Genomic DNA, 57,671 nt, shown 5'->3' with positions numbered 1-57,671 from the left:
ACCCGCGGCTGATCGGGAAACGGGTGGAGCACCGTCGGGTCAGCGGGAAGGCGGTTCACGGCAGTCGCATTCTGTCGGCGGCAAATGGCAGGCGGCAGGCGGCGGATGCCCCCTTGCGTGCATGATGCACGGTGCTCCGGAGCAGTGCCATCGAGTTCCTGCCCCGGGGCGCCCGCACGCAGAGCGATCCGTGGCCGTGGCGGTGACCGGGTACGTGAGTATGTGGGTACGTACGGGTGCGGAAGGGATGTCGATGACGACGAGGGGGAGGGGAAGGGAACCCCGAAGAGCCCGAAGACCTCAGGGCAGCGGCGCCCTCCAGTCCAAGAGGGTCCCCCCCTTCTCCGGCGTCGTGATGTCCAGCGTGCCGCCCAGCGAACGAGCCCGTTCCCGCATGTTGTCGAGGCCGCTGCGGCGGCCCTTCGCCGGGATGCCCACCCCGTCGTCCGTGACCGTGAGGCGGACCTCTCCGGACACTGCCGTCAGGGCTACGTCGACCCGCGCCGCCCGCGCGTGGCGGGCGACATTGGTGAGCGCCTCGGAGAGGACCGCCACCACATGGTCGGCCGTCTCGCGCGGTACGTCGGTGTCCACCAACCCCTCCATCCGGACGCTCGGCGCGAAACCCAGCACCGGTGCCGACTCTCCCACCACCCGGACCGCGCGGGCGCGCAACCCCCCGCCGGTGGTGCCCTCGCGGGCGCGCAGGCCGAAGATGGTGGAGCGGATGATCTTGATGGTCTCGTCGAGGTCGTCCACCGCCCGCGCGACCCGTTCCGATGCCTCCGCGTGCTCGATGAAGCGGCCCGCGCTCTGGAGGGTCATGCCGGTCGCGAAGAGCCGCTGGATGGCGAGATCGTGGAGGTCGCGGGCGATACGGTCGCGGTCCTTGAGAACGGCGACCTCCTCCGCGTCCCGGCGCCGCTCGGCGAGTTCCATCGCCACGGCGGCCTGCGCGGCGAAGCCCTGGAGGGGTTCGATCTCGGTGGTCGTGAAGACCGTACGGCCGGATTCGCGCAGGAGGAGCAGGACGCCGCGCACCCCGTCCTCGCCGGTGCCGACCGGGACGGCGACGGCGGGGCCGAGGCCGGCCGAGCGCAGGGAGGGGGCGGCGACCCGGTCGTCGGTGCCGACATCGGGGCTGGTCACCGGGGCGACGCCGGTGAACGCCTCGCCGATCAGACCGGCGTCGGCGGGGACGACCAGGCCGCGCACCGCGTCCGCCTCGGGGCCCAGGGCGAGTTCCACGCCGAGCGCGTCGGTGTCCTCCATGGGCATCGCCACCACCGCGAGGGCGGCGCCCATGATGTCCCGGGCCCGCCCGGCGATCAGCCGCAGCACCTCGCCGCGCTCGGCGCCGGACATCAGACTGTGGGTGATCTCGGCGGTGGCCCGCAGCCAGCGCTCCCGCAGCCGGGACTCCTCGTAGAGCCGGGCGTTGTCGATGGCGACCCCGGCGGCGACCGCGAGGGTGGAGGTGACGGCGATGTCCTCCTCGTCGAACTGGGCCCCGCCCCGCTTCTCGGTGAGGTAGAGATTGCCGAAGACCTGGTCGCGGACCCGGATGGGCACCCCGAGGAAGGTGTTCATCGGGGGGTGGTTGGGCGGGAAGCCGTACGACGCCGGGTGGGCGGAGAGTTTGCTCAGGCGCAGCGGCTCGGGGTTGCGGATCAGCTCGCCGAGGATGCCGTGGCCCTCGGGGTAGTGGCCGATCCGGGCGATCTCGTCCTCGGTGACACCGACGGTGTGGAACGCGGACAGCCGCCGCCCGTCCGGGCCGATCACCCCGAGCGCCGCGTACTCGGCGTCGACCAGGGCGGCGGCGGCCTCGACGATGCTGCGCAGGGCCTGCTCCAGATCCAGTTCCCGGCCGACCGAGAGAACCGCCTCCAGCAGGCTGTGCACCCGGTCCCGGGTACCCCGGGCGGCGTCGATCCGGGCCTGCAACTCCTCCAGCAGTTCGTCCAGCCGGAGCTGCGGCAGACGTACCCGCGCCTCCCAGGGCTCGTCGGGGCTCGCGCTTGCCACCTGCGTCTCTCCTCGGTCTCGGTGTCGGTCTCGGGCCGGATCCAGGTCTCGGTGCCCGGTGCCCGGTGCCCGGTGCTCGGTGCTCGGTACTCCCTGTCGCGGGGGGCGCGACCTGCGGGAACCGGGCGTCGCGGACACGCCCACCGTAACCGTCCCCCGGTACCGGGCACCGCCCCTTGGGCCGGTCGGCCCTGGTGCCGGGGAAGGTCAGCACCTCCCGGCGCGGCCCGCCGCGTCCGACCCTGGTGCTGCGCCGTGACCGTGACCGTGGCCGTGGACCGACCGGCACGACCGGCGCGACCCGCCGAGCGGTCCAGCGGTCCAGCGGTCGAGCAGTCGAGCAGTCGAGCAGTCGAGCAGTCGAGCAGTCGAGCAGTCGAGCAGTCGAGCCTAGGAGCACGTCATGGTCCGATACGTGGACCCGGTCCCGGCGGCTGCCGGACCCCGCCGCCGGGTGGAGATCCCGGCCGAGGAGGCACTGCGGCTGCTGGGGGGTGTGTCACTGGGCCGGATCGTGTTCACCCGGCACGCCCTGCCGACGATCCGCCCGGTCAACCATGTCCTGGACGACGGTGACATCGTGCTCCGCACCCATGACGGCGCCGCCCTCACCTCGCACACCCGGGGCGCCGGTGCCCCCGGGGTGGTCGTCGCCTACGAGGCGGACACCCTGGACCCGGTCACCCACCTCGGCTGGAGCGTGGTCGTCACCGGGTACGCCCGGCTGGTCACGGACCCCGCCGACCTCGCCCGCTACCACCGGCTGATCCACCCCTGGGTGGACCGGGAGATGACCCAGACGGTCCGGATCCACCCGGACCTGGTGACCGGGGTCCGCCTGGTGGGCGACCCCGGCTGAGGGACACGCGGGGGCTCATCCACCCCCCGGGACGAAGACCACCGGGCAGTGCGCGTGGTGCAGCAGGGCGTGGGCGACGGGGCCGGGGCGTCCGGCGCGGGTGGCCGCCACGACGACGGCGGTGGTGCGGGTCGCGTCCATGAGCGGGTGGGGGCGGAGAGCCGCCGCGCCGATGGGACGGGGGCGGACGCCCGGGTGCAGCACCCGCAGCCGGGCGGTGCGGCGCTCGGCCTCCCCCAGGGCGTAGACGGCGGCGTCGGCGTCGGTGTCCCGCTCCAGGGCGAGGAGCACGTCCCGGCGCCGGTCCCGGCGCAGCGCCCCGCGCACCACCATCAGCGGGCCGCCCGCACGGGCGACGAGCCGGGGGGCGACCGCGCCCCGCACGAACCCGGCGAGCGCCCCCAGCCCCCGCGACCCGATCACCGTGAGGACAGCGGCCTCGCTCTCCCGGGCCAGCACCCCCACCGGGTCCCCCTCGGCGGCGCCGACCTCCACCGGCACCCCGGGGCAGCGGGCCCGCAGCCGGGACACCGCGTGCGCGAGCACCGGCCCGGCCTCGTCCCGGTCCGGCACGGCGTACACCACCCGCACCGCGCACCCGAACCGGACGGCCTCCTCGGCGGCCCGGTCCAGGGCGCGCACCGAGGCGAGCGATCCGTCCACCCCGACCACGACCCGGTACGGCATGCCCTGCCCCTTCCCTCACCCCGGCGACCGCCCGGTGCCCCGGGCCCCTCCCGGCCCGATGCTCGCGCCGCCCGCCGCTCCCCCGGCAGACGCCGGTGAGCACCCGCCGCCCCGGCCGACCGGCCCTTTTGCCCCGGGACCTTCGGCCCACAGCCAGCAGGGAAGGGGAGGGAATCCCGGACGCCGATGCGGAGGGAGGAGAAGAGGAGAAAGGGAAGCCTCAGACGCCGACGCGGAGGCAGGAGAGAAGGAGAAAGGGAAGCCTCGGACGCTGATCCGGAGGCAGGAGAAAGGGAAGTCTCAGACGCTGATCCGGCGTCCCGTGATCACCGCCGGATCCACGCTGATCCACAGCTCCCGGTCACCGCCCGCCCAGGGCGCGGTGTGGGCGTCGGCGTCGAGGCGGGTGATCTCGTCGGGGTCGGTGACCTCGCGGGCGTCGCCGCGCACCAGCACGGACCAGCCCCGGCTGAAGGCGTCGTCGATCCGGTCGACCTCGAAGGCGACCCGGTGCCCGGCGGCGAGCGCGGGGGTGGTGCCGGGGGCGGTGCGGTAGACGACGGCACCGTCGACGACGCTGTAGTTGACCGGGACGACCACCGGTCCGGTGTCGGTGGGCAGGGCGATCCGGCCGACGCCGTGACTGCCCAGCAGGGTGCGGCTCTCGCTCTCGCCGAGTTCGCCGAACTCCGCCGTCCGGGACGCCTCTTCGAGACCGGGCGGGAGATCGGCGGTGCCGCCGGTCAGATCGGGGACGGTGGTCTCCAGGGCTCCGGCGAGCCCGAGCAGGGTGCCCCGGTCGGGGGCGGCGCCGGGGTGCTCCTCCAGATAGCGGACGTAGCTGGCGGCCATGCCGGCGCGGTCGGCCACGTCGTCCCGGCTCAGGCCGAGCTGGGCGCGCCGGGTGGCGAGGCGGCGGCCCAGATCGCCCAGGGGCCGTTCGTCCCTCTCGGGTCCCGCCATCACGCTCACGCTCCTTTTGCCCCGGTATCCGGATGTACGTCCATAGTGAACGAGATGCCCTCACCTCGCCCGGGACGCCGGGTGCGGGTGGTCCGTGGGTGGTTCTCGCGCAGTTCCCCGCGCCCCTTGAGGGACGCAACGGCCACGCCCTTCAGGGGCGCTGGGGGTGCCCCCCTGGGGGAGGAACTGCGCGACCAGCCACCGACCACCCGCACCCCGCCCCATACCCCCTACGCCCCTCACACCCCTCACACCCCTCATACCCCCACCCCCGGACCCACCCGGCACCACAAAACGGACCCGACCGGCCCTACCCTCACCCCACACCGCCCCGCTTCCCTTGGTACATGCCCGAGAACCTCAGGAGGCCCCCACCCCCGCCGCCCCCGGTCCGTACCGTGGGCGGGACGACCGTCGTCGCCCTGTACGGCGAGATCGACCTCGTGACCGCGCCGCCCCTCGCGGCCCGCCTGGACGCGCTCGTCTCGGCCCCGCACCCGGATCTGGTGCTCGATCTGCGCCCGGTGTCGTTCATCGACTGCGCCGGGCTGGGGGTGCTGTGCCGCACCCGGAAGCGGGTCGAGGCCCGGCAGGGCCGGCTGCGGCTGATCGCCGGGGGCGCCCGGTTCCTGCGGGTGCTGCGCGCCGCCCAGCTCGGCGGGGTCTTCGAGATCCACCCCGAGCTGCCCCGGGAGCTGGCCGGGGAGCCCGCCCGCCCGGCCGCCTGAGCCGGGGGTGCGCACAACGGCGGGAGAACGTAGCGTGACCCCCTGGTGTCGATCAGGGGAGCGGAGGCGCGCGGTGGGCGGCGACAAACAGCGGCAGCAGCGGGACCGGCGGCAGGACGGTCAGCGGGACGGGCAGCAGGACCGTCAGCGGGGCAAGAAGCCCAAGAAGGTGCCCCGGGCGGCGTACGAGGCGGAGCTGCTGCGGCTCCAGACCGAGCTGGTCAAACTCCAGGAGTGGGTGCGGGCGACCGGCGCCCGCCTGGTCGTGGTCTTCGAGGGACGGGACGCGGCCGGCAAGGGCGGCACCATCAAGCGGGTCTCCGAGCATCTCAACCCCCGGGTCGCCCGGATCGCCGCGCTGCCCAAGCCGACCGAGCGCCAGCGCACCCAGTGGTACTTCCAGCGGTACGTGGAGCATCTGCCGGCCGCCGGGGAGATCGTGCTGTTCGACCGGTCCTGGTACAACCGCGCCGGGGTCGAGCACGTCATGGGCTTCTGCACCAAGGAGGAGTACCAGCTCTTCCTGCGCCAGTGCCCGATCTTCGAGCGGATGCTCGTGGAGGACGGCATCCTGCTGCGCAAGTACTGGTTCTCGGTGAGCGACACCGAGCAGCAGGAGCGGTTCCGCAAGCGGCTGGAGGACCCGCTGCGGCGCTGGAAGCTCTCCCCGATGGATCTGGAGTCGCTCACCCGCTGGGAGGCGTACTCCCGGGCCAAGGACGAGATGCTGGTGCACACCGACATCGCCGAGGCGCCCTGGTTCGTGGTCGAGTCCGACGACAAGCGCCGGGCACGGCTGAACACGATCGCGCATCTGCTGGACTCGGTGCCGTACCACGAGGTGCCGCCGCCGGTCCTGGAACTGCCCGAGCGCCCGCCGTCCACCGGCTACGAGCGCCCGCCGCGCGATCTCCAGACCTACGTCCCCGATCACGCGGCGAGCCTCTTCTAGAGCCCCCCGGGGAGCCCGTTGCGGAGCCCGCGTCGCGGAGCCCGTCGCGGAGCCCGTTGCGGAGCCCGCCGCGGAGCCCGTTGCAGTCAGAGCCCGGGAGCCCGCTCAGCCCCGCTCGGGCACCACGACGACCGGGCAGGGCGCGTGGTGCAGCACCCGATGGGTCACCCGGCCGAGCTGGAGCCCGAAGCTCCGGGGCCGCCGCTTGGCGCCGACCACCACCAGGTCGGCGCCCTCCGCCACATCCACCAGCACGGTCCGCGCCGGGCCCTCGACCGTACGGCGACGCACCTCGGCGCCGGGCACGGCGTCCGGGAGACCGGGGATGTCGGCCAGCTCCTTGAGAGCGGACTCCACCGCCTCGTCCAGTTCCCGGGCCGCCCGTTCCGCGCGGTGCCGGGCGGACTCCCCGGCCAGCGCCGCCGGGCTCGGGCTGCCCTGCGCGGGCGCCTTCCAGGCCCGTACCGCCTCCAGGACCGCGCCGCGGCGGCGGGCCTCGTCGGCGGCGAAGCGCAGGGCCTCGGCCGACTCGGCGCCCACGCCGACCACGATCCGGCCGTGCGGCCGGACGGCCGGTTCGCCGCGCACCACCAGCACCGGGCAGTGCGCGTGCCCGGCGACGGTCAGACTGACCGAGCCGAGCAGCGCCTCGGACAGTCCGCTGCGGCCCCGGCTGCCGGTGACCAGCAGCGACGCGTTGCGGCTCTCCCGTACGAGCGCGTACTCGGGCTCCTCGGGCACGGTGTCCGCGGTCACCCGCAGCCCGGGATGGCGCTGCCGGGCGCGGCGGGCCGCGGACTCCACGATGTCGCGCGCCAGTACCGGCTCGGCAGGGGTGCCGCCGAGGTCGTCGGCGAGGGCGGCGCCCTCGTAGCGCTCCCAGAGCGAGGCGTACACCACCCGCAACTCCGTGTCACGCAGGGCGGCCTCCTCGGCGGCCCGGTCCAGCGCGCGCAGCGCGGACTCGGAGCCGTCCACTCCGACCACCACGGGCAGTTCCATGACGTTCATCGCCCTTCCACTCCTTCGGGGTCTCGCTCTCTCCAGCGTGGGCTCCCCGGGGACGGTCCGCGAGGGGCCGAGGGTCCTCACCGGGGGCCACTCGGCCCCATGGGGCCCCTGAGCGGACGGGGTCAGCGCAGCCAGGGCAGGGCGCGGACCCCCGGCAGCCGGGCCCAGCGGGCGCCGAGACCGAGGACGGTCCCGGAGGGGAGGACGGCGAGGGCGATCAGGACGAGGGCGTAGACGAGGTGGTAGTCGGCGAAGGGGTTGCTGGACATGCTCGGCGAACCGTCGGTGAGCTGCCGGGCCGGGGGCCATTCGGCGAGCCACATCAGCGCCATCATCACGGTGCCGGCCAGCGCCGCGCACCGCAGTGCCACCCCGGCGACCAGCGCGACGCCGATACCGAGCAGGCCCGGCATGAACAGCCAGTCCGCCCAGGCGTCCCCGGCCCAGCCGTGGAAGGTCGACTCCAGCGGGCCCGCGCTCACCCCGCCGAGGAACCCGGCGGTCGGGGAGCCGCCGTCGAGCCAGCCCTTGCCGGAGGGGGTGGCGTAGCCGAGGCCGAAGGTCTTGTCGAGGAACGCCCAGAGGAAGACGAACCCGGTGATCAGGCGCAGCGCGGCGAGGGTGTACCCCTGCGCCGGGGAGAGGGCGGGGGAGAGGGCGGACGCGGGGGGCTGCGAGCCGGGGCGGGAGTGGGCGCGGTGCGGGTGCGACTGCTGGTGCTGGTGCTGGTGCACGGCCATGACGGTGTCCCTTCGGGAGGGCTGCGAGGTGTCGCCGCCCGACGCCCCACTGTCGTCCCGCCCGCCGCCGGGCCGCCGGATGCCGGACGGGCCCTCGTACCGGAGCCGGACGGCCCGCCCTCCGCGTGCCGAACGGCCCCTGCCCGCCCCGCCCCGCCGCGCGCACCCTGGAGACCACCGGGACGAGGACCGGCCCCCACGGCGGGCCGCCCCTCCCCGCCCCTCATCCCACCCCGCGTCGGGAGGCCACGATGACCGCCACCGCCACGACCGGCATGCTCCGCGCGCTCCGGGCCGATCACCGGCAGCGGCTGATGACCGCCGCCCGGGAGGTGTCCTTCCCCCAGGGCACCCGGCTCTTCGAGGAGGGCGGCCACGCCGACCGGTTCTGGCTCATCCGCACCGGCACCGTCGAACTCGATCTGCACGTCCCCGGCCGCCGGGCCGCCGTCATCGAGACCCTGCGCCACAACGAACTCGTCGGCTGGTCCTGGCTGTTCACCCCGCATGTCTGGCATCTGGGCGCGGAGGCCACCACCCCGGTGCGGGCGTACGAGTTCGACGCCACCGCCGTCCGCGCGATGTGCGACGAGGACGCCGTACTCGGCCGGGCGGTCGCCCGGTGGGTCGGCGATGTCCTGGCGCACCGGCTGCACGCGTCCCGCACCCGTCTCCTGGACCTGTACGGGCCCTATGGCGCCGGGCAGCGGGCCTGAACGAGGGACGGGAGGGGAGAGGACGGGAGGGGACGGGAGGGGACGGGAGGTACGGGAGGGGACGGGAGGTACGGAATCCCCTGGGCGGCCGGCGATGCCGTCCCCCTGCCGGACTCGGCCGTCCGGGTCGAAGTGCGCGAGCGCGGTCACCCCTGGCGGGCGGGTCCGGAACACCTCGCTCCGGGACACCTCGCTGATCCCGGTGGCGGCCCGCCCGATCCGGGCGGGGGTAGGGCGTCGTGGACGTGGATCCCCGGCCCTGACTCCACCCGGCGCCCCCTCGACCCCCACCCGGCGCCCCCTCGACGCCCGTCCTCCGCCTCCTCGACGCCCGTCCGGCGCCCCCTCGACGCCCGTCCGACGATCCCTCCCCCGCCGCCACCCCGCAGGCCCCGCAGCGGCCCTCACCGCCGCCCCCGCCCCGCCCCCGATGTCCCCCGGGCGGCCTCCGATACCCACCGGACCGCCCGAATGGGGCCGGTCGGCCCTGGTGCGTCCGGCCCCCGCGCGCGATCATCGGCAGTGCAGCCATGTGCCGGGCCGCGGCGCGGCCGGGTCACGGGGTGCCCGCAGCCCGCCGGCGACCGGGGAACGCCACACGAGGGGTCGTCATGCCCGACACACCTACCTTCACCGAGCAGCACCCGATCCGGGTGTTCCTGCTGGACGACCACGAGGTCGTACGACGGGGTCTGACCGATCTGCTGGACGCCGAACCGGACATCTCGGTGGTCGGCGACGCCGACAGCGTGGCCCACGCCCTGGCCCGGGGCCCGGCGCTGCGGCCCCATGTGGCGGTGCTGGACGTCCGGCTGCCGGACGGCGACGGCATCACCGTCTGCCGCGAGCTGCGCAGCCAGATGCCGGAGCTGGCCTGTCTGATGCTGACCTCGTTCGACGACGAGGACGCCCTGCTGGACGCGATCATGGCCGGGGCCTCCGGCTATGTCCTCAAGCAGATCAAGGGCTCGGACCTGATCTCGGCGGTCCGTACGGTGGCGTCCGGGCAGTCCATGCTGGACCCGGCGACCACCGCGCGGCTGATGCGCTCGCTGCGCGCGGACCCGGCGGAGAGTCCGGCCGTGGCGCCGGAGCTGGCCGGGCTCTCCCCGCGCGAGCGGGACATCCTCGCCCTGATCGGGGACGGGCTCACCAACCGGGAGATCGGCAAGAAGCTGTATCTCTCCGAGAAGACCGTCAAGAACCACATCTCCCGTCTGCTGGCCAAGCTGGGCGTCCAGCGCCGGGTGCAGGCGGCGGTACTGGCCTCGCAGCTCGACCAGCCGGGGACGTCGGGGACGGGAGAGCGGCCCTCCCGATGAGCAATGCCCCCGGCTGCTCCCGGTGATCCCCCCTCCCCCCTACCCCCCAGCCCGCCCAAGGTGCACCGGCAGTTTCTGGTGGCCGTTGCTGAGCATGGAGTCCAGGGGGGTCAGCCGCCCGGCGGGGACGGCGAGGCGCAGGGCGGGGTAGCGGCCGAAGAGCTGGCGGAGGAGTTCGGCGACCTCCAGCCGGGCCAGCGGAGCGCCCAGGCAGAAGTGCACCCCGTGGCCGAAGGCCAGGTGCTCCTTGTCGGGGCGGGTGACGTCGAAGATGTCGGCGTCGGGGCCGTGCCAGCCGGGGTGGCGGTTGGCGGCGCCGAGGGCCGGGAGGATCGCCTCGCCCTTGCGTATGGTCGGCCCGTCGGGGAGCGCGATGTCCCGGACGGCGAACCGCAGGGGCACCATCCGGATGGGCGGGGTGAGCCGCAGGGTCTCCTCGACCACGTCCGGCCAGTCGGCCTCGCCCGCGCGGATCCGGCCGAGGGCGCCGGGATGGGTGAGCAGCGCGGTGACGGCCTCGTCGATGACGTTGACCGTGGTCTCATATCCGGCGCTGATCATCAGGATCAGGGTGTCGCGCAGTTCGAGGTCGGTGAAGCCGCTGTCGGTCTCCTCGTCGCGGGTGGAGATGAGCAGGGAGGTCATGTCGGCGCCGGGCCGGGCGCGTTTGGCGGTGACGATCCGGTCGGCGAGGGCGAAGAGGCGTTCGTTGTTGGCGGCGGCCTCCTCCCGGGTGAGGGTGCTGTCGAAGACGCCGTCGACGACCTGCCGGAACTGCCGGCTCTCCTCCTCGGGGACGCCGAGGAGATGGCTGATCACGGCGATGGGCAGCGGGTAGGCGAGCCGTTCGCGCAGATCGACGGGGCCGTCACCGGCGGTGGCCGCGAGGTCGTCGATCAGATCGGAGACGATCCGGCTGACGACCGGGGCGAGGTCCGCCATCCGGCGGGCGCTGAACGCGGGGGCGATCATCCGGCGCAGCCTGCGGTGGTCGCCGCCGTACGCGGTGAACATGTTCCTGACGGCGATCCACAGGGCGAGGGGCCAGGTGGCGACGGTCTCGGGGTGGCGCGGCCAGTGGGCGCGGCCGTCCTTGGAGACATCCGGGCTGGTGAGCAGGTGCTTGAGCAGGGCGGGTTCGGCGACGGACCACGCGGTGACGCCGAGCAGGTCGACGCGGGTGGCGGCGGCGCCGGAGCGCAGGGTGCGGTACTCGGTCCACCAGTCGGTGCCGTGGGGGTCCAGGACGAGGGGGGAACTCTCGGGGGAACTCTCGGACATGGGGGGGGCTCCCTGGGTCGTTGGCCGGGCCGGAAGGACCGGCGGTTCGGACGAGCCGGAACGACTGACGGGGACTCTGCCCAGCGGCCCCGCGGCACAAGGGCCGTCGCGGGCGTTCCGGCCGGTTGGGACCGAAAGCGGACCCCTTCGGGCAAGAGCCGGACGCTCCGCCTCCGTTCCCTTTCACCGTGCACCGACGCGCTTCCCGTTCGTCCGCCCGCTCCCCCACCGGGCGCGAATACCGCGGCGCCGGGGCGGCGTCGAGCGGTATCGGACGGCCGTTTCCGTTCTGCCTCTTCGGGCGATTCCCATGGCCGCTCCGACGGTTTGAAGGGCGGGGTGCCCGAACTTCCCGGCTGGCTTGATTCGCGCTCTTGATCCCGGGGTGCCGACCCCCTTCCGGGGTCCGTCCTCCCCGGTCATACTCCCGGAACGCGGCAACCGGACCATCTGGTCCGGCGTGAATCGATCGCAGCACCGGCCCTCTTCCGGGCCGGGAGAGGTGGCTTCGGTGACCCTTGCGCAATTCCTCGACCAAGCGCCCGCCCCGGCGCTTTTCCACGCCTCAGAAAAAACGTTCACTCAGTTTCTCGCGGAGAAATGGGAAACCATCTTCCGCGCACTGGAACCGGCGGACGGAGAAGACGGGGAAGGCGAGCGAAAAGGGCTCCCGCCCGCCGGTGAGGACCGGGAGCGGGACATCCGGAACGCCGTCCGGACCACCCTGGGCGACCTCGCGGAGCTGCTGCGGCCGTGGGGGGACCGGCCGATCGGCCCGCGCTGCGTACCGCCGTCCTTCGTCTCGGCCGACGGCTTCCCCGCCGAACTCTCCGTGAGCTGGCGCGGCGCCCGCCCCGAGATCCGGGTGCTGTGCGAGTCACTGGGCCCGGACCCGACCCCGTACGGCTGCCAGGAGGCCGGGCGGCGGCTCACCCGGCGGCTGGCCCGGCGGCCCGGCACGGACATCGCCCGCTGTCTGAGCGTCGAGGAGCTGTTCCTCTCCCCCGCCCCCGAGCCCGGCCGCCCCACCGTCTGGCACTCGCTGGCCCGGCGCCCCGGTGAACGGCCCCGGTACAAGGTGTACTTCAACCCGCAGGTCCAGGGCCGCGACCGCGCCCCGGAAGTGGTGGCCGAGGCCATGCGGCGGCTCGGACTGGCCGCCGCCTGGGCGCCGGTCGGCCGCCGGGCCGGTGAACTGGCCCGGCGCGGGCACGAGCTGGAGTTCTTCGCCCTGGACCTGACCGGCCCGGACACGGCCCGGGTGAAGGTCTACTTCCGCCATCACACCCAGTCGATGGACGAGTTGGACACCGTGGCGGCCCTGGCCCGGCACCACGACCCGCGGCGGGCCGCCCGCGCACGGGCGGTGATCTACGGGCGGGACAGCGGGACCGTGCACAACGAGCCGATGACCTGCCTGGCCTTCCGGACACCCGCCCCCGGCCCCGCCACCGACCCCGCCACCTCCCCCGGCCCCGGTCCCGGCCCCGACCCCGGCCCCGGCCCCGACGAGGCCAATCTCTATCTGCGGCTGCCGGGCAACACCCTCACCGACACCGAGGCCACCGCCCGTATCTCCCGGCTGATGCGACTGGAGGGCGTCGACCCGGGCCCGTACGCCCGGATGGCGCGGCGACTGACGGCGGGGCTGCCGCCCGGTGCGGGTGGCCTCCAGGAACTGTGCAGTTTCCGGACCACCGGGGCGGGAGCACCCGCCGACCTCGGCGTCTATCTCCGGTTCGGCGTCTATGACACCCCGGGGGCCTGACATGCCGCCCGCACCGGACCCCGCGCGGACCCCGGCGCACGGCTCCGCCTCCTACGTGCACGGCTACACCCCCGGGGAGCAGCGACGGCTCATCGAACAGGGCGAGTTCTGGAAGCACCGGCTCATCCTGGACGGTACGGATCTGCCGCCCGGCACCCGGCTGCTCGACGTCGGCTGCGGCGCGGGCGCGGTCCTGGGCGTGCTGGGCGACGCCTTCCCCGGCGTCCAACTGCACGGGGTGGACATCGCCCCGGCGCAGATCGCCTTCGCCCGCTCCTATCTGGGCGCCCGGGGCACACCCGCCGCGCTCTGTGCGGCCGACGCGCGCCGGCTGCCGTTCCCGGACGCCTCCTTCGACCAGGTCTGGATGATGTGGACCCTGGAGCACCTGTCCGAGGACGGGGCGCTGCGGGCGCTCCGGGAGGCCCGGCGGGTCCTGGTGCCGGGCGGCGGGATCACCGTCGTCGAACTGGATTACGGCACCATCCGGGTGGCCCCGGCGACCCCCGCCGTCCGGGCCGCGCTCACCGCGATGGTGGCGGCCATGGGCGCCCACGGGCGGAGCGACGCGGGCACCCAGCTCTGGGGCTGGCTGGAGGAGACCGGCTTCTCGGGGATCCGTCCCGGCGAGCGGCTGTGCGCCTTCCGGGGTGCCGAGGCCCCACCGGTCGCCCACTACTTCGCCGACGCCCTGGAGGCCACCCTGCGCGAGGGGCCCGAAGACCTGGCCCTGCGCCGGGCCCTGACGGAGCTTCGGTCCCCGGGACCCGGCACCTGGCTGCGCTCGGTGATCCACAAGGCCGCCGCGACGGCGTGACCTCCCGGATCCCACCAGAACGCGCCCGGCCCGGTGGGCCCCCGGTTCACCCAGGTGCGGGTGGCGTGCCCCGGCGCGCACCCCGGCCCGGGGCCGGGCGCGTACGCCCTGCCCGGCCGCCTGTACACCCATCTCACGCTATCGGATGCGTTTAGTGTGCTTGTCGCATGTTCCAGGGATATGCCGGGCAAGGACCGGTCTGCCGAGACGGATCTCTGACGCGGTTCATCTCTGAAGGGGGAAACCATGCCTGTCCTGTGCCGCCCCGCGGTAGCCGTGCCCGAATACACGATCACCCATGAACAGACCCTGGGCCTGGCCCGCTCGCTGTACGCGGGGCATGAGCAACTGCCGCTCGCGCTGCGGCTGATCGGGAACACGGGGGTGCGCAAACGCCATATCGTCCAGCCGCTGGACCGCACCCTCAGGCATCCGGGGCTGGAGGCGCGCAACGACACCTACGAGGCGGAGGCCAAGGCACGGGTGCCCGATGTGGTGGAGCGGGCGCTCAAGCACGCCGGGCTGGGGCCCCGGGACATCGATGTGATCATCTATGTGTCCTGCACGGGCTTCATGATGCCCTCGCTGACCGCCTGGATGATCAACGCGCTGGGCTTTCGCAACGACTGCCGGCAGATCCCCATCGCCCAGCTCGGCTGCGCTGCGGGGGGCGCCGCCATCAACCGGGCGCACGACTTCTGCATGGCCCACCCGGGCTCCAACGCCCTCATCGTGGCCTGCGAGTTCTGCTCGCTGTGCTACCAGCCGACCGATCTGACGGTCGGCAACATGCTCTCCAACGGGCTGTTCGGGGACGCGGTGGCGGCGGCCGTGGTGCGCGGGATGGGGGGCACCGGTATCGAACTGGAGGCGAACGGCTCCTATCTGGTGCCGGACAGCGAGGACTGGATCGCCTACCGGGTGCGGCCCACGGGCTTCCACTTCATGCTCGACCGGCGGGTGCCCCGCACCATGGAGCAGCTCGCCCCGGCGCTGACCTCGCTGGCCGCCCAGTACCGGCGGGACGCCAGTGCGCAGAACTTCTATCTGATCCACGCGGGCGGGCCGCGCATCCTGGACGATCTGAGCCACTATCTCGCCGTGCCGCCGGAGATGTTCCGCTTCAGCCGGGCCACGCTCGCCGAGTACGGGAACATCGCGAGCGCGGTGGTGCTGGACGCGCTGCGCCGGCTGTTCGAGGAGGGCGGCTGCGCGCCGGGGGAGCTGGGGATGATCGCCGGGTTCGGGCCCGGTATCACCGCCGAGATCACCCTCGGCCGCTGGACCACCGACAGCCCCGAACCGGCTGCCGAGCAGGGCGCCGGTGCGGGGGTGCGCGCCGATCCGGCCACCGAGACCCCGCGCCCGGCGGGTGACGACGGCACCGGCCCGGTCCGGGTGCCCGCGCAGACCCCGGCACCCACGCCCGGCCCGGCGGCGGTGTCCACGGAGGGTCCGGTATGAGGACAGCCGTGGCCGTCCGGCCCGGGGCCGCGGCTGGGACAGGGATCGGGACCGGGATCGGGACCGGGACCGGGATCGGGACCGGAGCTGGGACCGGGTCCGGGTCCGGGCCAAGGTCAAGGCGGCCCAAGTCCAGGTTCGGGTTCGGGTTCGGGTTCGGCGCGCGGTGACGGGTGGTGGCGGGTCCGCCGGGCCGCTGATCCTGCCGCCCGGCCGGGGGCGGACCGTGGCGGTCGCCGCCCAGCGGGTCACCTTCAAGGTGACCGGCGAGCACTCCCGGGCCGCCTCCACCTTCGAGGTCGTCGTCCCGCCCGGCTTCGACGTGGGCGCCCACACCCACACCCACAGCGAGGAGTTGTTCTACGTCATCGAGGGCGAGCTGGAGGTGCTCGCCTTCGAGCCGCTGGTCCGGACCCCGGACCACTGGCGGGAGTGGGAGTCCGCCGCCGGGGAGCGGGCCGTGCGGGCGGGCCCCGGCACCCTGCTGTTCGTCCCGCCCGGCTGCCCGCACGCCTTCGCCAACTCCGGCCCCGAACCGGCCCGGGTGCTGTTCCAGGCCGCCCCGCCCCCGGCGCACGAGCGGTACTTCGAGGAACTCCTCGACATCCTCGCCGCCGGAGGAGAGATCGATCACTCCGCCATCGCCGCCCTGCGGCTGCGCTACGACGTCCAGCAACTCACCCCGCTGCGCTACGACCCGCCCGCCGCCCCGGTGGACACGGTCTAGGCGCGGCGTTCCCGCTCCCGTGCCGTGCCCGCTCCCCCGGGCACGGCACGGGTGGGACGTCATGTACGGGCGGGGCGCGAGCGGCTAAGGTGACCGGCGTTGCTGGTTCGCCCCGTCCGCCAGGCGGGAGCGTCGCAAGAGGGAACCCGGTGGGAATCCGGGACTGCCCCGCAGCGGTGAGTGGGAACGACCGCCGTCATACGCACTGGGTCCGGGAGAACGGGCCTGGGAAGCGACGGCCAGTAGGGGTCCTGACCTCGTCAGGACGCGCCCGCGAGTCCGAAGACCTGCCAGCGGCCCGTGCGCGAACCACTCGTGCGCGGATATCCCGGTGACCCTCGCGGGCGGGTCGGCGAACAGAGTCAGGCGGACCACCGCGCACCGCAGTCGCGCGGGCCGGGCCGCCCGGTTCCGTCTCCCTTCGCGCCCTCGTCCCGTCGCCGGGATCTCAGGGATTCATCTCGCGAAGGAGATCTCCGTGACAGCCAAGTCCGCAGCCGCGGCAGCACGGGCCACCGTGTACGGCTACCCCCGCCAGGGCCCCCACCGGGAACTGAAGAACGCCGTCGAAGGCTACTGGAAGGGCCGCGTCACCGCCGACGCCCTCCGGGACACCGCCGCCGGACTCCGCCGCAGCAACTGGCGGCAACTCGCCGACGCCGGGATCGACGAGGTCCCCACCGGCGACTTCTCCTACTACGACCACGTCCTCGACACCACCGTCCTGCTCGGCGCGATCCCCGCCCGCCACCGGACCGCCGTCGCGGCCGACCCCCTGGACGGCTACTTCGCCATGGCCCGCGGCACCCAGGATGTCGCGCCGCTGGAGATGACCAAGTGGTTCGACACCAACTACCACTACCTCGTCCCCGAACTGGGCCCGGACACCGCCTTCACCGCCGACCCCGCCAAGCAGGTCACCGAGCTGACGGAAGCCCTCGCCCTGGGCCTCACCCCCCGCCCGGTACTGGTCGGCCCGGTCACCTACCTCCTCCTCGCCAAGCCCGCGCCCGGCGTACCCGCCGACTTCGACCCCCTGACCCTCCTGGACCGGCTCCTGCCCGTGTACGCCGAGATCCTCGCCGACCTCCGCGCGGCCGGCGCCGACTGGGTCCAGCTCGACGAACCCGCCCTCGCCGCGGACCGCACCCCGGCCGAACTCAACGCCGCCGAACGCGCCTACCGGGACCTCGGCACCCGCACCGACCGCCCGAAGCTGCTGGTCGCCTCCTACTTCGACCGCCTCGGCGACGCCCTGCCCGTCCTGGCGAAGGCCCCCGTCGACGGACTGGCCCTGGACTTCACCGACGCCGCCGCGGCCAACCTCGACGCGCTCGCCGCCGCCGGCGGACTGCCCGGCAAGCGCCTGGTCGCCGGAGTCGTCAACGGCCGCAACATCTGGATCAACGACCTCCAGAAGTCACTGTCCACCCTGGGCACCCTCCTCGGCCTCGCCGACCGGGTCGACATCGCCGCCTCCTGCTCCCTCCTGCACGTCCCCCTCGACGCCTCGGCCGAACGGGACATCGCACCCCAGATCAGGCGCTGGCTGGCCTTCGCACAGCAGAAGACCGCCGAGATCGTCACCCTCGCCAAGGGCCTCACCCAGGGCACGGACGCCATCACGGCGGAACTCGCCGCCAACCGCGCCGACCTCGCCTCACGCGCGACCTCGCCGATCACCCACGACCCGGCCGTACGCGACCGGGCCGCCGCCGTCACCGACGCCGACACCCACCGCTCCCTCCCCTACGCCGACCGGACCACCGCCCAGCGCACCCGCCTCGGGCTGCCCCTCCTGCCGACCACCACCATCGGCTCCTTCCCCCAGACCACCGCCCTGCGCACCGCCCGCGCCGACCTGCGCACCGGCCGCATCGACACCGCCGGGTACGAGGAGCGCATCAGGACCGAGATCCGGGACGTCATCTCCTTCCAGGAGAAGGCGGGCCTGGACGTCCTGGTGCACGGCGAGCCCGAACGCAACGACATGGTCCAGTACTTCGCCGAACAGCTCACCGGCTACCTCGCCACCCGCCACGGCTGGGTCCAGTCCTACGGCACCCGGTACGTCCGCCCGCCGGTCCTCGCCGGGGACATCTCCCGCCCCGCACCCATGACCGTCCGCTGGACGACCTACGCCCAGTCACTCACCGACCGCCCCGTCAAGGGCATGCTCACCGGCCCGGTCACCATGCTCGCCTGGTCCTTCGTCCGCGACGACCAGCCCCTCGGCGACACCGCCCGCCAGGTCGCCCTCGCCCTGCGCGACGAGGTGAGCGATCTGGAGGCGGCGGGCACGGCGGTCATCCAGGTCGACGAGCCCGCCCTGCGCGAGACCCTGCCCCTGCGCGCCGCCGACCACCCCGCCTACCTCGCCTGGGCGACGGAGGCGTTCCGCCTGACTACGGCCGTGGTCCGCCCGGACACCCAGATCCACACCCACATGTGCTACGCCGAGTTCGGCGACATCGTCCAGGCCATCGACGACCTCGACGCCGACGTCATCTCCCTCGAAGCGGCCCGCTCCCACATGCAGGTGGCCCGCGAACTCGCCGCCCACGGCTACCCCCGCGAGGCGGGCCCCGGCGTCTACGACATCCACTCCCCCCGCGTCCCCGGCCCCGAAGAGGCGGCGGCCCTCCTGCGCACCGGGCTCAAGGCCATCCCGGCCACCCGCCTCTGGGTCAACCCCGACTGCGGCCTGAAAACCCGAGGCTGGCCGGAAACCCAGGCGGCCCTGGAGAACCTGGTAACAGCAGCCCGCACCCTCCGCGAGGAACTCGCCTGACCGGCGCGCAGCAAGAGAGCGCGGGTCGGAGGGAAACAGCCAACAACTGATCCATCCCCCAGGGGGCGCGGGGAACTGCGTCCCCAGCCCCCACCAACCCGCACCCGCCCGGGAGCCCCCCGGGCGGGCCACCAGACGCAACCCACACCCCCAACCCCAACACCCCCCAGGGGCGCGGGGAACTGCGCAACCAACCCCCACCACCCCCACCCCCTTCACAACCCCACATCCCGCACCCACATATCCCCCACCGACTCCCTCCGCACCAGCACCCGCGCCCGCCCGTCCCTCACCGCGACCACCGGTGGACGGCCGACCATGTTGTACCCGGACGCCATCGACAGGTGATACGCCCCCGCGACCGGCACGGCGAGGAGATCGCCGGGGCGGATGTCCCCGGGGAGTTCGATGTCCGCGGCGAGGACATCGCCCGCCTCGCAGTGCCGGCCCACCACCGTGACCGGCACCGCCGCACCCCCCGCCCGGCCGATCAGCCGGGGCGCGTACCGCACCCCGTACAGCGCCGGACGCGGGTTGTCGCTCATGCCGCCGTCGACGGCGACGTAGGTGTGCGAGCCGGTGTGCTTGACGGCGACGACGTGGTAGAGCGCGATGCCGGCGGGGCCCGCGATGGCCCGGCCGGGTTCGATGATCAGGCGGGGTACGGGCAGACCGGCGGCCGTGCACGCCCCGGTGAGTTCGGCGCGCACCCGGCGGGCGAGGGCGGTGAGGTCGAGGGCGGGCTCGCCGGGGCGGTAGGCGATGCCGTGGCCGCCGCCGAGGTCGAGTTCGGGCAGGGTGACCCCGTGCTGGCGGTGGAGGGCGGCCATCAGCCCGACGAGCCTGCGCACGGCGGCCAGATAGGGCTTGACGCCGGTGATCTGGGAGCCGAGATGGCAGTGCAGCCCGGTCAGTTCCAGTTGGGGCTGGTCCAGGATGCGGGCGATGGCGTGCTGGGCGTAGCCGTCGGAGATCGAGAGGCCGAACTTCTGGTCCTCGGTGCCGGTGCGGATCTTCTCGTGGCCGCCCGCCGAGATCCCGGGCACCACCCGGACCATGACCCTCTGATGCCCGTCGGGCCCGACGGCCGCGGCGAGCCGGGCGATCTCGGAGGGGCTGTCGATGACGATCCGGCCGACGCCGAGGCGCAGGGCGCTCTCCAGGTCGCGGGGTGTCTTGGCGTTGCCGTGCAGCACGATCCGGTCGGCGGGGAAACCGGTGGTGACGGCCAGCTCCAGTTCCCCGGCGGAGCAGACATCGAGGCCGAGGCCCTCGTCCGCGACCCAGTGGACCATGGCCCGGCACAGGAACGCCTTGGCGGCGTAGAGAATTTCGGTGTCCGGGAAGGCGTGGGTGTAGGTGCGGCAGCGGTCGCGGACCTCGGCCTCGTCCAGGACGTAGACGGGGGTGCCGAAGCGGTCGGCGATCTCGGTCAGTCCGACCCCGCCGACGGTGACCTCGCCGGGCCGGGGCTCGGTGGTGGCGGCGGGCCAGACGGAACGGGCGGCCGGGCCGGGGGCGGTGGCGGTGTCCGGGGCCGGGGCGGTGGCGGGGGCGGTGGTGTCGTGGAGGGTGGTCATGGCGCGGCGGGCCTCCTCTGTGGTGCCGGGCGGGGGGAGGGAGGGAGCGGGGGCGGGGTCCTCGGGCGCGTCAGTCGATCCAGAGGGCGAGCGCGGAGACGAGGGCGGCGGCGCCGGTGAGCCGCAGGGCGGTGCGGGCGCCTGCGGGGCGGGGCGCGGGGGCGGCCGGGCGGGGCGCCGGGTGCGGGGCGGGGGCGGAGAGCTGGGGGTCGACGGTGAGGGCCGTGACCCCCAGCGGTGCGGTGAGGGCGCGCAGCGCGGGTTCGGCGAGCCGGATCCACGGCTGTCCGACGCCCAGGGTGGCGGTCAGCCGCCGCTCGGAGGTGAAGGCGACGGCGGTGCGCTCGCCCAGCGGGGTGCGGAAGAGCCGGGCCGCGCACCCGGACGGTCCCGGCCGGACCGGTACGTACAGGGGTCCGGCCGGGAACCGTTCACAGGGCTCGGGGTCGTCCGCGCACAGGATGTCTGCCATGGGTGCCTCCTGGAGGCCGTGCTCGGGTCGGGCGGGGCGTCGTGGGCCCCGAACGCGGGGAGGCGGTCGGGGCTCATCGATGACGCTATGCCCGGTATCCCCGGGAACGGGGGGTGTCCTGACGGGACGCTGACGGCCGGGGGCGGTACGCATACGGATCACTGACGCGGGCGGCGGGGCGCGGTCAGGCGGGGGTGTGCAGGGCGGTGTAGAGGGTGTCCATGATCTGGGTGCGGGCGGCGCGGGCGGCGGGGGTGCGGCGCAGGGCGTCGAAGAGGACGAAGCCGTGCACGGTGCCGTGGTAGCGGACGGAGACCACCGGTACCCCGGCGGCGCGCAGCAGGGCCGCGTACGTCTCCCCCTCGTCGCGCAGGATGTCCGCCTCGGCGGTCAGCACCAGCGCCGGGGGCAGGCCCGTGAGGTCGGCGGGGTCGGCGCGCAGCGGGGCGGCGGTGGGGTCGGCGCGCCGGGCGGGGTCGGGGACGTACTGGTCCCAGTAGCTGCGCATGGCCGCCCGGGACAGGAAGGGGCCGTCGGCGAAGCGGTGGGCGGAGGGGGTGGCGAGCGCGGCGTCGGTCACCGGGCAGACCAGGATCTGGTGGACCGGCTGTCGGTCGCCGTGGCGGCGGGCGAGCAGGGTGAGCGCGGCGGCGAGATTGGCCCCGGCCGACACCCCGACGACGGCGATCCGGGTGCCGTCGAGCCCGTGCCGGGCCCCGTCCCGGGCCAGCCAGCGCAGCACGGCGTGGCACTGCCGCACGGCCACCGGGTGGCGGGCCCCGGGGGGACGGTCGTAGTCGGGTACGACGACGGCGGCGTCGGCGCCGAGCACCAGGTCGCGCAGCAGGCCCCAGTGGGCGTCGGCGTCGGACAGCAGCCAGCCGAGGCCGTGCAGGAACAGCACGACGGGCAGCGGCTCACCGCCGCTGTCCACGGGGCGCAGTACCCGTACGCGGAGCGGGGGCCGGGCCGGGGCGGGCGGGACGAGCCACTCCTCGTCGATGTCGGCGTCGTGTCCGCAGCGGTCCAGGAGCGGGGCGAGGGCCCGCCGGGCGGGCTCGGGGTCGGTGCCGGGCGGAACGGCGGGGCAGGTGTGGGACGCGGCGAACCGGCGGGCCGCGGGCTCCAGCACCACGGGAACCGGGCGGGGTTCGGGGACGTCGTCGGCGTGCGGCATGGCGGCTCCGTCACAGGGGCGGCCTGGGCCGCAGGGAGAAGGCCCTGCCGACCCTAGGAGGGGCCCCGCCGGACGCTGTGCCGCAGCGTGTACGGGGGATGGTCCTTGCGCGCACGGGCGGGCCGGTCACCATGCCCGTGAACGACACCTTCGTGGTGGATGGACCTTGGACGCTCGGGCGGGCCCGCCACCACGCCGTGAACGCCACCTTCGTGACGGATGGACCTCGCGCGCACGGGCCGGCCCGCCACCACGCCCGCGACCGACGCCCGCGTCACGGATGGTCCCTTGAGCGTTCGGGCGGCGGCCGGTCCGTTCGTACCGTCATCTGACGTACCGGTGCGGCTGCCCGGGATGTCCACACTGGGCGGATGCCGGACGGTTCTTCGCGTCCGGGGCGGGACGAGGAGTGGTGGGCATGCGTCACATGGTCAGTACGGCGGACGTGCCGGAGCCGAGCCGGGCGGCGGTGTGGCGGGGCGCGGTGCGCCGCTGGCTGGCGCCGGTGGAGGTGACGCCGGGGCGGGAGCGGCCGTTCGCGGGGCGGCTCGGGGTGGTGGACCTCGGCTATGTACGGGTGCTGTCGATGGAGGCCGATCCGATGCGGCTGACCCGCAGCGCCCCGCTGGTCGCCGCCGGGCCCGGCCGTCGGCTCGCACTGCTGGCCCAGGTCGGCGGGGCGAGCGCGGTGCGCCAGGACGGGCGGGGCGCGCTGGTCGGGCCGGGCCATCTGGCGCTGCTGGATCTGCGGCGGCCGTTCGTGGTCGAGCAGCGGCAGCCGTCGTCGGTCCGGTGGGTCCGGCTGCCGCAGCAGGCGCTGGGCACGTCGGACACCCGGACCGGCGCGGTCACGGGGCGGGCCATCCCCGGGGAGGCGGGGGTGGCGGCGGTGCTGGCGCTGTTCACCGGGGGGCTGGCGGCGGCGGACGGCGGCGGGGCGGGTCCGGCGGAGGTCGGGGAGCGGCTCGGCGGGACGGTGGCCGATCTGGTGGCGACGCTGATCGACGAGGTGGCGCGGGCCGAGGGCGCCTGGGACGGCCGGACCGGCCCGGAGCACACGGTGGCCGCGGTGCGCCGGTACATCGACGCCCAGGTGCGCGACGCCGATCTCGACCCCGCGCGGATCGCGCGGGCGCACGGCATCTCGGTGCGCTATCTGCACCGGCTCTTCCAGGACGAGGACATCACCGTACGGCGGCTGATCCAGCAGCGGCGGGTGGAGGGGTGCGCGCGCGAACTGGCCCGCCGGGGCCGGGCGGTGGCCACGATCTCCGCGGTCGCCCAGAGCTGGGGTTTCCGCAGCCCGGCGCATTTCTGCCGGGCGTTCAAGGGGGTGTACGGGCAGACGCCGCGCGCCTGGGTGCGCACGGTGAACGGCGGAGGGTGAGCGGACGGCCCACCTCTGCGCCCTGGGGCCAGACCTGTGCACGCAGGGGCCGGACCGCTCCCGCCGCCCGCACGAGGATGGGGGAGGAATCCCTGACGGGTCGGCACAGTGCGTCACACGGTGGGCAGGGGGCGCGCGGGCGATGGGCAAGGGCGTCGAGCTGATGGGGCGGCGGCCGGAGACCGCGCTGCTGGAGCAGGTGCTGGCGGACGCGGCGGCGGGGCCCGGCGGAGGGTCGGCGACGCTGCTGCGGGGCGAGGCCGGGATCGGCAAGAGCGCGCTGCTGGAGTGGACCGCGCGGCGGGCCCGGGAGCGGGGCTTCTCGGTGCTGCGAGCGGTCGGCACCCAGGCCGAACAGGGCGTTGCCTTCGGTGCCCTGCACCGGGTGCTGGCTCCGCTGGCCCCGCACACCGACGCGCTGCCGGTCCGCCAGCGGGCGGCGCTCGGCCTCGCGCGGACCCCGCCGGACCCGGCTGCTGCGGCGGGTCCCGGGGGCGGACTCCTGGTGGGCGGGGCGGCGTTGTCGCTGCTGGCCGAGGCGACCCGGGTCCGGCCGCTGCTGGTGCTGGTGGACGATGTGCAGTGGGTGGATCCCTCCAGCGCGGCCGTGTTCGCCTTTCTGCACCGGCGGATCGGCGAACTCCCGCTGGCGATGGTCGGGGCGGGCCGCCCGGACGGCACCACCGCCGACAGCCGTACCGTCCCGGTCGGGGCGCTGGCCCGGCCGGACGCGGCCCGGCTGCTGCGGCGCCGCCATCCGGGACTGGCCGCGCCCACGGCGGAGCGCGTCCTGCGGGAGGCGGCGGGCAATCCGCTGGCCCTGGTCGAACTCCCCAACCGTCTGGCCCCCGCCCAGATGGCCGGCACGGAACCCCTGCCCGAGGACCGGCTCCCGCTCGGCGGCCCCCTGGAACGCCTCTTCACCCGCCGCCTCGACGCCCTGCCCCCGGCGTCCCACCGCCTGCTCCTCCTGGCCGCCCTCGGCGGCGACGCCGCGTCCTGGCACCTGGGCGAATGGCTCCGCGGAACACCGGCGACACCGGCGACACCGGGGGGCGCGGGCGGGGACGGGGCTGGTGGGGCGAACCCGAGAGCGGGCCGGGGGACCGCGGCAGCGGGCGAGGGGACTGCGGCAGCGGGCGAGGTGGGGGCGGGCACGACGACCGCCGCAGCGGGCGAGACGGGGCCGGACACAACAACCCCCGCAGCGGGCGAAACGGACACGGACACAACAACCCCCGCGATGGACGGACCGGAAACAGGCACGGCGACCGGCTTCCCGGGCGGGCTGGCGGCGGGCACGACTGCCCCCGCGCCGCGCGACCCGGCCGTGGGGGTCCTGCCGGGCGCCTCCGGGGCGGGCCCGGCCACCGGCGCTCCCGCCCCGCCCGGCGCGGGTGTGGCCGTCGCCTTTCCGGGCGCATCGGCGGCGGGCTCACCCGGCGGGTCCGGCAGGGTGCGTGCCGAAGCCGTGCTGGACGCCATCGAGGACGCCGGGGTCGCGCGGCTGGACTCCTCGGGGCGGCTGGTGTTCCGGCATCCGCTGGTGCGCAGCGCCGTCATCGAGCGGGCCACGGCCGAGGAGCGGCGTGCCGCGCACCGGGAACTGGCCGCCGCGCTCCCCCCGGCCGATCCGCGGCGCCCGACCCACGAGGCCGCCGCAGCGGACGGACCCGACGAGGCCCTCGCGGCCCGGCTCCAGTCGGCCGGTGACCGGCTGGCCCGGCGCGGCGGTGACGCCGAGGCCGCGCTGCTGCTGCACCGCGCCGCCGCGCTGAGCACCGGCCCCGGCGCCCGTGCCCGCCGCCTCGCCCGCGCCGCCGTGGCGTCGGCCCGGGGCGGACGGCTGCCGTGCGCGGCCGGCATGGTCGAGGAACTGCGCCGCCTCCCCGTCCCTGCGGACGCCGCCCCGCTGGTCGCCTATGCGACGGTGTACGTCGACCAGAGCCATCACGTGGACTTCGAGTCGTCGTTCACCCTGCTCCCGGCGGCGCTGGACACCCTCACCCGGTCCGGCGCCCCCGGTGGTCTCGCCGAGCAGGTCTATTTCAAGCTGCTGCTGGCCACCGCCTACACCAACGACCCCCGGGGCGTGCGCGCGCTGGAGCGGTACGCGGAGCGGATGTCCCCGACGGCCCGGCTGTGCTGGCGGGCGTGGGCCGACCCGGCGCGGACCGCCCACGGCGTCACGGCGGAACTGTCCGAGGCGCTCGCCCGGACCGGCGGGGACGAGCACGGCGGAGCCGCCTGGCTGCTGCTGTGGGCGGCGCTGGCCGTGGACCGCGCGGACGCGGTCCCGTGGCGCCGGTTCGCCGGACAGCACACGTACGCCACCCAGGGCACGATCGCCAAGGCCCGCTGCTACCAGGACTTTCTGCGCGGGCGCTGGGACCAGGCGGAGGTCTGCCCGCGCGAGGCACACGCCGCCGAGGCGCTCGGCTACCACGGCAACGCCCTGCTCTTCCGCCTCTACCACGCCCACTATCTGGCCGGGCGCGGTGACGAGGAGGGGCTGCGGGAGGCGGAGCGGGCGGTGCGGCCGGTGGCGGAGCGGGCGCGGATGACGTTCGTGACGGACCGGCTGACCCATCTGCGGGCGCTGGCCGCGCTGGCGCACGAGCGGTACGAGGAGGCGTACGGCACGCTGGCCGGGCTCACCCCGCCGGGGGTGCTGCCGGCCGGGCTGGCCTGGTTCCATCTGCCGTTCTTCGACTTCGTGGTGGCGGCCACCCGCACCGGGCGGCACGCCGAGGCCCGCGCGCATCTCGCCGCCGCCCGCGCGGCCCGGATGGCGGAACTGTCCCCGCATCACGCGTTCCTGCTGGCCGCCGCGACCGCCGTGGCGGAGACGGACGCGCCCGACGACGCCCTGTACCGGGCGGCGTACGCGGTGCCCGGCGCCGGGGAGTGGGTGTTCGGCGCGGCCCGGCTGCGGCTCGCGCACGGTACCTGGCTGCGGCGGCGGCAGCGGCCCGGGGCGCGGGAGGCGCTGGGCCAGGCGCACCGGGCGTTCCGGGCGCTGCGCGCCACGCCCTGGGCGCTGCGGGCGGCGGCCGAACTGCGGGCCGCGGGGCACCCGGTGGCGGCCGGGGCGGCGGCGGGCGGCGGGGTGCGGGAGCGGCTGACCGCGCAGGAACTGCGGATCGCCGAGCTGGCCGCGGACGGGCTGACCAACAAGGACATCGGCGACCGGCTGCGGGTCTCCCCGCGCACGGTCGCCGACCATCTCTACAAGGCGTTCCCCAAGCTGGGCATCACGTCCCGGGCGGCGCTCACCCGCGCGCTGGCGGAGGCGGGCGCCCCGCGGGGGGTCAGGACGTGAAGCGGCGGACGAACGCCAGCGCCGTCCCGGCGACCTCGCGCCAGCCGCTGTCGATCGTCAGGGCGTGGCCCCGCCCGGCCATCTCGGTGATCTCGGTGACGGCGTGCTCGTTGCGGGCCTGCTTCTTGTAGGAGGCGTGGGCGATGGCCCAGGGGACGGTGTGGTCCTTCTCGCCGGAGAGGATGAGCAGCGGGCCGCGTCCGGCGGCGAGGGTGTCGACCTTGACCTCGGTCCAGGGGTTGATGTTGGCGACGGCGGCCTGGAAGAGGGGCTCGCCGGGCGCGGGCACGGCGAAGGTCTCGTACAGCTCCTTGGCCTCGTCCTCGCCGACCGCGTTGGCGAAGGAGTAGCGGAACTGGTCGTAGGTCAGCGGGACGGCGCGGTGGAAGTTGGCCGGGTTGCCGAGGACGGGCCGGGCGGCGCGCAGGGAGGACACGGGCAGCGGGAGGACCCCGCGGAAGGGGGCCGGGTCGATGGCGACGGAGGCGGCGGACAGTCCGCGTCCGGCGAGCATCTGGGTGATCAGCCCGCCGAAGGAGTGGCCGACGACGACGGGCCTGCGGGCCAGACGGCCGATCAGGTCGGCGAAGTGGTCGGCGACCTGGCCGACGCTCTTCCCGGCGAACACCTCCGGGTGGGCGTGCGCCTCGGCGACCGTTCCGGGGTCGTCGGGCCAGCCCGGGGTGAGGGGGGCGTACCCGGCCTCGGCGAAGACCGCCGCCCAGCGGTCCCAACTGCTGGGCAGCAGCCAGAGGCCGTGCACGAAGACGACGGGGGTGCGGTCACCGGCGTTGATCCGGTCGATCTCCTCCAGGACGTGGGCGTGGGCGCTGAGGCCGTGTGCGCTGAGGCCGTGGGCGTTGGGGTCGTGGACGCCGGGGGCATGGGCGTGGGGGTCGTGGGTGTGGGGGTCGTGGGCTGTGGACACGGGGGGTTCCTCCGGGGGTGCGGATGTGCGCGGGGCGTTCAGCGTGCTGCGACCGTGCGGGCCGCCGCCCGGATGAGGGCGGTGACCTCCTGGGGGCGGCCGTACGGGGCGAGATGCGAGGCCGCCGCCTCGACCGTGCGGGAGCGGGCGCGTCGGGCCTGGAACCGCTGGAGTTCGGGCGGGACGCCCCGGTCGCGGGTGGCGACGAGGGTCCAGGACGGCACGGTCCGCCAGGCCGCCGCGCTCACCCGGTCGGAGAACGCGCTCGCCGACAGGGGGCGCTGGAGGGCGGCGAGCAGCCTCGTCGTGGCCCGGGGGACATCGGCGGCGAAGACGTCGTGGAAGCGGTCGGCGTCGAGGTAGAGATCGGTGCCCGGGGTGCCGTCGGGGCCGGTCGTGGGTTCGGGGCGCAGCGCGGGGATCAGCTCCGAGCCGGGGAAGCGACCGGCGAGTTCGCCGAGGACCTCGCCCCGGTCGGGCATGAACGCGGCGATGTAGACGAGTGCCTCGACGTTCGGCGCGCCGGCCGCGGCCTCGGTGATCACGGCACCGCCGTAGGAGTGCCCGGCGAGCACCACAGGACCGGGGACGGCGGCGAGGACGCTCCTGAGGTGGGCGGCATCGGTGGCGAGGCCGCGCAGCGGGTTGGCGGCCACGCGCAGCGGATACCCGGCACCGCGGAGCCGTTCGACGACCGGCGTCCAGCTCCCGCCGTCGGCGAACGCCCCGTGCACCAGCACGACGGTGGGAGCGGGACGCCGGTCGGTGCCGCCCTCCGGACCGGTTCCCGCCGCCCGCGCCGCGGCGTGGGCCGGGGCCGTGCCCAGTCCCGCCGTCGCGGCGACGGCGGCACCCGCCGCCATGACCTCTCTCCGGCCGACCCGTCTGCGGTCGGTCCGCTGCTCCGCGCCCATGGGCTGGGCCCCTTCCCTCGGTGGTGTGCCGCCCGCACGGTAGGACGGGCCCCGCGGGCGCGGGTGCCCCCGAGCGCACACCCTTGTGCCAGGAGTGAACTCCCTTGTCCCGGGAGCGCACACTTCCCGTCCCCTCACCCCGGACCGTCCGCCGATCTGATCCGGCTCCACTCCCCCGGCGACACCCCGTACGCCGCCCGGAAGCAGCGGCTGAAGTGGGCGGCGTTGGTGAAGCCCCAGCGGCGGGCGACGGCGGCGAGGGAGACGGTGGTGTCGGCGCGGGCGAGTTCGCGGCGGCACTCCTCCAGGCGGCGGTGCCGGATCCAGCGGCTGAGGGTGGTGCCCTGGGCGCTGAACGACTTGTGCAGATAGCGCACGGAGACCCGGTGGTGGGCGGCGATCGTCCCGGGCCCGAGGGCGGGGTCGGTGAGGTGGTCGTTGACGTACTGGCGGATCCGGCGGGCCAGTTCCGGGCGCTCGTCCGGTGTCTGCCGGGGGGTGTCGCGGTGCTCGGCGGCCAGCAGGGCGAGCAGATCGGCGACGCTCCCGGCGAGGGCGCGCCCGGTCTCGGGCGGGGATCCGGCGGCGGCGCCCGCGACCCCGGTGAGCAGCGGCGCGAGCAGTCCCGCGACCCGGCCGCCGGTTCCGTGGACGCCCTGGACGGCGGCGAGTTCGGTGTCCGTCGCGCCGATCACCGCGCGGGGGACGAGGAAGAGGTCCACCCGGAAGTCGTCGCGCTGGCGCAGCGTCCAGGGCAGGGCGGCGTCCACCACGAACACCTCACCGGGTGCGCAGGGGGTGCGGGTGTCCCCGTGGGAGAGGAGCGCGCCGCCGGTCGTCTGGGTGCCGGCGTACAGGGCGGGGGCCCGGGTGTCCGGTTCGGGGGCGGTGACCAGCGCGCCGGCGCGGCCCTCCCGGCTGATCACCCGCACGGGCCCGCACCAGCGGCTCGCCTCCCGGGACGGGGAGGGTGTCGGTGTCCTCATGCCCCCACCGTGCGAGGGCCGCCGGGCCTGGCGGTACGTCGTTTGACGGGCCGGATCGGCCGGTCGGCTCAGTCCGACGGTTCGGTCCGGCGACTCAGTCCGGCAGCTTGGTCCGACGGCTCAACCCGGCGGCTCGGTCCGGCGGCTCGGTCCGCTGCCCCCGTTCGGTGAGCCCACTCGGTGAGCCCATTCGGTGAGCCCCGTCCGCTGTGCCCCGTTCAGTGGACCCCGTTCGGTGAGTCCCGTTCGGTGAGGGCGCGGGCGACCGCCGCCCGGGACGTGACGCCCAGTTTCGGATAGATCCGGTAGAGGTGACTGGAGACGGTCCGGGGGGAGATCTGGAGCCGGGTGCCGATGTCGCGGTTGGTGAGCCCGTCGGCGACGAGTTCGGTGATCCGCAGCTCCTGCGGCGACAGCCCCGCGACCGGGCCGTCGGGGCCGCCGCCCCTCGGCTCGTCGCACACCCGCAGTTCCTGCGCGGCCCGTGCGGTCCAGGGCCCGGCGCCGAGCGCCTCGAACGCCTCGTGGGCGGCCCGGAGATGGTCACGGGCCTCGGCGCGGCGGCCCCGGCGGCGCAGCCGGGACCCGAGGTGGAACCGGACCCGGGCGAGTTCGAAGGGCCAGTCCGTGGCGGAGTCCGCCGTCCGGACCGCCGTCCAGCCGGTGTCGGGGTCGTCGGCGGCGAGGGCCTCGGCGGCGCGCAGCACGAAGGCGTGGTGGGGTGAGATCCGGTCGGCCCCGGCCGCCCGCGCCGCCGCGGTGTGCCGCCGTGCCTCGGCGGTCCGCCCGGTGAGGACGGCGGCCTCCACCAGGTCGAGCAGGGCGAGATGGAACTGGGCGACACCGGGCGGCAGGGTGCCCGGCGGGGTGACGGTGACGGCGTGGGCCCAGGCCGTCTCGGGGTCGCCCTGGGCCAGCGCGCACATCGCCTGGAAGCCGCGCAGCCGCAGCACGACCATGCCGAGCCCGCGCGCCTCGGCCCACGGCAGCAGCTCGGCGACCAGCGCGTCCACCGCCTCCCGCTCGCCCCGCGCGGCGCGCACATAGCCCTCCTTGTAGCGGTGGACGTACTCGTTGAAGCGGTAGCCGCGGGCGCGGGCGAGGGCGGCCCCGGCACGGGCGTGCCCGACGCTGCGGTCCCAGTGGCCGCGCAGATAGTCGTCGTAGGCGGTGACGGCGGAGAGGAAGGAGCGGGTGGCGTAGGAGTGGCGGCGGGCGAGCCGCTCCCACAGGGGCGCGTGGTCGCCGACGGCGTCGAGCCCGGCCGCGCACCACAGCAGCAGCCACACCTGCGCGTCGTCCCCGCTGTCCTCGGCGAACTCCCGTACGGCCGCCGCCAGCCGCCCGGCACCCCCGTGCGCCCGCCGCGCGGGATCGTGCCACACGTCGTGCCCGAGCCGTACGAGGTCGGGGGCGCCGCTGAGGCGGGGGGTGACCGCGGCCCACACCTCGGGCTCGGCGCTGTATCCGGCGGCGAAGAGCAGCAGCAGGTACGCGGGCGGGGCGAGCGGGCCGGGGTCCCGGTCGAGGACGCCGGGCAGCAGGGTGACGGCGGGCCCGAGGTCGCCGTCGGTCTGCAACCGGACCAGGGCGCGGGTGGTCTGGAGGACGGGCAGGTCGGCGGGGGGCACCTCGTGCGGGTCGATCCGCTCCAGCAGCCGGCCGGCGAGGTCGATGCGGCCACCGCGCACGGCGGCGCTCGCGGCGGCCGTGAGGCGGCGGCCCCGCGCGGCGGTGTCCTCGCTGAGCCGGGCGGCGTGGACGAGGAGCTGCGCGGCCTCGGCGTCCCCGGCCCGGGTCAGCGAGCGGGCCGCGGCCCGTTCCAGTGCGGCGGCGGTCCGTTCGTCGGCGACGGCGGTGGCGGCGGCCCGGTGGGTGGCCTGCGGCAGTCCGTCGGCGGGCAGGACGGCGGCCCAGGCGGCGTGGGCCCGCCGCCGGTCGGGCGCGGTGGCGGCGGCGACCAGCGCGGAGCGGGCCAGGGGGTGCCGGAACCGGAGCACCGCGCCGGGGGCCCGGTGGTCGACCCGGATCAGCCCGGCGTGCTCGGCGGCCCGGAGGTCCTCGGCCACGTCCGCGCCGCTGCCGCCGGCCGCGCCGACCGCCCGGCCGACGGCCGCCGCGGTCGCCGCGTCCCGCCCGGCGAGGGCGCACACCAGCAGGGTGAACCGGGTACGGGCGGACAGGGCGGCGAACCGGTCGGCGAAGACGGCTTCCAGGCGTTCGCCGAGGGGCAGATGGTCGGGCAGGGGGGCGCGTCCGCTGCGTTCGGGCGCGGCGAGCCGGGCGGGGAGTTCCACCAGGGCGAGGGGGTTCCCGGCCGCCTCCTGGACGACCCGGTCGCGGGCCGCGTCCGCCAGGTCGGGGTGCAGGGCGCCCAGTACGGCGCGGGCGGCGGTGTCGGTGAGCGGCGTCAGGTCCAGGACCTCGGCGCCGGTGGGGTCGAGCCGGGCGCCGGTGTCCCGGCGCAGGGCGGCGACGAGGACCACCGGCAGCGCGTCGAGCCGCCGCTGCACGGACTGGAGGACCTCGGCGCTGGAGTCGTCGGTCCAGTGCAGATCGTCGACGAGCAGGGCGAGCGGACGGCTGCGGGCCACCGAGGCGAGGAGGTCGGCGGTGGCGGCGGACACCGGGTACGGGGCGCCGGGGGCGTCCGGGTCGACACCGAGGGCCCGGTCGAGGGCGGCGCGGGCATCGCCGGAGAGGGCGCCGGTGTCCCGGGGCAGGGCCCACAGCAGTTGGTGCAGCACCCCGAACGGCAGCTCGCGCTCCTCCTCGGAGCCGGTGGCCCGCAGTACCCGCAGACCGCGTCCGGCGGCGTACCGCCCCGTCTGTTCCAGGAGCACGGTCTTCCCGATCCCGGCGTCGCCGCGCAGCCACAGGGCCCGCCCGCGCCGCCCCGCGCTCCCGACGGCGTCCCGCACCGCGTCCCACAGCGGCCCCCGCCCGAGCCGTTCCGGCTCCATCGGCCCGGCCGCCCCGCCGTCCCTCACCCCGCCCCCCGTCCCGTTCCCGGGGCGCCTTCGCCCCGGTCGCCCGCCGCCGCGCCCCCGCGCGCCGCCTCCGTACCCTTCCGGCCGGGCGGGGGCGGGACATCCGCAGGATGACTGTGAAGTGACTGTGCCGCGACGGCGGGGCGGTCCCGGCCGGGGGGTCCGGGCCGGGTTCCGAGGGGTGTTCCGGCCAGGCGATACGTGCCCGGCGGCGCTCCTCGGCACCGCCCCGCGGGGCCCCTTCCCCTCCCCCACGTCCCACGTACACTTCCCCCTTCGGGGCGTTCTCACTGGTCAGGGGGCACATGTGGAGGGCAGGGCGCTGTTCGGGCGGGACGCTGAACTCGGCGCGCTGGACGCCTTCGTGGCCGGGCTGCGGGAGGCCGGGGCGGCGGTGGTGGTGCGGGGGACGCCGGGCATCGGGAAGTCCGCGCTGCTGGACCGGGCCGCGCGGACGGCGCGGGACGCCGGGTACACCGTGCTGACGGCGTCCGGTGTGGAGGCCGAGACCCATCTGCCCCACGCCGGGCTGCACCAGCTCACCCACACCATGCTGGACGGGGTCGCGAAGCTGCCCGCGGCGCAGGCGGCGGCGCTGCTCGGCGCCTTCGGGATGGCGGAACCGGCGGCGGGGGCACCGCAGTTCTTCATGATCGCGCTGGCCACGCTCAGTCTGCTCGGCGACGCCGCCGAGGAGGCCCCGGTGCTGCTGGTCGTGGACGACGCGCAGTGGCTGGACACGCCGACGCTGGACGTACTGGCGTTCGTGGCCCGGCGGCTGGGCGCGGAGCCGCTGGGTCTGCTGGCCGGGGTGCGGGAGGGGCATCCGACCCCGCTGGACGCCCTGTCGCTGCCGGAGATCCGCCCGGCCGCGCTGCCGCCGGCCGCGGCCGGGGCGCTGCTCGACGCGGTGGAGCCCCATCTCGAACCGGCGGCGCGGCACCGGGTGCTGGACGCCGCCGCGGGCAATCCGCTGGCCCTGATCGAACTCCCGTCCGCCCTGCGCCGCCCCGGCGCCGCCGAGGCACTCACCTCGGCGGCGATCCCCCTGACCACCCGCCTGCGCCGGGCGTTCGCCTCCCGTCTGACGGACCTCCCCCCGGCGACCCGGGCGGCTCTCCTGGTCGCGGCCCTGACGGACGAGGGAGCCCAGCCGGAGATCCTGGCGGCGGGAGGGGTGTTGCGGGCAGGGACACCGGGCACGGCAGAACGGGAGCCGGAGACGCCGGGCCCAGCCACACCGGGGCCTGCGACACCGGGCCCGGCCACACCCAGACCTGCCACACCGGACCCAGCGGCCCCGCACCCGCCCACACCGGACCCAGCCACACCGGACCCGACGCCCCCGCACCCAACCACAACGGACCCGACAGCCCCGCACCCACGCGCACCCGACCCAGCAGCCCCACACCCACCCACACCAGACCCGACAGCCCCACACCCGACGACCCCGGACCCGACGACCCCCGCCCCCCTCGCTCCCGCCCCCCGCGCCCCCGCCGCGCCGCCCCTCCCGCGGTCCCTGCCCCCCGCCGCGCTGGATCCCGCCGTGGCCAGTGGGCTGGTGACGGTGGTGCAGGGCACGGTCGGGTTCAGTCACCCCCTGGTGCGGTCCGCCGTGCTCCAGTCGGTGCCGCTCGCCGAACGGCTGGCCGCGCACCGGGCGCTGGCCGAGGTGCTGGACGGGCAGCCGGACCGGCAGGTCTGGCACCGCGCGGCGGCGGGCGGACGGCCCGACGAGTCGGTCGCGCGGGCGCTGGACGCGACGGCCGGGCGGGCGAGCGCGCGGGGCGCCCCGGCGGTGGCGCTGGCCGCGCTGGAGCGGGCGGTCGCGCTGACCGCCGACCCGCCCCGGCTCGGCGCCCGGCTGCTGGCGGCGGCCGAACTCACCCTGGAACTCGGCGACACCGAACGCGCGCGGGCGCTGCTGCACCGGGCCGCGGCGCTGGGCCCGGACGCCCCGGAGCGGGCCCGGCTGGTGCTGCTGCGCGAGGGCCTGGAGGCGGATGTGGCGACCGGTGTGCCCCGCCTCGAACTGCTGCTGTCGACGGCGGAGGGCGCCGGGGACCCGGAGCTGGCGCTGCGGCTGCTGCGGGCGGCGGCCCGCCGCTGCTGGTGGGCGGACCCGGGGCGGGAGCTGCGGGAGCGAGTGGTCGCGGCGGCCGAGCGGCTGCCGGTGCCCGCGCTCCATCCGGACCTGGTGTACGTACTGGCCGCGGCGGCGCCGCTGGAGCGCGGCGGCACGGTGATCGAGCGGCTGGAGCGGCTGGAGGGCACCCCGGACCAGGATGTCCTGGCGGCGGCGACCCTGGGCACGGCGGCGACCATGGCGGGCGCGTACGACCACGCGGCGGGTTTTCTGCGGCACGCGGCGGCCGGGCTGCGCGCCCAGGGGCGGCTGGGGCTGCTGGCGCAGGTGCTGGTGTCGCTGTCGTTCACGCGGGCGCATGTGGTGGACCGGGAGGCGGGGCTGCCCGGGGTGGCGGAGGCGCTGCGGCTGGCCGAGGACACCGGGCAGCGCCGCTGGCTGAGCGGGGCGCTGATCGCGCGGGCCCAGTTCGCGGCGGTGCTCGGCGACGAGCCGGGGGCGCTGACCGCGCTGGCCGCTGCCGAGCGGCACGGGCTGTCCGCCGCGACCCCGTCCAATCTGGCGTTCATCCAGATCGCCCGGGGCATGGCGGCGCTCGCGGGCGGGCGGCACGGGGAGGCGTTCGGGTGTGTCTGGCGGGTGTTCGATCCGACGGACCCGGCGCATCATCCGTTTCTGCGGACCCGGGCGATCACGGTGCTGGCGGAGGCGGCGGTGAGCGAGGAGCACCGGGCGACGGCCCGGACCGCGCTGGCCGGGCTTCAGGACACGGCCGCGGCGACCCCGGCCCGGATGATCCGGGCCGATCTGGCGTTCGCCCGTGCGCTGCTGGCCGAGGACGACCGGGCCGAGGAGCGGTTCCGGGAGGCGTTCGCCCTCGATCTGTCCCAGGAGCCCTTCACCCGGGCCCGGTTGCTGCTGGCGCAGGGCGCGTGGCTGCGCAGACGGCGCCGGGTGATGGAGTCCCGGGTGCCGCTGCGGATCGCCCGGGAGTCCTTCGCCGCGCTGGGCGCCGAGCCCTGGCACGACCGGGCCTGCCGGGAACTGCGGTCGGCGGGCGAGGGCAGCGACCGGCGCAGCCCGGCCGACTGGGAGCGGCTCACCCCGCAGGAACTACAGATCGCCCAGCTCGCCGCGTCGGGCCTGTCCAACCGGGAGATAGGCCAGCAGTTGTATCTGTCGCCGCGCACGGTGGGCGCCCACCTCTACCGCATCTACCCCAAGCTGCGGATCACCTCCCGGGGCCAGCTCGCGGAACGGCTGGGCGCCGGACCGAAGTCCTGAACCGAACGAGCGAAAGGGCGGGACCGATCGTGCTGCTGCTGGATCTGGACACCGTGCCGCCGAAGGAGCGCGCGGACGCGTTCCATCACGCGCTGACCGACGAGTCGGTGCCCAACGACGTGGTCCACGAGGTCCCGGCGACGGGGATGCACGCGCGGCTGCGGCTGTGGCGGATCGGGGACCTCGCCCTGTTCGACATCCGGTCCTCGGGGTTCGAGGTGCACCGCACCGAGCGGCATGTGCGCCGGCACCGGGCCCGCCCGGTGGTGTCGGTCTCCCTCCAGCCCGAGGGCGTCCACCGCGGCGAGGTCGACGGCCGCCGGACGCTCCTGGGCCGCGACGACATCACCGTCTTCCATGAACTCGTGCCCCGGGTGTACGGCTGGTCCGGCGACGGTCGCTCGCGGTCCCTGCTGATCGACGCGGACCGGCTCGCCCTGCCGGTGGAGACGGTGGTCACCGCCGCCGCCCGGCTGCCCGCGAGTCCGCTGTACGGCCTGGTCCTCGCCCATCTGCGGGCGCTGACGCGGGACGCGGCCCGGCTGGAGCACGACCCGGGCGCCCCGGCGGTCGCGAACGCCTCCGTCGAACTGGTCCGCGCCCTGCTGCTCTCGGCCGCCCGTGACGCGAGCGCCCCCGCCGTGCGCTCGGCGGTGCGGGACACCCTGGTGACCCGGGTCCTGGCCTACGCCCGGTGCCATCTGGGCGAGCACGATCTGACCCCGGGGCGGATCGCGGCGGCCCACGCGGTGTCGCTGCGCCAGTTGTACCTGGTGCTCGGCGAGGCGGGCGTCAGTCTGGAGCAGTGGCTGATCGCCGAGCGGCTGGAGGCGGCCCGCCGGATGCTCGCCGACCGGCGCCACGACACCCTGACGGTGGCCGCGGTCGCGAGCCGCTGCGGCTTCGCCGGTGCCAGCCACTTCTCCCGGCGTTTCCGTTCCGCTTACGGACTGACTCCCCGGGAGTGGCGCGCCACGACCCGCTAGGTCCACACCGCCCGCGTCCCCCACCCCAAGGCGCCCCGCGTCCCCTCACCACCACCTGACCTGCCACGACCCCCACTATGCACCGCGTCTATAGCGCCTGTGTATAGTCCCGGCATGCCCTTGACGACCCATGCGACCAAGAAGATGCACAGACCGAGGAAAAGGTTCCGTTACGCGACCCTCCCGGTCACGGCCCTCGCTCTCGCGCTCACCCTGGCCGGCTGCGCCAAGGTCGACACCACCGCGCCCAGCGGGGTCCGCGCCGACGCCACGGCCACCGGGCCCGACCGGTTCGGCCCCGTCGACTGCCGCACCGCCAAGTGCGTCGCGCTGACCTTCGACGCCGGACCGAGCGAGCACTCCGCGAAACTGCTCGACATCCTGAAGGAGAAGCAGGTCCCGGCGACCTTCTTCCTCCTCGGCAAGCGCCATATCGACACCTACCCGGAGCTGGTCCGGCGGATGGCCGACGAGGGCCACGAGGTGGCCAGCCACACCTGGACCCACCGCATCCTGACCCGACTGGAGCCGGACGAGATACGCGAGGAACTGACCCGCACCAACGAGGAGATCGAGCGCCTCACCGGCCGCACCCCGACCCTGATGCGCCCCCCGCAGGGCCGCACGAACGAGACCGTGCACCGGATCTGCGAGGAGCTGGGCCTGTCGGAGGTGCTGTGGACGGTCACCGCGAAGGACTACACGACCACCGACTCCGCCCTCATCCGGCAGCGGGTCCTCGACCAGACCGAGCGGGACGGCATCATCCTTCTGCACGACCTCTACGACGGCACCGTCCCCGCCGTGCCCGGGATCATCGACACCCTGAAGGAACGCGGCTACGTCTTCGTGACCGTCCCCCAGCTCCTGGCCCCGGGCGAGGCCGTGCCCGGAAAGGTCTACCGCTGACCCGCGCCGCAACCGCCCCGGTCCGGCACTCGGCGGACCCGGCCCGCCCGGCTCCCTAGGATGCGACCGTGATCACGTTCCAGCTCGAACGCACGGCACCGCTCTCCCTCGCCGAGGCGTGGCACCGGCTCACCGACTGGCCCCGGCACGGAGCCGCCGTCCCGCTCACCCGGGTCTCGGTGCGCACCGGGGCGCCCACCCGCGAGGGCACGGTCGTCGTCGCCCGCTCCGGCATCGGGCCGTTCGGCTTCGACGACGCGATGGAGATCACCCGCTGGCAGCCGCCCGACCCCGGTACGGACACCCCGGGCCACTGCCGCCTGGACAAACGCGGCCGGGTCGTGCGCGGCTGGGCCGAGATCGAGGTCCGCCCCGGCCCCGGCGGACGGACCCGGGTCATCTGGCGCGAACACCTCGGCGTCCGCTTCCTGCCGGGCCTCTTCGACCCCCTCCTGGAACGGACCGCCCGCGCGGTCTTCGGACGGGCGGTCAACCGGCTGCTCAGGATGGCCTGACCCCCCTCGCCCCCCCGGGGGCCGGTCGCCGGCCCGCCCCGGCACCAGCCGCCGCAGCGCCGCCCCCGTCTCCGGATCCGCCGGACCGTCGGCCGGGACGCCACGGAGATCCGGTACTTCGAGGAGTCCCCGGGGACCGGTACCGGCCCGGCGGACCGCTGGACGTGGCAGCCGTACGCCCCTCCGGCGCCCGGGTCCCGCGTCCCGGATCCTGGTCCTCACCGACCTCGGGCTCGGCGGGCCGCCGCGTCCGGGGCCGGGCGGACGGCCGGACCGGGAGCGGTTCTTCGACCGGCTCACCCGCGCCCGCTGCGCACCCGTCGTGTTCCTCCCCCACCCCCGCCACCGCCGACCCGCCTGGGCCACCGACCACGCCCAACTGGTGCCGTGGGACCGGCGGACGACGGTGGGGTGGGTACGGATGCACGAGGGCTGACCGGCGACGACGGCGGTGGGGTGGGTGCGGGCGCACGACCGCTGAACGCCGCACGACCATGGGACGGGTGCGGGCGCACGACCGCTGACCGGCGGACGGCCATGGGATGAGTGCGGGCACACGACGGCTGACCGGCGTTCATACGGTCGCGGGGGCGGCCCGGGTGTCGTGGTGGATCGGGGTGTGCGCCCCGGTGAGGGAGACGCCGGTGCCGCCGCGGCGGGCGGCGACGATCTCCGCGGCGATGGACAGCGCCGTCTCCTCGGGTGTCCGGGCGCCGAGGTCCAGGCCGATCGGGGAGCGCAGCCGGGCGAGTTCCGCGTCCGTGACGCCGACCGCGCGCAGCTTCCCGGCACGGTCGAGGTGGGTCCGGCGGGAGCCCATCGCGCCGACGTAGGCGACGGGCAGCCGCAGCGCCAGTCGCAGCAGCGGTACGTCGAACTTGGCGTCGTGCGTGAGCACGCACAGCACGGTCCGCGCGTCGACCTCGGTGGACTCCAGATAGCGGTGCGGCCAGTCGACCACGATCTCGTCGGCGTCGGGGAAGCGGGCCCGGGTGGCGAAGACCGGGCGGGCGTCGCACACGGTGACCCGGTAGCCGAGGAAGCGGCCGACCCGGACCAGCGCGGACGCGAAGTCGATCGCGCCGAAGACGATCATCCGGGGCGGTGGCACCACGGACTCCACGAACAGGGTCAGCGGGGCGCCGCAGCGCGAGCCGCGCGCGCCGATCTCCAGGGTGCCGGTGCGGCCGGTGTCGAGGAGGGCGCGGGCCTCGGCGGCGGCGGTGCGGTCGAGGTCGGGGTGGACGCCGAAGCCGCCCTCTACGGCGGTGCCCGGGTGCCCGGCCGGGCGGACGGCCAGGGCCCGGCCCAGCAGGCGCGCCGGGCCGGAGACGATCCGGGCCAGGGCGACCGCCTCCCCCGCCGCGGCGGCGCCGAGCGCGGCGGCCAGCACCGGCCGGGCGGGGTCGCCCGCCCGGACCGGCACCACCAGCACCTCGATGACACCGCCGCAGGTCAGCCCGACGGCGAAGGCGTCGTCGTCGCTGTACCCGAAGCGCTCCAGGACCGGCTGTCCGTCCTGGAGCGCCTGTCGGCACAGTTCGTAGACCGCGCTCTCCACACAGCCGCCGGAGACCGAGCCGATGGCGGTGCCGTCGCCGTCGACCGCGAGGGCGGCGCCGGGTCGGCGCGGGGCGCTGCCGCTGACGGCGACGACGGTGGCGACCGCGAAGTCGCGGCCCTGCGCGGCCCACCGGTGGAGTTCCTCGGCGAGGTCCAGCATGTCGATCGGTCTCCTTCCGCGGCGCGGCCCGGGTCAGCGGACGCCGAGCCAGCTCTCGATCGGGCTGAGGGCGAAGAAGACCACGAAGATCACGGTCAGCGCCCCCATGAACGCCCCGATCTCCCGGGCCCTGCCCTGGGCGATCCGGATGGCGGTGTAGGACACGACACCGGCCGCCACGCCCGCGGTGATCGAGTAGGTGAACGGCATCACGACCACGGTCAGGAAGACCGGCACCGCCGTCGCGCGGTCGGACCAGTCCACATGCCGGGCGGTCGTCATCATCATGGCGCCGATCACCACCAGCGCTGCGGCGGCCACCTCGCCGGGGACGATCGCGGTGAGCGGGGTGAAGAAGAGACAGGCGGCGAAGAACAGCCCGGTGACGACCGAGGACAGCCCGGTGCGGGCGCCCTCGCCGACGCCGGTCGCGGACTCCACGAACACGGTCTGGCCGGACGCCCCGGACACCCCGCCGATCACACCGCCCGCCCCGTCGACGAACAGCGCCCTCGACAGTCCCGGCATCCGGCCGTCCCGGTCGGCGAGCTTCGCCTCGGTGCCGACCCCGATGATCGTCGCCATCGCGTCGAAGAACCCGGCCAGCACCAGCGTGAACACGATCATGCCGACGGTCATCGCGCCGACCTCGCCCCAGCCGCCGAACTCGACCTGCCCGAAGAGCGAGAAGTCCGGCATGGACACCGCTCCGCCGCGCAGTTCGGGGGCGCCGCCGGCCCACTGCTCCGGGTCGACGACACCGAGGGCGTTGAGGAGGACGGCGAGCAGGGTGCCGCCGATGATGCCGATCAGGATCGCGCCGGGCACGCCCCGGGCCTGGAGCATGAAGACGGCGAGCAGGGTGACGGCGAACAGCAGCACCGGCCACCCGGCGAGTTCGCCGTCCGGGCCGAGGATGACCGGGGTGGACTCGCCGCCGTGCACGAACCCGGCCTTCACGAAGCCGATCAGGGCGATGAACAGCCCGATGCCCATGGTGATGGCGTGCTTCAGCGCCAGCGGGATCGCGTTCATGATCATCTCGCGCAGGCCGGTCACCACCAGCAGCATGATGACCACGCCGTACATCACACACATCGCCATCGCCTGGCCCCAGGTCATCTGGGGGGCCACCTGGGAGGCGAGGACGCCGGAGACGGAGAGTCCGGCGGCCAGCGCCAGGGGGACCTTGCCGACGAAGCCCATGAGGAGGGTGGTGAGGGCGGCGGCGAAGGCGGTGGCGGTGATCAGCGCCCGCTGGCCGAGGGTCCCGCCCGCGGCGTCGGGGCCGGACAGGATCAGGGGGTTGAGCAGGAGGATGTACGCCATCGCCATGAAGGTGGTGACGCCGCCGCGGACTTCGCGGGCGAGGGTGGAGCCTCGGTCGGAGATGTGGAAGTACCGGTCGAGCCAGGAGCGTCCCGCCGGGACGCGGGTTCCCGCGCCGGCGTCTTCGGGGATGCTCTTCGGCTCCAGGGACTGCTGGGTCATATGGGCCTACTCCCAAGGTTCACAGGGGCACCCGCGCGCACGCCTGCGGCGGACGGCGGGATTTGGGAAGTGCCCGACCCGGGGGACGGCCCGAGACGAGATCACTGCGGTGGGCTTGAGCGGCGCGGACCGGTGGGCGCCGGTCGCGCCGCCCGGCACCGGGTACCCGTCGGTGAACGGATCGCCCGGCACCGGGTACCCGTCAGTGAACGGATCGCCCGGCACCGGGTGCCCGTCAGTAAACGGATCGCCCGGCACCACCGGGACACCGGCTTACGTGCCGGTCCCCGTCAGATGTTCCGGCCGCACCGGCGTCCGGTTCAGCTCCAGTCCCGTCGCCGCGCGGATCGCCGCGAGGACCGCCGGGGTGGAGGACAGGGTGGGGGCCTCGCCGATGCCGCGCAGGCCGTAGGGGGCGTGGTCGTCGGCGAGTTCGAGGATGTCGACGGGGATGGTCGGGGTGTCGAGGATGGTCGGGATGAGGTAGTCCGTGAAGGACGGGTTCCTGACCTTGGCGGTCTTCGGGTCCACCACGATCTCCTCCATCACCGCCACCCCCAGCCCCTGCGTGGTGCCGCCCTGGATCTGGCCGAGCACGGACAGCGGGTTGAGGGCCTTGCCGACATCCTGGGCGCAGGCCAGCTCGACCACCTTGACCAGGCCGAGTTCGGTGTCGACCTCCACCACCGCGCGATGGGCGGCGAAGGAGTACTGGACATGGCCATTGCCCTGGCCGGTGCGGAGGTCGAAGGGCTCGGTGGGGCGGTGGCGCCACTCCTCCTCGACCTCCACCGAGTCGTCCGCGAGGACATCCACCAGGTCGGCCAGCACCTCCCCGGCGTCGGTGACGACCTTGCCCGCCTCCAGGAGGAGTTCGGCGGTGGCCCAGGCGGGATGGTGGGAGCCGAAGCGGCGGCGGCCGAGGGCGAGGACCTGTTCCCGGACCAGTTCGCAGGCGTTCTTGACCGCGCCGCCGGTGACATAGGTCTGCCGGGAGGCGGAGGTGGAACCGGCGCTGCCGACGCGGGTGTCCGCCGGCTGGATGGTGACCTGGGTGACGCCCAGCTCGGTGCGGGCGATCTGGGCGTGGACGGTGACGCCGCCCTGGCCGACCTCCGCCATCGCGGTGTGCACGGTGGCGACCGGCTCCCCGGCGATCACCTCCATGCGGACCCGGGCCGTGGAGTAGTCGTCGAAGCCCTCGGAGAAGCCGACGTTCTTGATGCCGACCGCGTAGCCGACGCCCCGGACCACGCCCTCGCCGTGGGTGGTGTTGGAGAGGCCGCCGGGGAGCTGGCGTACGTCGGGGCCCTCGCTGGACTCCCACTGGCGTTCGGGGGGCAGCGGCATGGCCTGCACGCGGCGCAGGAGTTCGGCGACCGGGGCCGGGGAGTCGACGCGCTGGCCGGTGGGCAGCAGCGAGCCCTGCTCCATGGCGTTGCGGCGGCGAAGCTCCACGGGGTCCATGCCGAGCCGGTCGGCGAGCTTGTCCATCTGGGCCTCGTACGCGAAGCACGCCTGGACCGCGCCGAAGCCGCGCATGGCGCCGCAGGGCGGGTTGTTGGTGTAGAGGGCGATGGCCTCGATGTCGACGTCGTCGACGACGTAGGGGCCGATGCCCAGGGAGGAGGCGTTGCCGACGACGGCCGGGGAGGCGGAGGCGTAGGCGCCGCCGTCGAGGACGATCCGGCACCTGACATGGGTGAGCCTGCCGTCGCGGGTGGCGCCGTGCTCGTAGGTGAGGCGGGCGGGATGGCGGTGGACGTGGCCGAAGAAGGACTCGAAGCGGTTGTAGACGATCTTCACGGGTTTGCCGGTGCGCAGGGCGAGGAGGCAGGCGTGGATCTGCATGGAGAGGTCCTCGCGCCCGCCGAAGGCGCCGCCGACGCCGGACAGGGTCATCCGGACCTTGTCCTCGGGCAGTCCGAGGACGGGCGCGATCTGCCGCAGGTCGGAGTGGAGCCACTGGGTGGCGACATAGAGGTCCACCCCGCCGTCCTCGGCGGGCACCGCGAGCCCGGACTCGGGGCCCAGGAACGCCTGGTCCTGCATGCCGAAGACGTACTCGCCGCGCACGATGACATCGGCCCGCTCGGCGGCCTTCGCGGCGTCGCCGCGCACGATGGGCTGGCGGTGGACGATGTTGGGGTGCGGGACATGGCCCACGTGGTGGTCGTCGCGGTCGGCGTGGACGAGGATCGCGCCGGGGGCGGTGGCGGACGCCTCGTCGGTGATGACGGGGAGTTCGCGGTAGTCGACGCGGATCTTGGCGGCGGCGCGGCGGGCGGTCTCGGGGTGGTCGGCGGCGACGATCGCGACGGGTTCGCCGTGGTGGCGGACCTTGCCGTGGGCGAGGACGGGGGTGTCCTGGATCTCCAGCCCGTAGTGCTTGACGGCGGTGGGCAGGTCGTCGTGGGTGAGGACGGCGTAGACGCCGGGGGTGGCGAGGGCCTCGGCGGTGTCGATGGCGAGGATCTCGGCGTGGGCGACCGGGGAGCGCAGGATCTGGCCCCAGAGCATGTCCTCGTGCCAGAGGTCGGAGGAGTAGGCGAACTCGCCGGTGACCTTGAGGGTGCCGTCCGGGCGGAGGGTGGATTCGCCGATGCCGCCCCGGGTCCGGGTCGGGGAACCCTGGGTGACCTCGGTGGGGGCGCCGACGGGGGCGTTCGTGCCGGGCATCTCAGGGGGCCTCCGTCTGCTGCCGGGCCGCCGCGAGCCGTACGGCGTCCATGATCTTCTCGTAGCCCGTGCAGCGGCAGAGGTTGCCGGAGAGGGCCTCGCGGATGTCGGCGTCGCTGGGGGTGGGGTTGCGCTCCAGCATCTCGTCGGCGGCGACCAGCAGTCCGGGGGTGCAGAAACCGCACTGGACGGCCCCGGCGTCGAGGAACGCCTGCTGGATCGGGGCGAGCGGGACGCCCTCGCCGGTCCGCGCGTCGCCGCCCCCGGCCGACCAGCGCCGGGCCTCGTCAAACGCCGTCGTACGGTCGTGGGCGTGGTCGGCGAGGCCCTCGACGGTGACGACCTCGCGGCCCTCGGCCTGTCCGGCGGCGACCAGGCAGGCGCAGACCGGCACGCCGTCCAGGCGGACCGTGCAGGAGCCGCACTCGCCCTGCTCGCAGGCGTTCTTGGAGCCGGGCAGCCCGAGCCGCTCGCGCAGCACGTACAGCAGGGACTCGCCCTCCCAGACGTCGTCGGCCTCCTGCGGACGCCCGTTGACGGTGAAGTGGACGCGCATCTACGCAGCTCCCTCGGTGGCGCGGCGGGCACCGCGGTACGACTCCCAGGTCCAGGTCAGGGTGCGGCGGGCCATCACCGAGACCGCGTGGCGGCGGTAGCTCGCGGTGCCGCGGACGTCGTCGATCGGGTTGCAGGCGGCGGCGCACAGGGTGGCGAACTCCTTGGCGACGGACGGGGTGATGATCTTCCCGTTGTCCCAGAAGCCGCCCTCCGCCAGCGCCGCGTTCAGGAAGTCCTCCGCGGCCCGCGCGCGGACCGGGGTGGGCGCGGCGGAGCCGATGCCGGTGCGCACGGTACGGGTTTCGGGGTGCAGGGCGAGGCCGAAGGCGCAGACGGCGATCACCATGGCGTTGCGGGTGCCGACCTTGGAGTACTGCTGGGGCCCGTCGGCCTTCTGCACATGGACGGCGCGGATCAGCTCGTCGGGCGCGAGGGTGTTGCGCTTGACGCCGGTGTAGAAGGCGTCGATGGGGATGCGCCGGGTGCCGCGCACGGAGGCGGCCTCCACCTCGGCACCGGCGGCGAGCAGCGCCGGGTGGGCGTCACCGGCCGGGGAGGCGGTGCCGAGGTTGCCGCCGACGCCGCCCCGGTTGCGGATCTGCGGGGAGGCGACGGTGTGGGCGGCGAGGGCGAGACCGGGCAGCTCGGTCCGCAGGTGCTCCATGATCCGGGTGTAGGGCACGGAGGCGCCGAGCCGCACGCTCTCCTCCCCGACCTCCCATTCGTACAGCTCTCCGATACGGGTGAGGTCCATCAGGTACGCGGGTCTGCGGTGGTCGAAGTTGATCTCGACCATCACATCGGTGCCGCCCGCTATCGGTACAGCGGTGGGGTGCTCGGCCTTCGCGGCGAGCGCCTCCTCCCAACTGGCGGGGCGAAGGAAGTCCATGACCGGCTCTCTTCTTCGTCTCGTACGCAATGAGCCAGATCGGGTGCGGCGGGCCGGCTCGCTCAGGTGTGCGGTGCATGCGGAGTGGGGTCAGTACACAGCGCGACGCTGCACCGGGGTCAGTCACCGAAACCATGAAGGAGTTGGCTGGCCAGAGTAGTCATCTTGTAGATTCGTATGAAGGGAGGTCATCGGTAACCCCGCTGTTCTCCGGTGGTAACGCGGGGCACGGCCGCGCGCCCACGGTCCTCTCGATGACCCATCGATGACCCCTCGACGATCGTGCATTTCGAGACAGGGAACGGCGGCGACGACATGCGGCTGCGCGCACTGCTGGACACCGACGCGCTGGGCCTGAGGCTGCTCGGTGGCGAGGAGGAGCTGGACCGGGCGGTGCGCGGGGTGATGACCACGGATCTGCGCGACCCGAGCCGCTATCTCAGCGGCGGCGAGCTGGTCCTCACCGGGCTGGCCTGGCGCCGGGACGCGGCGGACTCCGAGCCGTTCGTCCGGCTGCTGGCGCAGGCCCAGGTGGCGGCGCTGGCCGCGGGCGAGGCGGAGCTGGGCGATGTGCCGGAGGACCTGGTGGTGGCCTGCGCCCGGCACCGGCTGCCGCTGTTCGCGGTCCATGAGTCGGTGGCCTTCGCGACGATCACCGAGCATGTGGTCCGGCAGGTGTCGGGCGAGCGGGCCGGGGACCTGGCGGCGGTGGTGGACCGGCACCGGCGGCTGATGACCTCCGGTCCGGCGGGCGGCGGCCCCGACGCGGTCCTGGACCTGCTGGGCTCCGACCTGGACCTGCGGGCGTGGGTGCTGTCCCCGGTGGGACGGCTGATCGCGGGCCCCGGGGAGGGCACCACCTCCGGCGGGTCCGGGGGGGACGGCACCTCCGGCGGGTTCGGTGAGCCCGGCAGGTCCGGCGAGTCCGGTGGGTCCGGCACCTCCGGTGGGTTCGGTGAGCCCGGCGGGTCCGGCAGGTCCGGCGGGTCCGATGGGGCCGGTGGGGACGGGTCCGGTGGGGGTCTGCCGGTCGAGGTGTGCGCGCGGCTCGCGGCGGAACAGCTCGCCGCCGCCCGCACCGGCCGCCAAGGCCCGCACCGCGCCCGGGTCGGCACGGCGACGTACTCCCTCTTCCCCATCCGCAGCGGCGGGCGGTCCCCGCAGGGCGCGCGCGATGTGCGCGAGCATGTGCTGTCGGACTGGCTGCTGGCCGTCGAGGCGGACGCCGGGGACTGGCCCGGCGAGCGGCTCGACCTGGTGCACGGCGTCACCCAGTTGATCGCCGTCGAGCGCGACCGCCGCGACGCGGCCCGTACGGTCCGGCGGCGGCTGGCGCAGGAGGTGCTGGAGCTGGTGCAGTCCGGCGCGGCCCCCGCCGAGATCGCCGCCCGGCTGCGGGTCGCGGCACCCGTGCTGCTGCCGGGCCTGGGCGCGGCCCCGCACTGGCAGGTGGTGGTGGCCCGGGTGGAGTGGGAGGGCTGGGCGGGCGCGGGCGCCGACAGTGGCCCGGTGGCGCAGGCGCTGCTGGAGGAGATCCTCGTCGACCCGCGGGCCACCGGCCCCGAGCCGTCCGACCGGATCGCCGTCGCCCACAGCGGCGACGAGGCGGTCGCGCTGGTGCCGCTCCCGGCGGTCGCCGCCGAGCACGACGGCTCGGAGACCGGCGTCCTCGCCGAGACCCTGCTCGCCTCGGTCCGGGACCCGCTGACCGCCGCCCTGGAGGAGGACGGCCGGGTCACCCTCGGCGTCAGCGCCGCCGTGCACTCGGCGGAGGGGCTGCGCGGGGCCCTGGAGGAGGCCCGGCACGCCCGCCGGGTCGCCGCCGCCCGCCCCGGCCGGGTGTGCGCGGCCGGCCACCAGGAACTGGCGTCGCACGTGCTGCTGCTGCCCTTCGTCCCCGACGACGTCCGCCGCGCCTTCACCGCCCGGCTGCTCGACCCCCTGCGCGCCTACGACCGCCGCCACCGCGCCGAGCTGATCCCGACGCTGGAGGCGTTCCTCGACTGCGACGGCTCCTGGACCCGCTGCGCCGCCCGGCTGCATCTGCACGTCAACACGTTGCGCTACCGGGTGGGCCGGATCGAGCAGTTGACGTCCCGCGACCTCTCCCGGCTGGAGGACAAGCTCGACTTCTTCCTGGCCCTGCGCATGAGTTGACCCCGTCCGCCGCCCGGCCCCGGACCGACCGCGGGCGCACCCGGCCGAAACCCCCGGCGGCCGGAAGTCCCACGACTTTGTGAAATCCTTCACCCGCCCCCTTGGCCCGACGGTGTCACAGGTGCTGGAATGCGCCCACCACCAAAGCTCGACGGCGCGCTCGGGGAGGGCAATGTGGCGCATACCGCCATGTCTGGTTCCGGAACGACCGCAGACGACGATCCGCTCCAGACGGCGGTGTGGCGCTTGCGCTCACGGGCCTGCTGGACGGACGCCGCGGAACTCCTCCGGCCGGACACCCCGGCCGCCTCCCTCCAGCGGGCGTCGCTGCTGGTGGAGCGGTGTCTCTACACCGAGCAGGGCTGGCCCGAGGCGGAGGACGCGCTGCGCACTGCGGAGGCGCTCGCGCACAGCGACGAGGAGCGGGGCGCCGCCGCTTGTGAACGCGGGTACTTGGCCTACGCGGCGACGGTTCTCACGGTCCGGGACCGGTCCGACGAGGCACGGGCCGCGCTCGGCCGGGCGGCGGCGCTGATCCCGCCGGACGCGGCGGGGCGGGCGCTGCTGGACTTCCGACGCGGACTGCTCGCCGAGAACCTCTCCCGGTCGCCGCAGGCCGCGCGGGCGGCGTACCGGCGGGCCCACGCGGGGGCGTCCGCCCGGTCGGACGCGCTGCTGCTCTCCTTCACCTGGCGCCATCTGGCCGGGCTCGCCCTGCGGGACGGGGAACTGGCGGAGGCGCGGCACGGGTTCGCAGAGTCGCTGCGGATCCGGGAGGAGCTGGGGTACCTGGTGGGGACCGCGCCGGCGCTGGCGTCACTGGCGGACACCGAGACCGAGCCGGAGGCGTCGCGGTTGCGGGAGGAGGCGGGGCGGTTGTTCCGGTTGCTGGGGGGTGTGCCGACCTGGCTGGCCGCTCGGCTGGCGTTGCCGCCGGCTGCGTCCGCGTAGGGGGATCGGTGGTGTGCCGGGTGCGGGTGGGTGCGGGTGGGTGGGGGCTGGTCGCGCAGTTCCTCCCCCAGAGGGGGCACCCCCAGCGCCCCCAAATGCCTCTGCTCGTCCCCGGCGTCGCCACGAGGGCCGACAGTTGCCCCATTTACTCTAAACCGTCCTGAAATGTTCCTTGATGAGTAAATTGACGGAGTCCAAGTCCCCGGCGATCAAGGCGTCCAGGAGGGACGTGTGGTGGGAGGCGTCGGACATGAGGTCGGTGCGGGCGCGGGGGAGTTGGGGGCCGGGGCGGGGGGCCTGGGTGCGGCGGTGGAGGTCCTCCGCTATGTTCACGAGCTGTTCATTGCCGGCCAGGCCCAGCATCGCCCCGTGGAAGGCGCGGTCGGCCTCGGCGTAGGAGGCCGCGCAGCCGGTCGCCGCGGCGCGGATCGTGGCCTCGGCGGCGGGGCGCAGGTCGGCCCAGGCGTCGGCGGGGACGGTGCGCGCCAGCCGCATCAGCACCGGCACCTCGATCAGGGCCCGGACCTCGCCGAGTTCGGCCAGTTCCCGCGCGTCGCGCTGGACCACCCGGAAGCCCCGGTTGGGGACGACCTCGACGGCACCCTCCTGCGCGAGCCGCTGCATGGCCTCGCGCACCGGGGTGGCCGAGACGCCGAACCGGTCCCCGAGGGCCGGGGCCGAGTACACCTCACCGGGGCGCAGCTCCCCCGCGAGCAGGGCGGTGCGCAGCGCGTCGAGGATCTGCCCGCGCACCGAGGAGCGCTGGACGACCGGGCGGGGGCGCGGGATGGGTGTCTCGCTGTGGGTGTGCTCACCGCGGGCGGCGCCGGGGGCGGCCCCCCGCTCGCGTACGGTGTCGTCCTCGGCCCGTGCCTGCTGCGGGACCCGGACCGCCGGTGCGGCGGCGGGACCCGGCGGCGTTCCGGCCCCGGTGACGCCCTGCACACCCTGCTTCACGGGTCCTCCTCCGGGCTTGTCAGTGCTTGGGGTCATTACGGCGGGTTGTTACTCGTCCGTCAAGCACCTTAGGCCCAGAACCGGGCAGTTCACATTTCGAACGGAAACAGTAAGGTAAGGCTTACCTGTAGTCGTTCGCGAATCGGTGGTCAGGCATGCCCCTCCCCTCGTCACCCGTCGCGGAGTCGTTCGCCCGTCTCGCCGAGGTCTACCCCTGGCTCACGATCACCGAGCTGACCGGCGCCGACCCGGACCCGGAGGGCGGGGGCTGGGTCACCGCCGCCGCGCTCGCCGGGGGCGGGGCCGCGCTGGACACCTTCCTCGCCTGGGACGACGCCCAGATCCGCCGGGACTACGGGGAGCCCGGCCGCCCGGACGTGGTCGCCAGCTTCGGCCTGCACCGGTACGCCTGGACGGCCTGTCTGCTGATCACCGTCCCCTGGTTCGTGCACCGCCGGGTGCCCCGCTTCCCCGTGACGCACGTCTCCTACGACCGGGACCGCGACCGGATGGCCGTCCGCCCCACCGGGTTCGCCTGTCTGGCCGGCGATCCGGCCGCCGCGCTGCCCGGGGCCCGGGTGGTCGCCGACGAGGAGGCGCTGCGCGCCGAGGTGCGCGAGGCGGTGGCCGAACACCTTGAACCCGTGTTCGGGGCGTTCGGGCCCCGGATGCGGCGGCGCGGCCGGGCGCTGTGGGGGATGGCGACGGACGAGGTCGTCGAGGGGCTGTCGTACATCGCGGAGCTGCTCGGCGAGGGCGAGAAGGACCGCGCCACCCGCGAGCTGGAGCTGCTGCTGCCGGGCACGGTGAAGCCGTACGCCGGGTCGGCCGCCTTCCGCACGCTCACCGGGCCGGGCGGCGAGGAACTGCCCACCCGGGACCGGGTGACCTGCTGCATGTACTACACCCTGCGCCCCGACGACCTGTGCGCCACCTGCCCGCGCTCCTGCGATGCCGAACGGGTCGTCAAACTGATGGCCCAGGCAGCCGGTTGAGCCCGCTTCCCCGCCGCCCCCGGTGCGTGAGAGGTGCGCGGGGGCGCTAGGATCTTGCGCGAACGGGACCCCGGTATGGTTTCGGGATTTTCACAGCTTCCTCACGAGTCACGGGAAGTTCCCCTGGAACCACCCGCACGGGTAGTCTTATTCGAACTCAACTCCCGCCCCTCAAGCGGCAGTTCGAGCAGAACGCCGTCCTGGGCTACCCTCTTGCATTCCTTGGCGGCCTCTTGCCCCGAAACCCCCTGAGGGCCGCTGGGTTTGGGCCACTATGGCGGGCGTTACGCCCTATCCCAATGCGAGGGACCCCCAGAATGAGACTGACCGACATATCGCTGAACTGGCTGCTACCCGGCGTCATACTGCTCCTGGGCATGCTGGCGGCGGTGGCGGTGATGGCGCGCGGCAAGCGGGCCACGGGGAAGGACGCGAAGGCGGACGACTCGTGGGAGCGCAACGAGGAACGGCGCAGGCGCAAGGAAGCCATATACGGCACCGTCTCCTACATCATGCTGTTCTGCTGTGCCGCGGTGGCCGCGGCGCTCTCCTTCCAGGGCCTGGTCGGCTTCGGTGAGCAGAACCTCGGGCTGAGCGGCGGCTGGCAGTACCTGGTGCCGTTCGGTCTGGACGGCGCGGCGATGTTCTGCTCCGTCCTCGCGGTCCGCGAGGCCAGCCACGGTGACGCCGCCCTCGGCTCCCGGATACTCGTGTGGACGTTCGCCTTCGCCGCCGCCTGGTTCAACTGGGTGCACGCGCCGAGGGGCGCCGGTCACGCCGGTGCGCCGCACTTCTTCGCGGGCATGTCCCTGTCCGCCGCGGTGCTGTTCGACCGGGCGCTGAAGCAGACCCGCCGGGCCGCGCTGCGGGAACAGGGCCTGGTGCCCCGTCCGCTGCCGCAGATCCGGATCGTCCGCTGGCTGCGCGCGCCCCGCGAGACCTACAAGGCGTGGTCGCTGATGCTGCTGGAGAACGTCCGCAGCCTGGACGAGGCCGTCGACGAGGTCCGCGAGGACAACAAGATCAAGGAGCAGGAGCGGCTGCGCCGCCGCGAGGCCGAGCGGCTGGAGCGGGCCCAGCTCAAGGCGATCAGCCGGGGACACCGGGGGATCGTGGGCCGTGGGCACGGACGGCAGGTGGAACTGCCCTCCGGGGAGCAGCAGGGCTCCGATCGAGTCTCCGCGGAGCCTGCCATAGTGCCCCCGGAGCAATTGCCCCCCGTCCCGCAGCGGCCCTCTCTCCAGCCCGTCCGTACCGGCCCTGAGCCGGTCACCGTCGATCTGACCGCCGAGGACGACACCATGGCGCTGCCACGGCTGGACTCCCTGGAGCGCAAGCTCAAGGACCTGGAGCAGCAGTTCGGCTAGGGCGTTGCGGGCACGGCCGGCCTGACCGGACCGGGTCCGGCGACCGCTGTACCGGCGGTCCTCACGGGACGGGGCGCGACCGGAAACGGTTCGCGCCCCGTCCCGTTGCGCGCTCCGTCGTCCGTTTCGTTGTGCGTCCCGCCATCCGCTCCGCGTCCCGCGGGGCCGGTGTCAGGCCGCCTCGGCGCCCAGTTCGAACCAGACCGACTTGCCCACGCCGTGCGAGCGGACGCCCCAGGCGTCCGCGAGGGACTCCACCAGGGCCAGACCCCGGCCGTGGGTGGCCTCGTGGGAGACGGCGGGGCGGGGCCGGGGCCGCTGCGCCACGAAGTCCCGTACCTCCACCCGCACTCCGTGCGGGCCCACCTCGGCGGTCAGTACCGCGTCCCGGTCGGTGTGCACCAGGGCGTTGGTGACCAGCTCGCTGGTGAGCAGTTCCGCTATCTGCGACTGTTCGGACCGTTCCCAGGTGTGCAGCAGTTCGCGCACCGCCCGGCGTGCCTCGGGCACCGCCCGCAGATCGGCGCGGCCCAGCCGGCGTCTCAGCCTCGGCCGCCGCTGCCCTTCCGCCGCCCCTGCCCCCGTCGACTGCGCCGGACCGGACCCGACGACCGTGGGACCGCCCCCGCGTACTTGCCTCTTCATGACCCCCGCCCGCGTGCCGATCTCGGTTTCCCTCCTGTCGAACACGTTCACGGGGATCCTTGCCCACTGGGTCACCGGGCACTCATGGCCCGGAGCCCAGCCCAGGGTGTTCGGCCATCCTCGCCGGGCGGGGCGGCGGCCCGGACCCGGGCGGGACAGCGGGAGTTCGGCGGCCGGACCGCGGGAGTTCAGCCGGTCGGCCTGTTCTGCACCGTGCATCGGGGCGTGCGGGTGCACAAGCGGGCGTGCGGCGTTTCGGACAGCCGGATTCCCGGGGTCTCGTGGCGCTCCGTCACGTGCACGTGAATCTGGCTTGAATTGGGCGGGTGTCCGGCGCCCCGAAGGGCCCGGAATGAGTGGGTGCCCGGCGCTCCGAGAGGCCCGAACCGGGTGCGTGCCCGGCGCCCCGAGGGGCCCGGACAGCGCGACGGGGCCGTCCCACCGACCCCCGTGGCGGTAGGACGACCCCGTCTTCGTGCACCGTCCCCCCGGCGGGCACGGGCCTCGATGGGCCCCTCAGTAGAGCTTGTTGACAGCCGTGGTGGTGGTCTTCTTGAACGCCTTCACCGGGGCGTCGGAGAAGTCGCCCATCTGGGCCCAGTCCACGACCGTGACCGTGCGGCCGTCCCGGCCCACCGACAGCAGCCGGATGTCGGTGGCGCCCCAGGACGCCTCGGTGTGCAGCCCGTGCACCCGGGCGCCCTCCTCCACCGGCAGCGAACCGTAGCTCCGGTAGGTGGCCTCGATCTCCGGGTCGGCCGCCTCGATGCGCCCGGCGCAGGCCCGGATCTCCTTGTTCATCCGGTCGGCGAGCGCCTTGGCCTTGGCGGCGGTGCCGGTGACGATGGTGAGCTGCCGGGCGCTGGCGTCGACGTCGGTGTGGAAGGGGCGGTAGCGGGAGTCGTAGCCCGGGAACACGTCGTCCAGGCAGAGCCGCAGCTCGTCCGGGACACCGTCGGTGACCTTGCCGGCCTTCCAGGACGAGAAGGGGTGCGGCGGCAACTGGGACGCCGAGAGGAAGGCGGGCCCGCGGGGCGCCGCCCCGGCCGGCGCGGCGAGGACCGTGGCGGCGGTCGCGCTCGCGACGGTGAGGGCGATGAGCGCGGTGGTCAGCCGGACCTGGGTGCGGGCCTGCATACGGATGGACATGAGAGGAACTCCCCGTGGTGAGGTGGCGCGGTCGTGCGGAAGAGGCGCGTGGATGTGTCGGTGGATACGTCCGTGGACGAGGTCGCCCGTGGCCGGCTGGTCGGGCCGGCCGCACCCCCCGCATGGGGTGCCCCCCGGGCGACACCAAGAGCATCGGCAATCCCGGCGGGCGGCTGCAACAATCTGCCGGGATGGAACCATCCCAGCCCCTCTGACGTGCAGGTACATGAGGTGCCTGGGATGCCCTCCCGGGACACCCGTCCCGGTCCGATCGCTCACAGGAACCCGGGGGAACGGTGTCGGCACAGCACGACGACGACGTCGAGCGGTTCGCCGCGCGGCTACGGCTGCTGAAGGAACGCACGGACCGCAGCTACGGGTCGCTGGCCCGGCGCCTCGGTATGAACACCTCCACGCTGCACCGCTACTGCGCCGGGGACGCGGTCCCGGTGGACTTCGCCCCGGTGGAGCGGTTCGCCGCGCTGTGCGGGGCCTCGGCGGAGGAACGGCACGAACTGCACCGGCTGTGGCTCCTCGCGGTGGCGGCCCGGCAGCAGCGGAGCCGTACGGCGGGGGCGGGGGCGGGGGCAGAGGCGGGGGCGCCGGAAACGGAGGCGGGGGCGGCGGAAACGGCCGCGGAAACCGCGGCGGACGTGCCGGAGGCTGTCCCGGACGAGCCCGTGGCCGTCGTCGGCGGACCCGGCCGGGCCGCCCCCTGGTACCGGCGGCGGCGTACCGTCGTCGCCGCCGCGGTGTCCGCCGCGCTGCTGGCGACGCTCGGGACGCTGTCCGCGCTGCCCGCCGGGAACGGGCCCGAGGTGACCGGGGCGGCCGGGGCGGCGGACCGGAGCGGGGCCGCGACCGCAGGGTCGCCGGAGCGGGCCACCGGCACCCCCGCCCCCGGCGCTTCGAGCGCCTCGCCCTCCCCCTCCGCGACCGGTTCGTCCCCGGCGGCCTCGCGGGCGCCGAAGGCCAAGGGCGGCCCGACCGGTTCGCCGCTGCCGAAGAAGGACGCGGCGCCGTCCGGCGCTCCGGCCGCCCTCCCCCTCGCCTGGACCACCGACTCGCACGCCTGGGCGCTGGGCTGCGGGCACGACTATGTGATCGACCGGCCGCCCACGGAGGTGCCGCCGCCCCCGGCCGCGCAGGACGCCCGCGCCTGGGCGTCGGCGCAGGGCGCGGTGCACGGCAAGGACACCAACGTCCGGATCACCGTGCAGGGGACGTCGGAGACGGCGGTGGTGCTGGAGGCGCTGCGGGTGCGGGTGGTGGGGCGCGCGGAGCCGGTGAAGGGGACCTCGTACGCCATGGATCAGGGGTGCGGGGGGTCGATCACGCCGCGCTACTTCGATGTGGATCTGGACCGCGACCGGCCGATCGCCCGCTCGGTGCCGGGCAGTGACGAGGGGACGGAGATCCCGGCCGTGAAGCTGCCCTACCGGGTGTCCAGCACGGATCCGGAGGTGCTGGAGGTGACGGCCCGGACCGTGGGGTGCGCCTGCGACTGGTATCTGGAGCTGGACTGGTCCTCGCAGGGCCGCACCGGCACGGTCCGGATCGACGACGGGGGGCGGCCGTTCCGCACCAGCGCGACCACGGGGCTGGACCGGTACGTGTACGACACCCTCGACCGGCGCTGGGTCCCGGCCACGTACTGACTGACGGCGGACCGCCGGGGTCAGGGCCGGGGGACGTTGCGCAGGTTGGAGCGGGCCATCTGGACCATGCGGCCGACCCCGCCGTCCAGCACGATCTTCGACGCGGAGAGGGCGAAGCCGGTCACCATCTCCGCGCTGATCTTCGGCGGGATGGAGAGAGCGTTGGGGTCGGTGACGACATCGACCAGGGCCGGGCCCTTGTGCTTGAAGGCGGCCTTCAGGGCGCCCGCGAGGTCCTTGGGCTTCTCCACCCGCACCCCGTAGGCACCGCAGGCGCGGGCGACGGCGGCGAAGTCGGGGTTCTTGTTGGTGGTGCCGTAGGAGGGGAGTCCGGCGACCAGCATCTCCAACTCGACCATGCCGAGCGAGGAGTTGTTGAAGAGGACGACCTTCACGGGGAGGTCGTACTGGACCAGGGTGAGGAAATCGCCCATCAGCATGGAGAATCCGCCGTCGCCGGACATCGACACGACCTGCCGGTTCCGGTCCGTGAACTGGGCGCCGATCGCCATGGGCAGGGCGTTGGCCATCGAGCCGTGGGAGAAGGAGCCGATGATCCGGCGGCGGCCGTTGGGCGAGATGTACCGGGCGGCCCAGACATTGCACATCCCGGTGTCGACAGTGAAGACGGCGTCGTCGGCGGCGATCTCGTCCAGCACCGAGGCCACGTACTCGGGGTGGATCGGGATGTGCTTGTCGACCTTGCGGGTGTACGCCTTGATGACCCCTTCCAGCGCGTCCGCGTGCTTCTTCAGCATCTTGTCGAGGAAGCGGCGGTTGCTCTTGGGCTTCACCCGGGGGGTGAGACAGCGCAGGGTCTCCTTCACATCGCCCCACACCGCGAGATCCAGCTTGGAGCGGCGCCCGAGGCGCTCGGGGCGGACATCGACCTGCGCGATCGTCACATCGTCGGGGAGGAAGGCGTTGTACGGGAAGTCCGTGCCGAGCAGGATCAGCAGATCGCACTCGTGGGTGGCCTCGTAGGCGGCGCCGTAGCCGAGCAGCCCGCTCATCCCCACGTCGTACGGGTTGTCGTACTGGATCCACTCCTTGCCGCGCAGGGCGTGGCCGACCGGGGACTTGATCTTCTCGGCGAACTCCATCACCTCGGCGTGCGCCCCGGCGGTGCCGCTGCCGCAGAACAGGGTGACCCGCTCGGCGCGGTCGATCAGATCGACCAGTTTGTCGATCTCGGCGTCACCGGGGCGGATGGAGGGGCGGGAGGTGACGAGGGCGGTCTCCAGGGGCTTGTCGGGGGCCTGGTGGTCGGCGATGTCGCCGGGGAGCGTGATGACGCTGACGCCGCTCTGGCCCACCGCGTGCTGGATGGCGGTCTGGAGCACCCTCGGCATCTGCTTCGGGTTGGAGATCATCTCGCTGTAGTGGCTGCACTCCTGGAACAGCCGGTCCGGATGGGTCTCCTGGAAGTAGCCGAGGCCGATCTCGGCGGACGGGATGTGCGAGGCGAGGGCGAGGACCGGGGCCATCGAGCGGTGGGCGTCGTAGAGACCGTTGATGAGGTGGAGGTTGCCGGGGCCGCAGGAGCCCGCGCAGGCGGTGAGCTTTCCGGTGATCTGGGCCTCGGCACCGGCCGCGAAGGCGGCGGTCTCCTCGTGCCGGACATGCACCCAGTCGATGGCGGAGTTGCGGCGGACGGCGTCGACAACGGGGTTGAGACTGTCGCCGACCACGCCGTAGAGGCGCTCGACCCCGGCGCGGACGAGGATGTCTACGAACTGCTCGGCGACGTTCTGCTTGGCCATGACTGAGGTGCCCCTTCGGTCTCCATGGATTCGTGGATTCCCCCGCAGGCTGCGTCCCTGCCGGTTCCATGAATTCACATCGAACGTGGTTTCGCCTCCCACGCTACGCGATCACCCGCCGGATGATCACGCCTCCCAGACGGCGGCGGCGGTGCGGTCGTCGGCGTAGCCCTTGACCCGGACCTGGATGTCGGCGAGGTAGGCGGCGAGCCCGGGCGGGGCGGCGCCGGACCAGCGCCCGGTCAGATGGGCGCTCAGCTCCGGCTCGCCGCGCAGGGGTTCGGCCAGCCCGTGGG

44 protein-coding genes, 2 pseudogenes and 1 riboswitch (2 of these 47 running past the window's edge) are annotated in these 57,671 nt (G+C 74.8%); of the genes and pseudogenes, 22 read left to right on the top strand and 24 right to left on the bottom strand.

The window, feature by feature from the left end; all coding sequences use genetic code 11:
- Together AB0O01_RS17305 and AB0O01_RS17300 are read right to left on the bottom strand one after the other, a co-directional pair.
- Positions 1-59, bottom strand: the 5' portion of a protein-coding gene (locus tag AB0O01_RS17305; protein WP_365314239.1) for a CatB-related O-acetyltransferase. The gene continues 586 nt to the left of window position 1, outside the view; 59 of the gene's 645 nt are visible here — the first part of the coding sequence; the start codon lies at positions 57-59; the stop codon falls past the left edge of the window.
- Between the two features lie 241 nt (positions 60-300).
- Positions 301-2,028, bottom strand: coding sequence for a GAF domain-containing sensor histidine kinase (locus AB0O01_RS17300; protein ID WP_365314237.1), 1,728 nt, complete (start codon positions 2,026-2,028; stop codon positions 301-303).
- A gap of 403 nt (positions 2,029-2,431) precedes the next feature.
- Here AB0O01_RS17300 and AB0O01_RS17295 point away from each other — a divergent pair, with 403 nt between their 5' ends.
- Positions 2,432-2,887, top strand: coding sequence for a pyridoxamine 5'-phosphate oxidase family protein (locus AB0O01_RS17295; RefSeq protein WP_365314235.1), 456 nt, complete (start codon positions 2,432-2,434; stop codon positions 2,885-2,887).
- A 15-nt stretch (positions 2,888-2,902) separates the two neighbouring features.
- On the opposite strand, the gene AB0O01_RS17290 is transcribed toward AB0O01_RS17295, so the two are convergent.
- Both AB0O01_RS17290 and AB0O01_RS17285 read right to left on the bottom strand, forming a co-directional pair.
- Complete coding sequence (locus AB0O01_RS17290) at positions 2,903-3,574, bottom strand: universal stress protein (protein ID WP_365314233.1); 672 nt, start codon at positions 3,572-3,574, stop codon at positions 2,903-2,905.
- A 300-nt stretch (positions 3,575-3,874) separates the two neighbouring features.
- A complete protein-coding gene (locus tag AB0O01_RS17285) occupies positions 3,875-4,537 on the bottom strand; it encodes a pyridoxamine 5'-phosphate oxidase family protein (protein WP_365314231.1) in 663 nt (220 codons plus the stop codon).
- A gap of 347 nt (positions 4,538-4,884) precedes the next feature.
- Between AB0O01_RS17285 and AB0O01_RS17280 the strand changes: the two genes are divergently transcribed.
- Both AB0O01_RS17280 and ppk2 read left to right on the top strand, forming a co-directional pair.
- Positions 4,885-5,265 carry an STAS domain-containing protein gene (locus AB0O01_RS17280; protein WP_365314229.1) on the top strand — a complete coding sequence of 127 codons (381 nt, stop codon included), beginning with the start codon at positions 4,885-4,887 and terminating at the stop codon, positions 5,263-5,265.
- Between the two features lie 169 nt (positions 5,266-5,434).
- The gene (ppk2, locus tag AB0O01_RS17275) at positions 5,435-6,217 is read left to right on the top strand and encodes a polyphosphate kinase 2 (RefSeq protein WP_365314416.1); all 783 of its coding nucleotides are present in this window, start codon (positions 5,435-5,437) and stop codon (positions 6,215-6,217) included.
- Positions 6,218-6,322: 105 nt separating this feature from the next.
- Here ppk2 and AB0O01_RS17270 read toward each other — a convergent pair whose 3' ends face one another.
- On the bottom strand, positions 6,323-7,228 hold the full coding sequence (locus tag AB0O01_RS17270; RefSeq protein ID WP_365314227.1) for a universal stress protein: 906 nt from the start codon (positions 7,226-7,228) through the stop codon (positions 6,323-6,325).
- 122 nt (positions 7,229-7,350) lie between these two features.
- Entirely contained in the window at positions 7,351-7,968 is a 618-nt protein-coding gene (locus AB0O01_RS17265) for a hypothetical protein (protein ID WP_365314225.1), read from the bottom strand.
- Positions 7,969-8,219: 251 nt separating this feature from the next.
- On the opposite strand from AB0O01_RS17265, the gene AB0O01_RS17260 reads away from it, so the two are divergent.
- A complete protein-coding gene (locus AB0O01_RS17260; protein ID WP_365314223.1) occupies positions 8,220-8,684 on the top strand; it encodes a cyclic nucleotide-binding domain-containing protein in 465 nt (154 codons plus the stop codon).
- A gap of 611 nt (positions 8,685-9,295) precedes the next feature.
- The gene (locus AB0O01_RS17255; protein ID WP_365314221.1) at positions 9,296-10,006 is read left to right on the top strand and encodes a response regulator transcription factor; all 711 of its coding nucleotides are present in this window, start codon (positions 9,296-9,298) and stop codon (positions 10,004-10,006) included.
- A gap of 39 nt (positions 10,007-10,045) precedes the next feature.
- On the opposite strand, the gene AB0O01_RS17250 is transcribed toward AB0O01_RS17255, so the two are convergent.
- Positions 10,046-11,287 carry a cytochrome P450 gene (locus AB0O01_RS17250; RefSeq protein WP_365314219.1) on the bottom strand — a complete coding sequence of 414 codons (1,242 nt, stop codon included), beginning with the start codon at positions 11,285-11,287 and terminating at the stop codon, positions 10,046-10,048.
- Positions 11,288-11,798: 511 nt separating this feature from the next.
- Here AB0O01_RS17250 and AB0O01_RS17245 point away from each other — a divergent pair.
- From AB0O01_RS17245 to metE, 5 genes are all read left to right on the top strand, one after another.
- The gene (locus AB0O01_RS17245) at positions 11,799-13,055 is read left to right on the top strand and encodes a tryptophan dimethylallyltransferase family protein (RefSeq protein WP_365314217.1); all 1,257 of its coding nucleotides are present in this window, start codon (positions 11,799-11,801) and stop codon (positions 13,053-13,055) included.
- Between the two features lies 1 nt (position 13,056).
- A complete protein-coding gene (locus tag AB0O01_RS17240; RefSeq protein WP_365314215.1) occupies positions 13,057-13,872 on the top strand; it encodes a methyltransferase domain-containing protein in 816 nt (271 codons plus the stop codon).
- 246 nt (positions 13,873-14,118) lie between these two features.
- Positions 14,119-15,336, top strand: a complete 1,218-nt coding sequence (locus tag AB0O01_RS17235; protein ID WP_365314213.1) for a type III polyketide synthase — start codon at positions 14,119-14,121, stop codon at positions 15,334-15,336.
- A 166-nt stretch (positions 15,337-15,502) separates the two neighbouring features.
- The gene (locus AB0O01_RS17230; protein ID WP_365314211.1) at positions 15,503-16,063 is read left to right on the top strand and encodes a cupin domain-containing protein; all 561 of its coding nucleotides are present in this window, start codon (positions 15,503-15,505) and stop codon (positions 16,061-16,063) included.
- An 86-nt stretch (positions 16,064-16,149) separates the two neighbouring features.
- Positions 16,150-16,373, top strand: a riboswitch (cobalamin riboswitch).
- A gap of 168 nt (positions 16,374-16,541) precedes the next feature.
- On the top strand, positions 16,542-18,854 hold the full coding sequence (gene metE / locus AB0O01_RS17225; protein WP_365314209.1) for a 5-methyltetrahydropteroyltriglutamate--homocysteine S-methyltransferase: 2,313 nt from the start codon (positions 16,542-16,544) through the stop codon (positions 18,852-18,854).
- A gap of 215 nt (positions 18,855-19,069) precedes the next feature.
- Here the strand turns inward: metE and lysA are convergent, their stop codons facing one another.
- From lysA to AB0O01_RS17210, 3 genes are all read right to left on the bottom strand, one after another.
- Positions 19,070-20,434 carry a diaminopimelate decarboxylase gene (gene lysA / locus AB0O01_RS17220; RefSeq protein ID WP_365314207.1) on the bottom strand — a complete coding sequence of 455 codons (1,365 nt, stop codon included), beginning with the start codon at positions 20,432-20,434 and terminating at the stop codon, positions 19,070-19,072.
- Between the two features lie 70 nt (positions 20,435-20,504).
- Positions 20,505-20,906, bottom strand: a complete 402-nt coding sequence (locus tag AB0O01_RS17215; RefSeq protein ID WP_365314205.1) for an SAV_915 family protein — start codon at positions 20,904-20,906, stop codon at positions 20,505-20,507.
- 184 nt (positions 20,907-21,090) lie between these two features.
- On the bottom strand, positions 21,091-22,083 hold the full coding sequence (locus AB0O01_RS17210; RefSeq protein ID WP_365314202.1) for an alpha/beta hydrolase: 993 nt from the start codon (positions 22,081-22,083) through the stop codon (positions 21,091-21,093).
- A 418-nt stretch (positions 22,084-22,501) separates the two neighbouring features.
- Here AB0O01_RS17210 and AB0O01_RS17205 point away from each other — a divergent pair, with 418 nt between their 5' ends.
- Positions 22,502-23,470 (top strand): helix-turn-helix domain-containing protein, encoded by a 969-nt coding sequence (locus tag AB0O01_RS17205; RefSeq protein WP_365314200.1) that lies wholly within the window; start codon positions 22,502-22,504, stop codon positions 23,468-23,470.
- A gap of 142 nt (positions 23,471-23,612) precedes the next feature.
- A complete protein-coding gene (locus AB0O01_RS17200) occupies positions 23,613-26,792 on the top strand; it encodes an AAA family ATPase (protein WP_365314198.1) in 3,180 nt (1,059 codons plus the stop codon).
- Here AB0O01_RS17200 and AB0O01_RS17195 read toward each other — a convergent pair.
- From AB0O01_RS17195 to AB0O01_RS17180, 4 genes are all read right to left on the bottom strand, one after another.
- A complete protein-coding gene (locus tag AB0O01_RS17195) occupies positions 26,782-27,606 on the bottom strand; it encodes an alpha/beta hydrolase (protein ID WP_365314415.1) in 825 nt (274 codons plus the stop codon). The two genes, AB0O01_RS17200 and AB0O01_RS17195, sit on opposite strands and share 11 nt — an antisense overlap.
- Before the next feature lie 152 nt (positions 27,607-27,758).
- Positions 27,759-28,634 (bottom strand): alpha/beta hydrolase, encoded by an 876-nt coding sequence (locus AB0O01_RS17190; protein WP_365314196.1) that lies wholly within the window; start codon positions 28,632-28,634, stop codon positions 27,759-27,761.
- 134 nt (positions 28,635-28,768) lie between these two features.
- Positions 28,769-29,620 (bottom strand): helix-turn-helix domain-containing protein, encoded by an 852-nt coding sequence (locus AB0O01_RS17185; RefSeq protein WP_365314194.1) that lies wholly within the window; start codon positions 29,618-29,620, stop codon positions 28,769-28,771.
- 218 nt (positions 29,621-29,838) lie between these two features.
- The gene (locus tag AB0O01_RS17180; protein WP_365314192.1) at positions 29,839-32,610 is read right to left on the bottom strand and encodes an AAA family ATPase; all 2,772 of its coding nucleotides are present in this window, start codon (positions 32,608-32,610) and stop codon (positions 29,839-29,841) included.
- A 307-nt stretch (positions 32,611-32,917) separates the two neighbouring features.
- On the opposite strand from AB0O01_RS17180, the gene AB0O01_RS17175 reads away from it, so the two are divergent.
- The 4 genes from AB0O01_RS17175 (at position 32,918) to AB0O01_RS17160 (ending at position 38,393) form a co-directional block, all read left to right on the top strand.
- The gene (locus AB0O01_RS17175) at positions 32,918-35,983 is read left to right on the top strand and encodes an AAA family ATPase (protein ID WP_365314190.1); all 3,066 of its coding nucleotides are present in this window, start codon (positions 32,918-32,920) and stop codon (positions 35,981-35,983) included.
- Between the two features lie 29 nt (positions 35,984-36,012).
- Positions 36,013-36,969, top strand: coding sequence for an AraC family transcriptional regulator (locus tag AB0O01_RS17170; protein ID WP_365314188.1), 957 nt, complete (start codon positions 36,013-36,015; stop codon positions 36,967-36,969).
- Between the two features lie 144 nt (positions 36,970-37,113).
- Positions 37,114-37,878, top strand: a complete 765-nt coding sequence (locus AB0O01_RS17165) for a polysaccharide deacetylase family protein (RefSeq protein ID WP_365314414.1) — start codon at positions 37,114-37,116, stop codon at positions 37,876-37,878.
- Positions 37,879-37,946: 68 nt separating this feature from the next.
- The gene (locus AB0O01_RS17160; protein ID WP_365314186.1) at positions 37,947-38,393 is read left to right on the top strand and encodes an SRPBCC family protein; all 447 of its coding nucleotides are present in this window, start codon (positions 37,947-37,949) and stop codon (positions 38,391-38,393) included.
- 574 nt (positions 38,394-38,967) lie between these two features.
- Here AB0O01_RS17160 and AB0O01_RS17155 read toward each other — a convergent pair.
- The 5 genes from AB0O01_RS17155 to AB0O01_RS17135 form a co-directional block, all read right to left on the bottom strand.
- Positions 38,968-40,116: an XdhC/CoxI family protein gene (locus AB0O01_RS17155; protein ID WP_365314184.1), complete on the bottom strand. Its 1,149-nt coding sequence runs from the start codon at positions 40,114-40,116 to the stop codon at positions 38,968-38,970.
- A gap of 33 nt (positions 40,117-40,149) precedes the next feature.
- Entirely contained in the window at positions 40,150-41,607 is a 1,458-nt protein-coding gene (locus tag AB0O01_RS17150) for an NCS2 family permease (RefSeq protein ID WP_365314182.1), read from the bottom strand.
- A gap of 273 nt (positions 41,608-41,880) precedes the next feature.
- Positions 41,881-44,286 carry a xanthine dehydrogenase subunit D gene (gene pucD / locus AB0O01_RS17145; RefSeq protein WP_365314180.1) on the bottom strand — a complete coding sequence of 802 codons (2,406 nt, stop codon included), beginning with the start codon at positions 44,284-44,286 and terminating at the stop codon, positions 41,881-41,883.
- 1 nt (position 44,287) lies between these two features.
- Positions 44,288-44,842, bottom strand: a complete 555-nt coding sequence (locus AB0O01_RS17140; protein ID WP_365314178.1) for a (2Fe-2S)-binding protein — start codon at positions 44,840-44,842, stop codon at positions 44,288-44,290.
- Entirely contained in the window at positions 44,843-45,733 is an 891-nt protein-coding gene (locus AB0O01_RS17135) for a xanthine dehydrogenase family protein subunit M (RefSeq protein ID WP_365314176.1), read from the bottom strand. It abuts the gene before it with no gap.
- Positions 45,734-46,048: 315 nt separating this feature from the next.
- On the opposite strand from AB0O01_RS17135, the pseudogene AB0O01_RS17130 reads away from it, so the two are divergent.
- From AB0O01_RS17130 to AB0O01_RS17120, 3 genes and pseudogenes are all read left to right on the top strand, one after another.
- Positions 46,049-46,576, top strand: a pseudogene (locus tag AB0O01_RS17130) (PucR family transcriptional regulator ligand-binding domain-containing protein); the annotation flags it as partial.
- A 174-nt stretch (positions 46,577-46,750) separates the two neighbouring features.
- Positions 46,751-47,890: pseudogene (locus AB0O01_RS17125) on the top strand (helix-turn-helix domain-containing protein); the annotation flags it as partial.
- Positions 47,891-48,019: 129 nt separating this feature from the next.
- The gene (locus tag AB0O01_RS17120; RefSeq protein ID WP_365314174.1) at positions 48,020-48,841 is read left to right on the top strand and encodes a hypothetical protein; all 822 of its coding nucleotides are present in this window, start codon (positions 48,020-48,022) and stop codon (positions 48,839-48,841) included.
- Positions 48,842-48,991: 150 nt separating this feature from the next.
- On the opposite strand, the gene AB0O01_RS17115 is transcribed toward AB0O01_RS17120, so the two are convergent.
- Positions 48,992-49,798, bottom strand: coding sequence for a GntR family transcriptional regulator (locus tag AB0O01_RS17115; RefSeq protein WP_365314172.1), 807 nt, complete (start codon positions 49,796-49,798; stop codon positions 48,992-48,994).
- Positions 49,799-49,953: 155 nt separating this feature from the next.
- Here AB0O01_RS17115 and AB0O01_RS17110 point away from each other — a divergent pair, with 155 nt between their 5' ends.
- Together AB0O01_RS17110 and AB0O01_RS17105 are read left to right on the top strand one after the other, a co-directional pair.
- Positions 49,954-50,793: a (2Fe-2S)-binding protein gene (locus AB0O01_RS17110; RefSeq protein ID WP_365314170.1), complete on the top strand. Its 840-nt coding sequence runs from the start codon at positions 49,954-49,956 to the stop codon at positions 50,791-50,793.
- A 317-nt stretch (positions 50,794-51,110) separates the two neighbouring features.
- Complete coding sequence (locus AB0O01_RS17105) at positions 51,111-52,160, top strand: DUF2637 domain-containing protein (protein ID WP_365314168.1); 1,050 nt, start codon at positions 51,111-51,113, stop codon at positions 52,158-52,160.
- Between the two features lie 171 nt (positions 52,161-52,331).
- Here AB0O01_RS17105 and AB0O01_RS17100 read toward each other — a convergent pair whose 3' ends face one another.
- Positions 52,332-52,805, bottom strand: a complete 474-nt coding sequence (locus tag AB0O01_RS17100; protein ID WP_365314166.1) for an ATP-binding protein — start codon at positions 52,803-52,805, stop codon at positions 52,332-52,334.
- 516 nt (positions 52,806-53,321) lie between these two features.
- Complete coding sequence (locus AB0O01_RS17095) at positions 53,322-53,954, bottom strand: hypothetical protein (RefSeq protein ID WP_365314165.1); 633 nt, start codon at positions 53,952-53,954, stop codon at positions 53,322-53,324.
- A gap of 296 nt (positions 53,955-54,250) precedes the next feature.
- Here AB0O01_RS17095 and AB0O01_RS17090 point away from each other — a divergent pair, with 296 nt between their 5' ends.
- Positions 54,251-55,612, top strand: coding sequence for a helix-turn-helix transcriptional regulator (locus tag AB0O01_RS17090; RefSeq protein WP_365314163.1), 1,362 nt, complete (start codon positions 54,251-54,253; stop codon positions 55,610-55,612).
- A gap of 20 nt (positions 55,613-55,632) precedes the next feature.
- On the opposite strand, the gene AB0O01_RS17085 is transcribed toward AB0O01_RS17090, so the two are convergent.
- Positions 55,633-57,375: a pyruvate dehydrogenase gene (locus tag AB0O01_RS17085; RefSeq protein ID WP_365314161.1), complete on the bottom strand. Its 1,743-nt coding sequence runs from the start codon at positions 57,373-57,375 to the stop codon at positions 55,633-55,635.
- A gap of 126 nt (positions 57,376-57,501) precedes the next feature.
- A protein-coding gene (locus AB0O01_RS17080) for a protein phosphatase 2C domain-containing protein (protein WP_365314160.1) crosses the window boundary here: on the bottom strand, positions 57,502-57,671 show its 3' end. Its footprint extends 1,363 nt past the window's final position; 170 of the gene's 1,533 nt are visible here — the last part of the coding sequence; its start codon lies beyond the right edge, outside the window; its stop codon occupies positions 57,502-57,504.

Source organism: Streptomyces sp. NPDC093252 (genome assembly GCF_040683675.1).
Classification (GTDB): domain Bacteria; phylum Actinomycetota; class Actinomycetes; order Streptomycetales; family Streptomycetaceae; genus Streptomyces.
The sequence above is the reverse complement of the archived record's forward strand: the minus strand, read 5'-3'. Positions and strand labels throughout refer to the sequence as shown.

What these genes read in the sequence shown, in the direction of transcription:
- AB0O01_RS17255 (WP_365314221.1), top strand. Translation starts at nt 9,296, where the DNA reads ATGCCCGACACACCTACCTTCACCGAGCAGCACCCGATCCGGGTGTTC.
- AB0O01_RS17190 (WP_365314196.1), bottom strand. Translation starts at nt 28,634, where the DNA reads ATGGGCGCGGAGCAGCGGACCGACCGCAGACGGGTCGGCCGGAGAGAG.
- AB0O01_RS17285 (WP_365314231.1), bottom strand. Translation starts at nt 4,537, where the DNA reads ATGGCGGGACCCGAGAGGGACGAACGGCCCCTGGGCGATCTGGGCCGC.
- AB0O01_RS17235 (WP_365314213.1), top strand. Translation starts at nt 14,119, where the DNA reads ATGCCTGTCCTGTGCCGCCCCGCGGTAGCCGTGCCCGAATACACGATC.
- AB0O01_RS17280 (WP_365314229.1), top strand. Translation starts at nt 4,885, where the DNA reads ATGCCCGAGAACCTCAGGAGGCCCCCACCCCCGCCGCCCCCGGTCCGT.
- AB0O01_RS17110 (WP_365314170.1), top strand. Translation starts at nt 49,954, where the DNA reads ATGCCCCTCCCCTCGTCACCCGTCGCGGAGTCGTTCGCCCGTCTCGCC.
- AB0O01_RS17295 (WP_365314235.1), top strand. Translation starts at nt 2,432, where the DNA reads ATGGTCCGATACGTGGACCCGGTCCCGGCGGCTGCCGGACCCCGCCGC.
- AB0O01_RS17140 (WP_365314178.1), bottom strand. Translation starts at nt 44,842, where the DNA reads ATGCGCGTCCACTTCACCGTCAACGGGCGTCCGCAGGAGGCCGACGAC.
- AB0O01_RS17165 (WP_365314414.1), top strand. Translation starts at nt 37,114, where the DNA reads ATGCACAGACCGAGGAAAAGGTTCCGTTACGCGACCCTCCCGGTCACG.
- AB0O01_RS17265 (WP_365314225.1), bottom strand. Translation starts at nt 7,968, where the DNA reads ATGGCCGTGCACCAGCACCAGCACCAGCAGTCGCACCCGCACCGCGCC.
- lysA (WP_365314207.1), bottom strand. Translation starts at nt 20,434, where the DNA reads ATGACCACCCTCCACGACACCACCGCCCCCGCCACCGCCCCGGCCCCG.
- AB0O01_RS17155 (WP_365314184.1), bottom strand. Translation starts at nt 40,116, where the DNA reads ATGCTGGACCTCGCCGAGGAACTCCACCGGTGGGCCGCGCAGGGCCGC.
- AB0O01_RS17205 (WP_365314200.1), top strand. Translation starts at nt 22,502, where the DNA reads ATGCGTCACATGGTCAGTACGGCGGACGTGCCGGAGCCGAGCCGGGCG.
- AB0O01_RS17135 (WP_365314176.1), bottom strand. Translation starts at nt 45,733, where the DNA reads ATGGACTTCCTTCGCCCCGCCAGTTGGGAGGAGGCGCTCGCCGCGAAG.
- AB0O01_RS17120 (WP_365314174.1), top strand. Translation starts at nt 48,020, where the DNA reads ATGCGCCCACCACCAAAGCTCGACGGCGCGCTCGGGGAGGGCAATGTG.
- AB0O01_RS17240 (WP_365314215.1), top strand. Translation starts at nt 13,057, where the DNA reads ATGCCGCCCGCACCGGACCCCGCGCGGACCCCGGCGCACGGCTCCGCC.
- AB0O01_RS17095 (WP_365314165.1), bottom strand. Translation starts at nt 53,954, where the DNA reads ATGTCCATCCGTATGCAGGCCCGCACCCAGGTCCGGCTGACCACCGCG.
- AB0O01_RS17210 (WP_365314202.1), bottom strand. Translation starts at nt 22,083, where the DNA reads ATGCCGCACGCCGACGACGTCCCCGAACCCCGCCCGGTTCCCGTGGTG.
- AB0O01_RS17260 (WP_365314223.1), top strand. Translation starts at nt 8,220, where the DNA reads ATGACCGCCACCGCCACGACCGGCATGCTCCGCGCGCTCCGGGCCGAT.
- AB0O01_RS17150 (WP_365314182.1), bottom strand. Translation starts at nt 41,607, where the DNA reads ATGACCCAGCAGTCCCTGGAGCCGAAGAGCATCCCCGAAGACGCCGGC.
- AB0O01_RS17085 (WP_365314161.1), bottom strand. Translation starts at nt 57,375, where the DNA reads ATGGCCAAGCAGAACGTCGCCGAGCAGTTCGTAGACATCCTCGTCCGC.
- AB0O01_RS17105 (WP_365314168.1), top strand. Translation starts at nt 51,111, where the DNA reads ATGAGACTGACCGACATATCGCTGAACTGGCTGCTACCCGGCGTCATA.
- AB0O01_RS17100 (WP_365314166.1), bottom strand. Translation starts at nt 52,805, where the DNA reads ATGAAGAGGCAAGTACGCGGGGGCGGTCCCACGGTCGTCGGGTCCGGT.
- AB0O01_RS17200 (WP_365314198.1), top strand. Translation starts at nt 23,613, where the DNA reads ATGGGCAAGGGCGTCGAGCTGATGGGGCGGCGGCCGGAGACCGCGCTG.
- AB0O01_RS17215 (WP_365314205.1), bottom strand. Translation starts at nt 20,906, where the DNA reads ATGGCAGACATCCTGTGCGCGGACGACCCCGAGCCCTGTGAACGGTTC.
- AB0O01_RS17185 (WP_365314194.1), bottom strand. Translation starts at nt 29,620, where the DNA reads ATGAGGACACCGACACCCTCCCCGTCCCGGGAGGCGAGCCGCTGGTGC.
- pucD (WP_365314180.1), bottom strand. Translation starts at nt 44,286, where the DNA reads ATGCCCGGCACGAACGCCCCCGTCGGCGCCCCCACCGAGGTCACCCAG.
- AB0O01_RS17250 (WP_365314219.1), bottom strand. Translation starts at nt 11,287, where the DNA reads ATGTCCGAGAGTTCCCCCGAGAGTTCCCCCCTCGTCCTGGACCCCCAC.
- AB0O01_RS17290 (WP_365314233.1), bottom strand. Translation starts at nt 3,574, where the DNA reads ATGCCGTACCGGGTCGTGGTCGGGGTGGACGGATCGCTCGCCTCGGTG.
- AB0O01_RS17270 (WP_365314227.1), bottom strand. Translation starts at nt 7,228, where the DNA reads ATGAACGTCATGGAACTGCCCGTGGTGGTCGGAGTGGACGGCTCCGAG.